52 protein-coding genes (1 of these 52 running past the window's edge) are annotated in these 56,663 nt (G+C 68.9%); 23 read left to right on the forward strand and 29 right to left on the reverse strand.

Features of this window, described 5'->3' with window-relative positions:
* On the reverse strand, positions 1–585 hold a 585-nt coding region (locus ACFWPS_RS27195; RefSeq protein WP_383708969.1), incomplete at its 3' end, for an oxidoreductase.
* Positions 586–742: 157 nt separating this feature from the next.
* On the opposite strand from ACFWPS_RS27195, the gene ACFWPS_RS27200 reads away from it, so the two are divergent.
* Positions 743–1,318, forward strand: a complete 576-nt coding sequence (locus ACFWPS_RS27200; protein ID WP_383708971.1) for a TetR/AcrR family transcriptional regulator — start codon at positions 743–745, stop codon at positions 1,316–1,318.
* Positions 1,319–1,519: 201 nt separating this feature from the next.
* Here ACFWPS_RS27200 and ACFWPS_RS27205 read toward each other — a convergent pair whose 3' ends face one another.
* Positions 1,520–2,431 (reverse strand): MBL fold metallo-hydrolase, encoded by a 912-nt coding sequence (locus ACFWPS_RS27205; protein ID WP_383708973.1) that lies wholly within the window; start codon positions 2,429–2,431, stop codon positions 1,520–1,522.
* A gap of 91 nt (positions 2,432–2,522) precedes the next feature.
* Here ACFWPS_RS27205 and ACFWPS_RS27210 point away from each other — a divergent pair, with 91 nt between their 5' ends.
* Positions 2,523–3,155 (forward strand): TetR/AcrR family transcriptional regulator, encoded by a 633-nt coding sequence (locus ACFWPS_RS27210; RefSeq protein ID WP_383708975.1) that lies wholly within the window; start codon positions 2,523–2,525, stop codon positions 3,153–3,155.
* A 197-nt stretch (positions 3,156–3,352) separates the two neighbouring features.
* On the opposite strand, the gene ACFWPS_RS27215 is transcribed toward ACFWPS_RS27210, so the two are convergent.
* Genes ACFWPS_RS27215 through ACFWPS_RS27225 form a run of 3 tightly spaced genes read right to left on the reverse strand, consistent with a single transcriptional unit; the run spans position 3,353 to position 5,923 of the window.
* Positions 3,353–4,123: an SDR family NAD(P)-dependent oxidoreductase gene (locus tag ACFWPS_RS27215; protein ID WP_383708977.1), complete on the reverse strand. Its 771-nt coding sequence runs from the start codon at positions 4,121–4,123 to the stop codon at positions 3,353–3,355.
* 7 nt (positions 4,124–4,130) lie between these two features.
* Positions 4,131–4,988, reverse strand: a complete 858-nt coding sequence (locus ACFWPS_RS27220) for an SDR family NAD(P)-dependent oxidoreductase (protein ID WP_383708979.1) — start codon at positions 4,986–4,988, stop codon at positions 4,131–4,133.
* A complete protein-coding gene (locus ACFWPS_RS27225; protein WP_383708981.1) occupies positions 4,985–5,923 on the reverse strand; it encodes an LLM class F420-dependent oxidoreductase in 939 nt (312 codons plus the stop codon). The genes ACFWPS_RS27220 and ACFWPS_RS27225 overlap by 4 nt, the downstream gene beginning before the upstream one ends.
* Positions 5,924–6,166: 243 nt before the next feature.
* Between ACFWPS_RS27225 and ACFWPS_RS27230 the strand changes: the two genes are divergently transcribed.
* Complete coding sequence (locus tag ACFWPS_RS27230; RefSeq protein ID WP_383708983.1) at positions 6,167–7,300, forward strand: amidohydrolase family protein; 1,134 nt, start codon at positions 6,167–6,169, stop codon at positions 7,298–7,300.
* A gap of 3 nt (positions 7,301–7,303) precedes the next feature.
* The gene (locus ACFWPS_RS27235) at positions 7,304–7,510 is read left to right on the forward strand and encodes a hypothetical protein (RefSeq protein ID WP_383708985.1); all 207 of its coding nucleotides are present in this window, start codon (positions 7,304–7,306) and stop codon (positions 7,508–7,510) included.
* A 60-nt stretch (positions 7,511–7,570) separates the two neighbouring features.
* Here ACFWPS_RS27235 and ACFWPS_RS27240 read toward each other — a convergent pair whose 3' ends face one another.
* Positions 7,571–10,042: a CaiB/BaiF CoA transferase family protein gene (locus ACFWPS_RS27240; protein ID WP_383708987.1), complete on the reverse strand. Its 2,472-nt coding sequence runs from the start codon at positions 10,040–10,042 to the stop codon at positions 7,571–7,573.
* A 138-nt stretch (positions 10,043–10,180) separates the two neighbouring features.
* On the reverse strand, positions 10,181–11,044 hold the full coding sequence (locus tag ACFWPS_RS27245; protein ID WP_383708989.1) for a FadR/GntR family transcriptional regulator: 864 nt from the start codon (positions 11,042–11,044) through the stop codon (positions 10,181–10,183).
* Positions 11,045–11,280: 236 nt separating this feature from the next.
* Here ACFWPS_RS27245 and ACFWPS_RS27250 point away from each other — a divergent pair, with 236 nt between their 5' ends.
* The 3 genes from ACFWPS_RS27250 to ACFWPS_RS27260 are packed head-to-tail and all read left to right on the forward strand — an operon-like array spanning position 11,281 to position 14,389.
* On the forward strand, positions 11,281–12,477 hold the full coding sequence (locus ACFWPS_RS27250) for a lipid-transfer protein (RefSeq protein ID WP_383708991.1): 1,197 nt from the start codon (positions 11,281–11,283) through the stop codon (positions 12,475–12,477).
* Positions 12,474–12,926: a Zn-ribbon domain-containing OB-fold protein gene (locus tag ACFWPS_RS27255; protein WP_383708993.1), complete on the forward strand. Its 453-nt coding sequence runs from the start codon at positions 12,474–12,476 to the stop codon at positions 12,924–12,926. The genes ACFWPS_RS27250 and ACFWPS_RS27255 overlap by 4 nt, the downstream gene beginning before the upstream one ends.
* A gap of 5 nt (positions 12,927–12,931) precedes the next feature.
* Positions 12,932–14,389, forward strand: coding sequence for an aldehyde dehydrogenase (locus tag ACFWPS_RS27260; RefSeq protein WP_383708995.1), 1,458 nt, complete (start codon positions 12,932–12,934; stop codon positions 14,387–14,389).
* A gap of 74 nt (positions 14,390–14,463) precedes the next feature.
* On the opposite strand, the gene ACFWPS_RS27265 is transcribed toward ACFWPS_RS27260, so the two are convergent.
* From ACFWPS_RS27265 to ACFWPS_RS27315, 11 genes are all read right to left on the reverse strand, one after another.
* Positions 14,464–15,234, reverse strand: coding sequence for an ABC transporter ATP-binding protein (locus tag ACFWPS_RS27265; RefSeq protein WP_383708997.1), 771 nt, complete (start codon positions 15,232–15,234; stop codon positions 14,464–14,466).
* Positions 15,231–15,977 (reverse strand): ABC transporter ATP-binding protein, encoded by a 747-nt coding sequence (locus tag ACFWPS_RS27270; RefSeq protein ID WP_383708999.1) that lies wholly within the window; start codon positions 15,975–15,977, stop codon positions 15,231–15,233. Before ACFWPS_RS27270 ends, ACFWPS_RS27265 begins: the two co-directional genes overlap by 4 nt.
* Entirely contained in the window at positions 15,955–17,946 is a 1,992-nt protein-coding gene (locus tag ACFWPS_RS27275; RefSeq protein WP_383709001.1) for an ABC transporter permease, read from the reverse strand. Before ACFWPS_RS27275 ends, ACFWPS_RS27270 begins: the two co-directional genes overlap by 23 nt.
* 46 nt (positions 17,947–17,992) lie before the next feature.
* A complete protein-coding gene (locus ACFWPS_RS27280) occupies positions 17,993–19,252 on the reverse strand; it encodes an ABC transporter substrate-binding protein (RefSeq protein WP_383709003.1) in 1,260 nt (419 codons plus the stop codon).
* Between the two features lie 340 nt (positions 19,253–19,592).
* Positions 19,593–20,381: an enoyl-CoA hydratase/isomerase family protein gene (locus ACFWPS_RS27285; RefSeq protein ID WP_383709005.1), complete on the reverse strand. Its 789-nt coding sequence runs from the start codon at positions 20,379–20,381 to the stop codon at positions 19,593–19,595.
* Entirely contained in the window at positions 20,378–21,535 is a 1,158-nt protein-coding gene (locus ACFWPS_RS27290; RefSeq protein ID WP_383709007.1) for an acyl-CoA dehydrogenase family protein, read from the reverse strand. Before ACFWPS_RS27290 ends, ACFWPS_RS27285 begins: the two co-directional genes overlap by 4 nt.
* Before the next feature lie 86 nt (positions 21,536–21,621).
* A complete protein-coding gene (locus ACFWPS_RS27295; protein ID WP_383709009.1) occupies positions 21,622–22,770 on the reverse strand; it encodes an XdhC family protein in 1,149 nt (382 codons plus the stop codon).
* Positions 22,771–22,850: 80 nt separating this feature from the next.
* Complete coding sequence (locus ACFWPS_RS27300) at positions 22,851–25,049, reverse strand: xanthine dehydrogenase family protein molybdopterin-binding subunit (RefSeq protein WP_383709010.1); 2,199 nt, start codon at positions 25,047–25,049, stop codon at positions 22,851–22,853.
* Entirely contained in the window at positions 25,046–26,026 is a 981-nt protein-coding gene (locus tag ACFWPS_RS27305; protein WP_383709012.1) for an FAD binding domain-containing protein, read from the reverse strand. The genes ACFWPS_RS27300 and ACFWPS_RS27305 overlap by 4 nt, the downstream gene beginning before the upstream one ends.
* 9 nt (positions 26,027–26,035) lie before the next feature.
* Positions 26,036–26,671: a (2Fe-2S)-binding protein gene (locus tag ACFWPS_RS27310; RefSeq protein WP_383709014.1), complete on the reverse strand. Its 636-nt coding sequence runs from the start codon at positions 26,669–26,671 to the stop codon at positions 26,036–26,038.
* 267 nt (positions 26,672–26,938) lie between these two features.
* Positions 26,939–29,281, reverse strand: a complete 2,343-nt coding sequence (locus ACFWPS_RS27315; protein ID WP_383709016.1) for a SpoIIE family protein phosphatase — start codon at positions 29,279–29,281, stop codon at positions 26,939–26,941.
* Between the two features lie 258 nt (positions 29,282–29,539).
* Here ACFWPS_RS27315 and ACFWPS_RS27320 point away from each other — a divergent pair, with 258 nt between their 5' ends.
* Complete coding sequence (locus ACFWPS_RS27320; RefSeq protein ID WP_383709018.1) at positions 29,540–29,911, forward strand: DoxX family protein; 372 nt, start codon at positions 29,540–29,542, stop codon at positions 29,909–29,911.
* 37 nt (positions 29,912–29,948) lie between these two features.
* On the opposite strand, the gene ACFWPS_RS27325 is transcribed toward ACFWPS_RS27320, so the two are convergent.
* Positions 29,949–30,227, reverse strand: coding sequence for a muconolactone Delta-isomerase family protein (locus tag ACFWPS_RS27325; RefSeq protein ID WP_383709020.1), 279 nt, complete (start codon positions 30,225–30,227; stop codon positions 29,949–29,951).
* A 25-nt stretch (positions 30,228–30,252) separates the two neighbouring features.
* Entirely contained in the window at positions 30,253–31,032 is a 780-nt protein-coding gene (locus ACFWPS_RS27330) for a dioxygenase (RefSeq protein WP_383709022.1), read from the reverse strand.
* Between ACFWPS_RS27330 and ACFWPS_RS27335 the strand changes: the two genes are divergently transcribed.
* A complete protein-coding gene (locus ACFWPS_RS27335) occupies positions 31,031–31,195 on the forward strand; it encodes a hypothetical protein (protein WP_383709023.1) in 165 nt (54 codons plus the stop codon). The two genes, ACFWPS_RS27330 and ACFWPS_RS27335, sit on opposite strands and share 2 nt — an antisense overlap.
* A gap of 86 nt (positions 31,196–31,281) precedes the next feature.
* On the opposite strand, the gene ACFWPS_RS27340 is transcribed toward ACFWPS_RS27335, so the two are convergent.
* Positions 31,282–33,207, reverse strand: coding sequence for an alpha-L-fucosidase (locus ACFWPS_RS27340; protein WP_383709024.1), 1,926 nt, complete (start codon positions 33,205–33,207; stop codon positions 31,282–31,284).
* Positions 33,208–33,562: 355 nt separating this feature from the next.
* Between ACFWPS_RS27340 and ACFWPS_RS27345 the strand changes: the two genes are divergently transcribed.
* Positions 33,563–34,306 carry a FadR/GntR family transcriptional regulator gene (locus tag ACFWPS_RS27345; RefSeq protein ID WP_383709132.1) on the forward strand — a complete coding sequence of 248 codons (744 nt, stop codon included), beginning with the start codon at positions 33,563–33,565 and terminating at the stop codon, positions 34,304–34,306.
* A gap of 25 nt (positions 34,307–34,331) precedes the next feature.
* On the opposite strand, the gene ACFWPS_RS27350 is transcribed toward ACFWPS_RS27345, so the two are convergent.
* From ACFWPS_RS27350 to ACFWPS_RS27360, 3 genes are read right to left on the reverse strand one after another with little or no spacing between them, the layout of a single operon-like run.
* Positions 34,332–34,997: a lactate utilization protein C gene (locus tag ACFWPS_RS27350; RefSeq protein WP_383709026.1), complete on the reverse strand. Its 666-nt coding sequence runs from the start codon at positions 34,995–34,997 to the stop codon at positions 34,332–34,334.
* On the reverse strand, positions 34,994–36,430 hold the full coding sequence (locus ACFWPS_RS27355; protein ID WP_383709028.1) for a LutB/LldF family L-lactate oxidation iron-sulfur protein: 1,437 nt from the start codon (positions 36,428–36,430) through the stop codon (positions 34,994–34,996). Before ACFWPS_RS27355 ends, ACFWPS_RS27350 begins: the two co-directional genes overlap by 4 nt.
* Positions 36,427–37,206, reverse strand: a complete 780-nt coding sequence (locus tag ACFWPS_RS27360; protein WP_383709030.1) for a (Fe-S)-binding protein — start codon at positions 37,204–37,206, stop codon at positions 36,427–36,429. Before ACFWPS_RS27360 ends, ACFWPS_RS27355 begins: the two co-directional genes overlap by 4 nt.
* Positions 37,207–37,336: 130 nt before the next feature.
* Between ACFWPS_RS27360 and ACFWPS_RS27365 the strand changes: the two genes are divergently transcribed.
* A complete protein-coding gene (locus ACFWPS_RS27365; RefSeq protein WP_383709032.1) occupies positions 37,337–38,023 on the forward strand; it encodes a GntR family transcriptional regulator in 687 nt (228 codons plus the stop codon).
* 142 nt (positions 38,024–38,165) lie between these two features.
* On the opposite strand, the gene ACFWPS_RS27370 is transcribed toward ACFWPS_RS27365, so the two are convergent.
* Both ACFWPS_RS27370 and ACFWPS_RS27375 read right to left on the reverse strand, forming a co-directional pair.
* Positions 38,166–41,321, reverse strand: a complete 3,156-nt coding sequence (locus ACFWPS_RS27370) for a DUF1349 domain-containing protein (RefSeq protein WP_383709034.1) — start codon at positions 41,319–41,321, stop codon at positions 38,166–38,168.
* 226 nt (positions 41,322–41,547) lie between these two features.
* Positions 41,548–42,312, reverse strand: coding sequence for a FadR/GntR family transcriptional regulator (locus tag ACFWPS_RS27375; RefSeq protein WP_383709036.1), 765 nt, complete (start codon positions 42,310–42,312; stop codon positions 41,548–41,550).
* 124 nt (positions 42,313–42,436) lie between these two features.
* On the opposite strand from ACFWPS_RS27375, the gene ACFWPS_RS27380 reads away from it, so the two are divergent.
* The 9 genes from ACFWPS_RS27380 (at position 42,437) to ACFWPS_RS27420 (ending at position 50,976) form a co-directional block, all read left to right on the forward strand.
* Entirely contained in the window at positions 42,437–43,552 is a 1,116-nt protein-coding gene (locus tag ACFWPS_RS27380; protein WP_383709038.1) for an enolase C-terminal domain-like protein, read from the forward strand.
* A gap of 144 nt (positions 43,553–43,696) precedes the next feature.
* Positions 43,697–45,061, forward strand: coding sequence for an ABC transporter substrate-binding protein (locus ACFWPS_RS27385; protein WP_383709040.1), 1,365 nt, complete (start codon positions 43,697–43,699; stop codon positions 45,059–45,061).
* A 12-nt stretch (positions 45,062–45,073) separates the two neighbouring features.
* Positions 45,074–45,991, forward strand: a complete 918-nt coding sequence (locus tag ACFWPS_RS27390; protein WP_383709042.1) for a carbohydrate ABC transporter permease — start codon at positions 45,074–45,076, stop codon at positions 45,989–45,991.
* A 137-nt stretch (positions 45,992–46,128) separates the two neighbouring features.
* Positions 46,129–46,956, forward strand: coding sequence for a carbohydrate ABC transporter permease (locus ACFWPS_RS27395; RefSeq protein WP_383709135.1), 828 nt, complete (start codon positions 46,129–46,131; stop codon positions 46,954–46,956).
* Between the two features lie 4 nt (positions 46,957–46,960).
* Positions 46,961–47,293, forward strand: coding sequence for an L-rhamnose mutarotase (locus ACFWPS_RS27400; RefSeq protein WP_383709044.1), 333 nt, complete (start codon positions 46,961–46,963; stop codon positions 47,291–47,293).
* 91 nt (positions 47,294–47,384) lie between these two features.
* A complete protein-coding gene (locus ACFWPS_RS27405) occupies positions 47,385–48,260 on the forward strand; it encodes a fumarylacetoacetate hydrolase family protein (RefSeq protein ID WP_383709046.1) in 876 nt (291 codons plus the stop codon).
* A complete protein-coding gene (locus ACFWPS_RS27410) occupies positions 48,257–49,012 on the forward strand; it encodes an SDR family NAD(P)-dependent oxidoreductase (protein WP_383709048.1) in 756 nt (251 codons plus the stop codon). Before ACFWPS_RS27405 ends, ACFWPS_RS27410 begins: the two co-directional genes overlap by 4 nt.
* Positions 49,013–49,135: 123 nt before the next feature.
* Entirely contained in the window at positions 49,136–50,134 is a 999-nt protein-coding gene (locus ACFWPS_RS27415; RefSeq protein WP_383709051.1) for an aldo/keto reductase, read from the forward strand.
* On the forward strand, positions 50,131–50,976 hold the full coding sequence (locus tag ACFWPS_RS27420; protein ID WP_383709054.1) for an amidohydrolase family protein: 846 nt from the start codon (positions 50,131–50,133) through the stop codon (positions 50,974–50,976). Before ACFWPS_RS27415 ends, ACFWPS_RS27420 begins: the two co-directional genes overlap by 4 nt.
* A 189-nt stretch (positions 50,977–51,165) precedes the next feature.
* Here the strand turns inward: ACFWPS_RS27420 and ACFWPS_RS27425 are convergent, their stop codons facing one another.
* On the reverse strand, positions 51,166–51,651 hold the full coding sequence (locus ACFWPS_RS27425; protein ID WP_383709057.1) for a hypothetical protein: 486 nt from the start codon (positions 51,649–51,651) through the stop codon (positions 51,166–51,168).
* A gap of 30 nt (positions 51,652–51,681) precedes the next feature.
* Positions 51,682–52,152 carry a MarR family winged helix-turn-helix transcriptional regulator gene (locus ACFWPS_RS27430; protein WP_383709060.1) on the reverse strand — a complete coding sequence of 157 codons (471 nt, stop codon included), beginning with the start codon at positions 52,150–52,152 and terminating at the stop codon, positions 51,682–51,684.
* A 103-nt stretch (positions 52,153–52,255) separates the two neighbouring features.
* Between ACFWPS_RS27430 and ACFWPS_RS27435 the strand changes: the two genes are divergently transcribed.
* From ACFWPS_RS27435 to ACFWPS_RS27445, 3 genes are all read left to right on the forward strand, one after another.
* Positions 52,256–53,776 (forward strand): MFS transporter, encoded by a 1,521-nt coding sequence (locus ACFWPS_RS27435; RefSeq protein WP_383709062.1) that lies wholly within the window; start codon positions 52,256–52,258, stop codon positions 53,774–53,776.
* Between the two features lie 65 nt (positions 53,777–53,841).
* The gene (locus tag ACFWPS_RS27440) at positions 53,842–55,443 is read left to right on the forward strand and encodes an aldehyde dehydrogenase family protein (protein ID WP_383709064.1); all 1,602 of its coding nucleotides are present in this window, start codon (positions 53,842–53,844) and stop codon (positions 55,441–55,443) included.
* A 132-nt stretch (positions 55,444–55,575) separates the two neighbouring features.
* Complete coding sequence (locus tag ACFWPS_RS27445; RefSeq protein ID WP_383709066.1) at positions 55,576–56,439, forward strand: SDR family NAD(P)-dependent oxidoreductase; 864 nt, start codon at positions 55,576–55,578, stop codon at positions 56,437–56,439.
* Here ACFWPS_RS27445 and ACFWPS_RS27450 read toward each other — a convergent pair.
* Positions 56,380–56,663: the 3' portion of a hypothetical protein gene (locus ACFWPS_RS27450; protein ID WP_383709068.1), read on the reverse strand. It continues 196 nt past the right edge of the window; only the last 284 of its 480 coding nucleotides appear in the window; its start codon lies off the right edge, out of view; its stop codon occupies positions 56,380–56,382. The two genes, ACFWPS_RS27445 and ACFWPS_RS27450, sit on opposite strands and share 60 nt — an antisense overlap.

The following is a 56,663-nucleotide window of genomic DNA, read 5'->3' on the forward strand; positions in this document are numbered from 1 at the left end:
GGTGGAGGCCTTGCGCAGGCCGTCGGCGGCGATGGTGCCCCATTCGGTGGCGATGCCGCCGGGTTCGATGATGACGACGTCGATGCCGAAGGGCTTGGTCTCCAGGCGGAGGCAGTCGCTGAGGGCTTCGAGGGCGAACTTGGTGCCGTGGTACCAGCCGCCGAGGGGGGTGTGGATCTTGCCGCCCATGGAGGTGACGTTGATGATGGTGCCGGACTTGCGGGCGCGCATGTGGGGCAGGGCGAGCTGGGCCAGGCGCATGGCGCCGAAGACGTTGACCTCGAACTGGTAGCGGCCCTCGGACAGGGGGACGTCCTCGATGGCGCCGTAGGAGCCGTAGCCGGCGTTGTTGACCAGGACGTCGATGCGTCCGGTCTCGGCGACGATGCGTGCGACGCCGGCCTGCATGGAGTCGTCGCTGGTGACGTCCATGGCAAGGGGACGGATGCCGCGGTCGGCCAGCTTCTGGAGGCGGTCGGTGCGGCGGGCGGCCGCGTAGACGGTGTAGCCGAGGGACTGGAGCTTGAGGGCGGTGGCTTCACCGATGCCGGAGGAGGCGCCGGTGACCAGAGCGGTCTTGGTCATGAGGGTTCCTGGAGGTAAGGTGAACTTGGGTTCATCAACTACTATGAACCTCGGTTCACGTTAATGCAAGTCCGGATCCGCAGACGTTCACCCGGTCGCCGCACCCACATGCAGGCACCCCGGACCCGGCCACCGTTCATCTGGAAAGTGAGGCCCCATGGCCCAGGCCCGAGCGCCCCGCGCTGACGCGGTCCGCAACCGTAAGAAGATCCTCGACGCCGCACGCGAACAGATCACCCTCAATGGACCCGACGCCGGCATGGACGAGATCGCAGCCGCCGCCGGCGTCGCGGTGGGGACCCTCTACCGTCACTTCCCCACCAAGACCGACCTGGTCAGCGCCGTCCTGGCCGAATACAGCGAGCACATCGCCGACGATGTCGAAGCGGCCCGCCAACGTGCGGCCGACGGAGCCCGCGCCCTCGACGAGATCACCGCCTTCCTGGCCCGCGTCGTCGAGGCCACCGCCACCAACCACGCCGTCAAAGCCGCCGCCGCGGGTCTCGGCGCCGCACACCTCGACCCCGAGGTCGAAGCCCGTGCCGGTACCGCGCTCGCCGACCTCATCAGCGCCGCCATCACCGACGGCGACATTCACGCCGATGTCACCGTCGATGACATCTACCTCTTGATCTCCACCGCCCCCACCGACCAACCCGCACCCAACCGCACCCGCTGGCTCACCCTCGTACTCACGGGCCTCACCACCCACACACGAAACGAGAGGGCCTGACACCGACCGCGCGAACTCCGGGGAAACCATCGAGCGGCTTCCCCGCGAGGTACGGGGTGCCGCATTGCCGGGACGGGCCGGAGGCGACGGTCGGCGGCAGCTCATGACCGGTTCGCCGAACGCGCGTGAGCCCACCGGCACACCAGGCGCGCAGACGATCCGACGACATGCCAGGGCCCAGATGGGCGCCTGGCTTACCGGTCATGGGGCCTGCGGCGCAGCCGGTATCGGTGAGTTCTCGGCGGCGCCGTGCGGACCCTGCCCACTCACACCCGGCGTCAGGTGAGGGATCCCGTCGTAGGCACCGAGGTCGTGGGCCGGGACGATGTGCATGAGGTCTTCGAGGGCGATCATCCGCAGCAGACCCTCACGCACGGAAACGGGATCCTTGTCGGCGAACTTCCGCATCAGCCACGGTCGCTCGACCCGGCGGCGGATACCGTCGAGCTGCCAGGTCAGATCGCCGACGAACGCGTACCGCTCACCGGAGGGCTCGGTCACGAAGACGATCACCGAGCCGGCCGTGTGGCCGGCGGCGAGCACGATGACCACGGAGCCGTCGCCGTGCACGTCGTGGCTGGCCGGGAAGCCGAGGTAAGGCCCGCTGCCGAAATCGTAGGAGTGGATTTCGTGGTCCTGGGACACGTGCCGGAAGACCTTGCTGTCCGGTTCGTCCGCCGCGTGTCGCCGCTCGGCCGCGTTCAGCCAGATGGGCGTTCCGTGGAGGCTGTCGAGGCCGCTCGTGTGGTCCCAGTGCGTGTGCGTGGGCACCACGCCGAGGAGCCGGCCGCGGTCGTAACCGACCGCGTCGAGCTGCTCGGCAGCCGTCCGGCCCGCCTCATGGGGAGAGCGCATGTACCAGGGAAGCATCGCGATGTGCCGCGGAAGGCCGACGCCGAAGCCCGCGTCGATCAGCAGGTCGCCCTTCGGGTGCCGCACCAGGATCGCGGACGCGGCGAACGGGCGTTTGTCACCGAATGAGCCGCCCCGAACGGCGAGTGCGGCCCGGGTCTCGTACGTACCGGTGGGCAGGTGGTAGACGCACACGCCCGCGGGCGGGTTCGCCTCCGGCAGCGGCCCCGTCCAGGCGGCGGGGGTGGCAAGAGAAGACATGGCAGGCTCGCATTCCGATCAAGTGATGGGACCCCGGTCCCGTCACCGTAACATGCGATGGGTCCGCGGTCCCATCACCTACGATGGACCCATGGGCAGATGGGAACCAGGCACTCGCGAACGACTACAGGACGCTGCCCTGGAGCTGTTCGAACACGGCTACGACAACACCACCGCCGCACAGATCGCCGAGCGGGCCGGGACGTCGAAAAGCACCTTCTTCCGCCACTTCACCGACAAACGCGAAGTGCTGTTCGCCGGCACGGGCGAGATCACCGACCGAGCCGTGGCTGCGATCGCCGCAATCCCGCCCGGAATCACGGCCTTCGACGTGGTCGACGAAGTCCTGCGGGCGATCATCCAGGTCTTCGACCCGGCCAAGCGCGCCTGGTACGGGCGGCGCCAGGCGGTTGTCGACCACAACCCCGAACTACGGGAGCGTGACCTGCTCAAACGGCAGTCCCAGAACGAGGCGATCACCACGGCCCTGCGCGAGAAGGGCCTGGACGGCCTCGCCCTGGATCTTGTCGTGGCCTTGATCGGGCTGGCCTCCCACGCGACCTACACCCGCTGGATCAAAGCCTCCGACGGCCAGGATGTCGCCGCCCTGGCCGCCGACGTGCTCGCCGAACTGCGCACCACCACAACCACGCTGAATCCCGGAGCCGCTACAGCTCGGCCGACTTCTCCGGACGCGGATGCGCGGCCCCGCGCATCGCCATGAGGGCTCCGGCCCGTACCACCTCGTGGTACGCCCCCTCGCCCGACGGCCACCGCCACGACGCCGCGTCCTTTCCGATCCCCGAACAGGCAGTACGAGCCGGGGCATGGAAGCACCGTGACCGACAGCGGTCGGCCCGGGACGGCGCCGCCAGGGGCTTGCCCGTGCAGCCGGAAATCCGCCGCGAGGTACGCGAGCCGTCAGGGACCGACCCGCGCGGCGACGACCTGACCGGACACGTAAGAGGCGGCATCGGAGAGGAGGAAGGCGACCACGGACGCGACCTCCTCCGGCTCCGCGGCCCGGCCGAGCGGCAGTCGCGCGAGTATCGCCGCCTGCGTCTTCTGGTCCACCGTGTCCACCCGCGGCGTTCGCGTGAACCCGGGCGCCACCGCGTTGATCCGCACCTTGTCGGCGACCAGGGCGAGCGCCGCACTGGCCGTGAACGACTCCAGCGCCGCCTTCGACGCGCCGTACGCCATCAGGTTGGGGTCGGGGCGCTGCGCCGCGACCGACGACACGTTGACGACGGCCCCACCGCCCCGCTCCCTCATGTCGTCCTTCAGCAGCCAGGTCAGTTCGAACGCCGCCTCCACGTTCGCGGCGAACATCTTCCGCCAGGTCTCGACGGTGAGCTGGGCGGGCGGCACGATCTGGGTGTACGCGGCGTTGTTGGCCAGGAGATCGACCGGCCCGAGCGCGGTCCGTGTGCGAGCGACGATGTCCGCGCAGGCTCCGGGTTCGGTGATGTCCGCCCGAACAAGGACCGCCCGTCCGCCGAGGTCACGGACAGCTTTCGCCGTGTGCCCGGCGGCTTCCTCGTCGTGGTGGTAGTTGATGGCGATGTCCGCGCCTCGGCGTGCCAGTTCGAGGGAGATGGCGGCGCCGATGCCCTTCCCGCCGCCGGTGACGAGGGCGACCCGGCCGTCGAACCACTGCTCGGTCGCCGTGATCGGCGTGGTGTCCGTCATCCGCCCGTCACCTCGCCAGGGGTGCCGCGTCGGGGTACAGAGTCCAGCCGCCTCCCGAACTGACCCAGCCTCCGGCAGCCCCGGTCCCGCCGTCCACGTCGAGTGTGACGCCGGTGACATAGCCCGCGCGATCGGAGCACAGGTAGAGCGCCGCGTCAGCGCAGTCCTCGGCGGCCCCCTCACGGCCGAGCGGGACGTAGCGCCTGATAGCGGCGTCGCGATCCGGGGGACGGGGCGGCAGGGCGTCGGGGTCGACGGGGCCCGTCAGGATTCCCCGGTTGCCCGCCGTCGCGGTGTGATCGGGTGCGAGCGCGTTCACCCGGATCCGGTGCTCCGCCAGTTCGACCGCCATCGTGCGGGTGAAGCTGATCACTCCTGCCTTGCAGGCGGCGTACACCGCGTACATGGGAGCGGCGCGCCGGCCCTCGATACTGGTGATGTTGAGTATCGAGCCGCCGCCGGACGAGGCGATCAGCGGAGCGGCGGCCGAGGTTGCCGCCAGCATGCTGACCAGGTTGATGTCGATGTGGCGACGCCAGCTGCGTTCACTCTGGTCCAGGAAGCGCCTGGCACGTACCCCGCCGGCGTTGTTGACCAGGATGTCCAGCCTGCCGAAGGTCCGGTGCGCTGTCGCGATCGCTGCGGTGAGGGCGGCGGTGTCCATCACGTCCGCCACGAGCGAGGTCGCCGCGCCACCGGCCTTCTCGGCCAGTCTCCTCGTCGCTTCGGCCCGCTCGAAGTCGATGTCGATCAGCCCGACCCGTACGCCCGCCCCCGCCAGGGCGACCGCGATGGCCTGCCCGATACCTGCGCCGGCTCCCGTCACCACCGCGACCTTGCCCTTCAGGCCCAACTCGAATGTCATGACCCGCTCCTCTCCGACCGGCATGTCTCGATCACCTCGCGTCCGTAGAGCTTGAGCGCCGCGACGGCTTCGTCCACGCTGCTTCCGGGCACCCGGACGACGAACCAGGTGGCTCCGGCGCCGGCCAGTTCTCCGAGGTGTGAACGGTGGGAGGGGTACGCGCCCTCTTCGGTACCGATGTCACTGTGCGGGGTCTGCACCTGCACCTCGATGGATGCCGGGTCGCGTCCCGCCTGTGCCGCGAAGTGACGCAACTCGTCGACCGCCGCCGCCAGGTCCGCCGGGGTGGACAGCGTCGCGGTCCGAGTGGTGGCCGCCATGTCCGCGCCGTTGAGCAGCGGCGACCAGCCCTGCGCCGCACGAGCGGCCCGGCGGCGCGCGTTGCGCCCGTTGCCACCGATCCAGACGGGAGGATGAGGCAGTTGCACGGGCCCAGGCGTGCTCACCGTCCCGCGCGCGGTGTGACGCAAGCCCTCGCCGGAGTACGACTTGCCCGTCCACAGATCCCGCAGCACGTCGAGGGTCTCGTCGAACAGTTCACCACGACGCTCGAAGTCCACATGGAGCGCGTTGAACTCCGAGCGGAGATAGCCCCCGCCGGCACAGATCGTCAGTCGGCCGCCGGAGAGCCGGTCCACCGTGGCGATCCGCTTCGCCGCCGCCAGCGGGCTGTGATACGGCAGCACCATCAGGTACGTCATCAGCCGCAGCCGGTCGGTGACCGCCGCGCAGTAGGCGAGGGCGTCGAGCGGATCCAGGGTCGCGTGACCGCCCAGGGCAAGCCACTTGGCCGACGGCGCGGGGTGCTCGGTGAACGCGATCGCGTCGAAGCCGGCCTCCTCCGCAGCGCGGGCAAAGGTCCGCAGACCCTCGGGTCCGTACAGCTCCGGCGCACAGCCAGGCTTCCCTATCGGGTGTTCGACGGTGAACCTCACGGCATCCCTCACTCAACCAGCCACGGTCGTAGCTAACGAAGTTATTTATGTTAACAGCTCCCTCCACCGAGCCAGTGGTTTGAAAATGATGTTTTCAATCTGCACCCCGAGCACCGACCCGAGCTATGTGGCCAGCGCCGGGCCAGCGGGGTGTTGACAGGCGTCAGGTGGCGAGGCAACGTTGAAAACGTCATTTTCACCAGGCAGGGCCGCACATCACGAACCGCGCACAAGGAGACAGCCATGACGAAGATCTGGGCGAACTCGGGTGACTCGCACTTCATGGAGCCGGATGACCTGTGGCGCAGCAACGCGCCCAAGCACTTGGCCGAGCTGATGCCGTACAGCGTCAAGGACCCCGACGGCAGGTGGGAGACCGTCCACATCGACGGCATGTCCTTCCGCCGCGCCACTCCGCCGCCGGCGGCTCAGGAGTTCCGGGAGGCGTCCAACCGGGCGCCCGGCGCTCGCGATGTCACCCTGCGCATGAAGGACCTCGACAACGAGGGCATCTGGGGCGAGCTGGTCTTCCCGTCACTGGGTCTGTGGAGCTCGTCGTTCCGCACACCTGAGGCGCTGCGGGAGGCACTGCGGGTGAGTAACGACTGGTCCTGGGAGACCATCGACCAGGCTTCCGAACGGCTGGTGGCAACCGCCCAGGTGTCCACGCTGGACATCGGGGACGCCGTCCGCGAGCTGGAGCGGACAGCGGAAATGGGATTCCGGGCGCTGTTCCTGCCCGTCAGGCCGCATCCCCTCCAGAAGGACTACAACGACGACGCGTGGGAGCCCCTCTGGGCCGCCGCGGAGGCGGCGAACATGGTGCTGGCCTTCCACATCGGCACCGACCCGGTGGACCTCTCCACCGGCGCCATGGCCGGCGTCGTGTACCGGGGCCCCGGCGGCGCGGTGCTGAACTACACCGAGACCACGTTCGGCGGTCAGCGAGCGGTGGTCAAGATGGTCGCCTCCGGTGCGCTCGACCGTCACCCCGGCCTGAAGGTGCTGGTCGCGGAGGGCGGTGCCACATGGGTGCCGTTCATCGCCGACCGCATCGAGGAGGGTTACCGGCAGCACGCCGCGATGGTCCGCCCGAAGCTCAAGCGGTCCCCGCGGGAGATCATCTACTCGCAGGTCTACGCGTCCTTCCAGCACGACCAGACCGCCGTCGCCGCCGCCACGTCCATGGGCTACGACAACGTCATGTGGGGCAGCGACTACCCGCACATGGAGGGCACCTTCGGACACACCCAGGAGACCCTGCACGGCCTCTTCGACGGGGTCGACGCCAAGGTCAGGGAGCGCATCACCACCGGAGTCTTCGCCGAACTGTTCCCCCACGTGCCCCCGCTGCCCGCGGCCGCCAAGGGAGCCTGAGCCATGTCCGACAACGTGATGTACGACTCCCCCACCGAGTTCCTGCACGACGTGGCCAGTGCAGGCGCCTGCGTGGCTCAGTCGGTCATACCGCGCGACGAGGGCGGCTATGTGTGCGCCTGCTCCTGCGAGCGATGGGAGGTCGTCGCCATGAGCAGGGAGGAGGGCCTGCGTCTGGCCCGGGAGCACACCGGGTCATCCGCGGATTGAACACCTCGCCGGGAGTGGCCGGTTCATGGTCCGGCCACTCCCCGTGAGCCGGGGGTGCGGCTATCCGACCACTCCCCGTTCACGCAGCCCGGCGATCGCGTGCCTGTCGTATCCGAGTTCCCGCAGGATGCTGTCGGTGTGGTCCCCCGCGAGGCAGGCCCCCAGGGCCCGGGTGGCCGAACGCGAGAACTGGACCGTAGGCGCGAGCCGGAGGTGCTCGTCGAAGACGGGGCTCACGACCGTGGTGGCGTACTCGGCCGCCAGCGACGGGTCGGTCTGCACCAGTCTTTCCGGCGCCTGCTCTGTCACCGCGACGCAGCCGACGTCGGCTGCGGTGAGCCGCGCCTCCCAGTCGGCTGCGGGCAGCCGGGTGAAGACCCGCGACAGAACCTCGGCCAGCTCCGTGTCGTGAACGGCGCGCTGCCCGGCCGAGACGAAGCGGGAGTCGTCGGCCAGGGGGACCTCGGCGGCCAGGGCCTCGGCCAGCGGCGACCACTCGTCAGCGGCCGGGGCAGCGAGGAAGACCCAGCCGTCGGCAGCACGATAGAGACGGTACAGAGCGCTGTGGCCGTACCCTTCGGCGTCGACTGCGGGCAGGGGAGGACGGTCCGCGTAGTCGACGTTCCAGTCGGCGAGGGGATGGGCCGCGGTCGCGAGCATCGTGGTCGTCAGCGCTCCGAGCGGGCAGCGCCTGGCACGTGCGACCAGGCCGAGGAGCATCGCCGAGGCCACACCGAGCGCGGAGACGCCGTCGGACTGCAGACTCGCGCGGGCGGCGGCGGCGTAGAGACGGGGCACCGACGCGCTGACCTCCTCCGGATCACCGCTGACCTCGGTGACGTACGGAGCCTCCGCAAGCGCGAAGCCGCTGGCGGCGCCGATCGAGGCCGCGTACGCGGGCCGGTGACCGTACGGGCCGTCGGTGCCGTATCCCGCCGCGTTGAGATAGACCAGGTCGGGGTTGAGTGCCCTGAGTGTCGCCTCGTCGACACCGATGCGCTCGGCGGCACCGGCGCGGAATGACTGGAGCACGACGTCACTACGGCGGACCAGCTCGTGGGCGATCCGGCGCCCCTCCTCCGTCCGCAGGTCGAGGCAGATGCTCTCCTTGCCCAGCATGGCCTTCGCTCCCCCGGCCTCCGGAAAGGCCACCGCACGACGGATGGGGTCGCCGTCGAGACTCTCCACCTTGATCACGCGGGCTCCGAGATCGGTCAGGAGCGTGGCGCCGTACGGGCCCGCGTACATCAGGGCGAACTCCACCACGGTCACGCCGTCCAGCGGCAGGCGGACCGGCACCGCGCCGGCCGCCGGTGGCGTCGGCGGCACGGCGGTCGCAGCGCGGGCCGCCTCACCGTGCTCGTCCAGGCGCGGCGCGGGCCGCAGCGGCGTGAGGGGACGGTCGTCCGAGTGCACCAGGCTGGTCAGCTGCCGGACGGGGCCGAGGTCGCGATCGTCGACCACACCCACCCGTCCGTCGTGCCGCAGTTGCGGATGGTCGAACACCTCGGAGGCGGTTCGGTAGGCCTCGGCGTTGACGTCGGGGTTGCTCTCGAATACCTGTTTCCACTCGGCGTAGGTGCGCTCCCCCACCTTGTCGAGCATGGTCTTCCAGTGCTCGGTGCGGAGTTCCTGTGTTTCGAGTGCGGGTAGCGACTTCCATCGGGGGTCGTCGTAGCGCCACCCCAGCCCGAGTTCCTCCATCAGTGCCCGGAAGAGCCCCTGTCCGGCCTGGGCGAACTGCAGCCATCGGCCGTCCTTGGTGAGTGCCGCGAGCAGCCCCAGCGCCATGGGGGACTGCGGCTGTCCGTCGTCGGTGTAGGCGTCGACGACGTTGAAGGATCCCGGCCACCGGATGCCGACCAGTTCGGTGAACCAGTTCCAGGTGTCGAGGGTGGAGACACCGCGCACCAGGTCCGCCTCGACGTGCTGGCCGCGTCCGCTGCTCTCCCGCTCCAGGAGGGCGGCGAGGATGCCGTGCACGGCGGTCTGGGCGGCCCCCCAGCTGGCATACGGTGCGGCGACGAAGGCAGGCCCTGGCCGGCCGACGATGTTCCGCTTGACGTGGAACATCCCGAGCTTGGCCATCACCAGCCCCTCATAGCCCTTGAGGTGTGTCCAGGGGCCCGAGGACCCCCAGCCGGTGATGGCCGCGCTGACCAGCCGCGGATTGACGGCCGCCAGGGACTCGGGCGTCAGACCCAGGTGAGCGGCGGCCGCGGGCCGCATCGTGGTGACCGCGACATCGGCACCGGCGACCAGGCGGTCGATCACCTTGCGGTCGGATTCGGCGTGCATGTCGAGCACGACGCTGCGCTTCCCCCGGCCGAGAGCAGGCCAGCCGGGCCTGGACCGCAACGGACTGCCGCCCGGCGGTTCCACACAGAGCACGTCAGCACCGGCGTCCGCGAGGAACTGCGTGGCCAGTGCCCCGGGAAGGGTCGTGGAGAGATCGATGACCGCGATGCCCGCGAGCGGGCCCCCGTCAGAGACATCTTCGCTGTCCCGACGACGGAAAGATGCGTCGCCCATGTTTCGCCCCATTTCGCCGAGGTGCCCGCCTCGCAGGTGACACGACCCGCAAGAACACTAACGTAGTTATCTATGTAAGCGGGTCGATCGAGGCCAGACAAGAGCCCAGCCCGGAGGAGACGGACGACGCGGGGTGCGTCACTCCAGGATGTCGATGACCCTCGTCGCCTCGCTGCCGGCCAACACCAGCTCGTCGGCGACCGCCAAGTGCTTGCGCCAGAACGCCTCCGCCGCATCACCGTCACCCGAGCGCACCAAGTTCACCAGCTTCTCATAGGCGCGCACGGCCCGGTTGTTGTACTGACGGCTCAGACTGGGCGTGTTCTCGCGGCGAGCCCGGACCACGATCTGCGACTGGCGCAGGATGATCTCGTACACCATCCCCGCCATGACAGCCAGGGTCTGGTTGCCGGAGAGCTGGACCAGACGCAGGTGGAACTGGGCGGCACCCACGGCGAACCGGTCGACGTCGTCCAGATTGGCCCGCTCCTCCTCCAGCACCTGCTCCAGGGCCGCATACTTCTCCTCGTCCCCGTCGAGCGCGAGCAGCCGTGCGGCCGGCGGCTCGATCGCGCTGCGCGCCACGTAGACATCGGCAAGCGTGGCCCCCCCGAGCTGAAGCTGAAGCGCGGCGGGCCGAGCGACGGCCTCCGGCCCGGGTACCGTCACCCGGGCACCGGTACGCGAACCGCGCCTCAGTTCGACAAGCCCTTCGGACTCAAGGACCCTGACAGCTTCCCGCAGGGTCGGGCGGGACACGTTGAAGTGCGCCAGCAGTTCCGGCTCGTGGGGCAGGAAGTCGCCGCTCTTGAGTTCACCGTCGACGATCATGCGGCGCAGCCGCCGGGCGACCAGCTCACCGGTCTTCGGCGCCCGCACGCCGTTGGCCGAGGTCACCGCTCCACCATTGTTCCAGTTCACACCGTCAGGACGCCGGTCGTCCGACCCCGCCATAGGTTCCACCCTCACTGTTTCGCTGTGATCCGAGGCCGCCGCACGCACGGAGACACCTGGGTTACGTCATTTACGAGGATAGCTATCTCGCCGGACCGCGGATGTCCCACTCAGCGGACCCCACGCCGACCCGCCGATACCGCCGCAACCGCCTTCCCCGCTATGCGGAACTCGTGCGGCGATCCCTTGCTGACAGCACTCGACCGGAACTACCCTGGATTAACATGGTGAACTAAGAACCCTAAGTCGGTGGTGCTCTATAAGGCCGCCAAGGAGAGGCACCCATGGCCCTTCAACCCCCCGACACCGCGATCGTCGGGGTCGGCGCAACCCCGTACTACCCGCGCGGCGAGTCCCACCCGCAGACCATCACCGAGCTGGCGGGCAGGGCGATCCTGGCGGCCTGCGAGGACGCCGGACTGTCGGTCAAGGACATCGACGGCTTCGCCTACTACTCCATGGCGGGCGGTGGCTACGGCCGGTCCATGGACACGGCCTCCCTGATGGAGACCCTCGGCATCCCCGAGGTGACCTTCACCGCCTCGCTGACCGCGGGCGGGGGCGGCTCGGCCGGCTCGATCGGCCTCGCCAGAGCCGCCATCGTGGCAGGCGACGCGACCTGCGTCGTCAGTGTGATGGCTCTGCAGCAGCTTCCCCAGTACCGCCTGGGCGGAGTCTTCGGCAAAGCCGAGCCGACGCCTGAGAAGTCGTTCATCCAGCCCGCGGGACTCACCGGCCCCGGGCATCTGATGTCGGTACTGGCACGCCGTCACATGCATGTGTACGGCACCCGCCGCGAGGCCTTCGCCGAGGTCGCCATCTCCACGCGGGAGAACGCGCTCACGCGTCCCACCGCACTACGGCGGACACCGCTCACCCTCGACGACTACTTCAACGCCCGGATGATCGCCGAGCCGCTGTGCCTGTACGACTTCTGCATGGAGACCGACGGCGCCGTCGCCGTCCTCACCACCAGTCTGGAACGCGCCCGTGACCTGCGCCAGAAGCCGGTTCCGGTCATCGCGGCCGCGCACGGCGGCCGACGGGAGTGGGGACGGGGGTTCAGCTGGATGGGCATGCCTGAGGAGACCTTCGCCTCCGCCGGCCACGCGGCGGTTGCCGACCGGCTCTACGGCAAGGCGGGGGTCGGCCCTGACGACATCGACGTGGCTCTCCTCTACGACCACTTCACGCCCATGGTCGTGATGCAACTGGAGGACTACGGCTTCTGTCCCAAGGGCGAGGGTGGCGCCTTCGTGGAGAGCGGAGCCATCCGCTACAAGGGCGGCTCCATCCCCGTCAACACGCACGGCGGACATCTCTCGGAGGGCTACGTGATCGGCATGACCCATGTGCGGGAGGCGGTGGAGCAGATGCGCGGCACCGCGGTGAACCAGGTTCCGGATGCGGAGCTGGCCCTGGTCAGCGGTGGTCCGGCGACCATTCCGGTCAGCGGCCTGATCCTGGGGCGCGACGCATGAGCGCCGTCCTGTCCCGGGCGCTGCCCCCCGAGCGGGTGCAGATCGCCACCGACCACGTCACCGAGCCGTTCTGGCAGGCGGCCCGGGAACGTCGGCTGACCGCCCCGCGCTGCGCGGACTGCGGTCACTTCCGGCTGCCGCCGACCCCGTTCTGCCCGGAGTGCCAGTCACAGAAGGTCGACTGGGTTCAGCTGTCGGGCCGGGCAAGCGTCTTCAGCTTCTCCGTCGTCCGCAACATCCCCGGACTGGACGACGCCGTGGTGGTGGCGGCCGTCGTCGATCTGCCCGACGCTCCGGGTGCCCGGCTCGTCAGCAACGTGATCGACGCCGATCCCGACGAGGTGCGGATCGGCATGGAACTCATTGTGGATTTCTCTCCCGTGTCGGACGGCTGGCTGCTTCCGGTCTTCCGTCCCTTCACCCCTGCTGCGGAAGGCAAGGAAGGCTGACCAGCATGACCACCCATTCCGAACTCGCTCCGGTGACCGAGCGTGGCCTTTTCATCGACGGGACCTGGCGACCCTCTTCCGACGGCCGTTACGAGGAGGTCGTCAACCCCGCGACCCGGCAGGTCTTCGGCCGGGCAGCGCTGGCGAGCCCCGACGACCTGGATGATGCGGTGGCGGCCGCACGCCGTGCCTTCGACAGCGGACCGTGGCCCCGGATGACGCTCGCCGAGCGCGCCTCGGCCATGATCAGACTGGCGGAGGAGCTCGAACGCGACGTCGAGCCACTGACCCAGGTGGCGCTGGCCGAGACCGGCCTCGCCGTCGCGATGTGCCGCGACGGGGCGCAGGGGATCCCGCAGTTCCTGCGCTATGCCGCGGGGCTCGCCGAGACCATCGCGGTCACCGAGGAACGCACCGCCGCCTCCGGTGCGAAGGTGCTGGTGGAGAAGGTGCCGGTCGGGGTCGTCGCCGCCTTCATCCCGTGGAACGCCCCGCTGAAGCTGGCCGCGTTCAAGGTGCCCTCCGCGCTGCTGGCGGGCTGCACCCTGGTCCTCAAGCCGTCCCCCGAGTCCCCGCTGAGCCTCCACTACCTGGCGGACGCGGCGGTGCGTGCCGGGCTGCCGGAGGGCGTCATCAACATCATCGCGGCCGACACCGAAGTCTCCCAGGCGCTGGTCAAGCACCCCGGGGTGGACAAGATCTCCTTCACCGGCAGCACGGCCGTCGGCAAGAGCATCGCCGCGTCGGCCGCCGACTCTCTCAAGCGGGTCACGCTGGAACTGGGCGGCAAGTCCGCAGCCCTGGTGCTGGACGACGCACCCGTGGACCTGGTCGCAGGCTCCATGGCCTTCGTCCTGCCGCTCAACAACGGGGCCATCTGCGCCATGCCCAGCCGCCTGGTGGTCAGCGAGCGCCGCAAGGACGAGATCGTCGGCGCGCTGGCGACGGCGCTGGAGAAGACCGTCGTAGGAGACCCTGCCGACCCGGCCACCCAGCTCGGTCCCATGATCAATGAGCAGCACTTCAACCGGGTGATGGGCTTCATCGACTCCGCACGTGCCGAGGGCGGCACCATCGTCACCGGTGGTGGGCGACCGGAGGGGATGGAGGACGGCCTGTACATCTCCCCCACCGTCATCACCGACGTGTCGCCCGACTCGACGGCGGCCCAGGAGGAGATCTTCGGCCCTGTCCTCACCGTGCTGACGTACCGGGACGAGGACGAAGCCGTCGAGATCGCCAACAACTCCAAGTACGGTCTGGCCGGCGCCGTCTACAGCGGTGACCGTGACCGAGCCCTGGAGTTCGCCCGGCGCATCCGCACCGGCACCGTCGCCGTGAACAGCCCCATCGGCACCGACCCGGCCATCCCCTGCGGCGGGTTCAAGGCGTCCGGCTACGGCCGGGAGCTCGGCCCCGAGGGCATCGACGACTTCGTGGAGACGCGCTCGGTCTTTCTCTGATCCGAGTGCATGCCGGCGTCACGCGTGTGCCCCGGGAGCTGTTCGCTCCCGGGGCGCACATGCGTTCCGTCCCGCTAGTCCGCGCCGAGGTAGGCCGCCTGGAGCACGCCCGGGTCGCGCCGCAGTTCGTCCGCGGTGCCGCTGTGCACCAGGCGGCCGTGGGCCAGCGCGTACACCCTGTCCACCACCTCCAGGGCGGCGGGGACATGCTGTTCGACCAACAGCACGCCGAGCTCCCGCTCCACGGCCAGGGTACGCAGTGTCCGAAGCAGCTCTCCGGCGATCCTCGGGGCGAGGCCCAGCGACATCTCGTCCATCAAGAGCAGCCTGGGACGTCCCAACAGGGCACGGGCCAGAGCAAGTTGCTGTTGTTCACCGCCCGACAGCAATCCCGCACGGCGGGATTGCAGCGGGCCCAGCTGAGGCAGCACGGTCAGTGCCTCCTCGATCAGGGCCCGGCCGCCACGTCGCTGTTCCAGGCAGAGCGTCAGGTTCTCCCGGACGGTCAGCTGCCGGAACAGCCCCCGGTCCTCGGGAACCAGGCGCAACCCGCGCCGGGCCAGTGCCCGGGCGCCGGTGCGCGCGGTGACCGGACCACCGAGCACCTCGATCTGCCCGGCGTGCGCGGGCAGGCAGCCGGCCAGGGTCATCAGGGTGGTGGTCTTGCCCGCGCCGTTGGGCCCGAAGAGACCCACCACCTCCCCCCGCTCGACGTGCAGGTCGATGTCGCGTACGACCGTACTGGCGCCGTGGCCTGCGCGCAGGCCCTGCACCCGCAGGAGGGCGGGTGCGGCCTCTGTGGTGGCGGCGCCGGCCGTGTCGGCTGAGCTGTCCGCGCCGGTCATGACGGACTCCCTTCCCCCAGGTAGGCGGCGAGAACGGCGGGGGCCTTTCTGACCTCCGCCGGGGTCCCCGAGGCAAGCAGCTTTCCGGCGTCCAGGACATGGACGTGGTCGCAGTTGCCGAGGACGAGGCTCATGTCGTGCTCCACCAGGAGCACTGTGGTGCCCCGGTCGCACACGTCCCTGAGGCGTCGGCCCAGCTCTTCGCTCTCGTGGCTGTCGAGACCCGCCGCCGGCTCGTCGAGGAGCAGCACGTCGGGGCGGGCGATCAGCGCGCGGGCGAGGGCGACCAGCGCCCGCTGCCCCTGGCTGACCGATCCGGGAAGGGAGCCCGCGACGCCGTCCAGCCCGAGTGACGCCAACAGGTCGTGCACCACCGGCGTGTCCGCGGCGGGCATCCGCCTCAGCTGGTGCCACCAACGTCGGTGGGCTTCGCCCGGCATCCCGGTGGCGACGTTCTCCGCCACCGTCAGGTCGTCGAACAGGTCGAGCGACTGGAAGGTGCGCACCAGTCCGGCGCGGGCCCTGCGATACGGCGCCAGGCCGTCGATTCGACGATCGCCGAGGTGGACCTCACCGTGTGCCGTGACATAGCCGGTGCACGCGTCCAGCAGGGTGGTCTTGCCGGCACCGTTGGGGCCGATGAGACCGGTGAGGGAACCTTGCGCTACCTCGAGGGTCACGCCGTCGAGAGCGTGCACGCCTCCGAAGGCCACACTCAGATCACGTAGTGCGAGAGACAGCATGCTCGGTCTCCTCCCCGAGTACGGCGCCCTGCTTTCCGGACGGCTCGGGCACTGCCGGCCGGCGCAGCCTGCCGACGAGCCACCGCATCTGCCTGTCCAGTTCACCCGCCACACCGCCAGGGGTGGTCACCAGGGCGAGCAGGAGCCCGATCGCGCTGACGATCGCGTTGTACTTGCCCAGGTCCAGCCATCTGTCGAGCGCGTAGTACACGAGCCCGCCGGGGGCCATCAGACCGGCGATCACGGCACCGGACACGCGGCTGATACCGGCCAGGTAGACCATCGCGACGTAGGTGAGCGACACGAAGACGTCGAAGTTCTGGAAGGCCAGACTCTCCTGCTGGTATCCGAGGAGGACGCCGGCTGTCCCGGCGAGACCGGCGGCGATGCCAAAACCTGTCAGCTTGACACCGGCGATGTTGATTCCCGCGGCCGCAGCCGCGCGCTCGTTGGCGCGGACCATGAGCATCTGTCCGCCGAGTCGGGTCCGGCGCAGCCAGATCACCCCGACCGCGCAGGCCGTCACGACGAAGAGGGCGAACAGGGCAAACGCGATGTCGCCGCCGTTGCCGAGTCCGGCACCGAACAGGCGCAGTTCCGGTACCCGGCTGCCGCCCATACCTCCCGTCCAACCAGGGTTCTTGAAGACGAACTCCGACACGGCGACGGCGAGGCCCAATGTGACCACACCGAGGGTCACCCCTCGGATCCGCAGCGCCGGCACGGCCACGGCGACGCCCAGGATCACGGCCAGGGCCACCGCGATGAGCGGTGCGAACGGGAACCCTATGTGAGCGCGGGTGGTGAGGTTGCTGAGCACGAAGCCCGCGGCACCGGCGAAGGTCATCTGGGCCAGCGAGATCTGGCCCAGCATGCCGGTGACCACGACAATGCTCAGGCAGACCAGCACGGAGACGACCGTCGTGGTCAAGGCGGTGCGGTAAGGCCCGTCCAGAGTGAGGACCAGCGCAACGCCGACCAGCAGCGTCGCGCCCACCGTGACCGGGCTGGCACCACCGCGCGGCACCGCCGGCAGCCGAGGATCCTCCTCCGTGCCACGGGAAGGCAGGCTCCCGCCGCTGACTGCGAGCGTCACCACGATCACCAGGAAGGGCAGCACCTCGCGCAGCCCGGTCTGAGGCAGCCAGGAGTAGTCGCCCTGGAGCTTCAGCACGACGCTCTGGACCATGCCCAGGGCGATACCGGCGGCGACCGTGATCCCGAAGGAGCGAAGTCGGCCGACGATCGCCACGGCGAGGGCCGGCACGATGAACAGGCTGTTGGTCACCGGGTCGAGCCCGGTGATCGGGCCGGCCAGGATGCCCAGCAGTCCTGCCAGAACCGAGGAGCCCATCCAGGCGAGGGCGGAGAGCCGCCCGGGCGAGTGCCCGAGGAGCGTGGCCGCCCGTTCGTCCTCGGCGACCGCCCGCATCGCGAGTCCGGTCCGGGTGAACCGCGTCAGAACCCACAGCAGGGCGGCGACGACGATGACGACGGCCGCGAGCAGGAACCTGTCCCACGACACCGTCAGCCCGCCGAAGCGCACGGGGTCGTTCGCCAGGATCGGCGGCACGCTCGCACTCGTGGTGGGAAACCGCAGGACCACCAGGGATTGCAGGACCATGGTGATACCGACGGCGGCCACGAGTTTCAGCAGACCCGATGCCGATCGCAACGGACGGAAGACCAGCGCGTAGGCGACCAGGCCCAGCAACGATGCGACAGCGAGGCAGACCAGCATGGCGGCCCACACCGGAAGGTCCGGCGTCGCGATGGTACCGATCGGGAGGACGAGCAGGTCCTCGTTGTGCAGGAAGGCATAGGTGTATCCGATGTACATCCCCATCGCGCCGAGGGAGATGTTGATGACACCTGCGGCCTGGTAGGTGAGCACCACTCCCGTGCCCAGCGCGGCGTAGATGGTTCCCGCGCCGAGGCCCAGGAGGGCGAATTGCAGGATCTCGATCATGTCGTTCCTTGGGTCTGCCGGTGATCGACCAGAGCCGTATTGGTGATCATCCGGAGTACCAGCGACCGGCGGCGTCCTGGAGCTGGCCGTTCTCGCTCTTCACTATGCGGACCTGGTTGGTGCAGACGGAGGGCAGACCGGCGACCTGCTTACCGTCACAGGTGACCGGGGGGCCGACGAAGGTCGGCTCGTTCTTCAGTGCGTGGAAGGCCTTGATCACGGCCGCCGGATCGTCCGGCTTGGCGGTCTTGCCGAGCACCCGGGACAGGGACACGGTCGCGGCGAAGGCGGATTCCGGGTAGAACCCGAGATCGACGGAGGGGGCGTACTTCGCGATGGCGGCCCGGAACGCCTTGGTGTCGGGAGTGTCCGCGTTGGCGGGCTGCACGGAGACCGGGAAGTACGACCCGTCGGCCGCGCTTCCGCCGGCCTTCAGTACGCCCGGCGCGGCGCAGTTACCGGTGAAGACATAGGTCGCCGTGCTGGCCAACGACTGCTTGGCCTTGAGGACGTTGACGCAGCCGGGTTCCGGCATGATGCCGAACACCGTGTCGGTCCCGCCCTGGAGGGCCTGGCTGAGCGGACCGGCCACGTCGGTCTCGTTCACACCGAAGGGGACCATGGTCACCTTCTTCACACCCTGCGCCTTGAGCACGTCGCGGACGAACCTCTCGGCGGCCAGTCGTGCCTGGGGGTTCTCGTTGAACAGGACGGCGGCCTTCTTGGTGTGCAGTTCCTTCGCGGCGTAGATGGACGCGGCGATCTGCGACCCCGCGGCTCCCGCGAAGAACGAGAACGAGTCGGGAGACGTGAGTTCGGTGGCGCTGATCGGCGTCGTGGCCACGTAGGGCACACCGGCCTTGGCGAGCACGGGCAGGGAGCCGTCCGAGCCGAGGTCGAGTCCGCCGATCACCGCGGCGGGCTTCTGTTCCAGGATCTGGGCCGCGCAGTTGGCCGAGGCCGCGGTCGTACCGTTGGAGTTGCAGTACTCCAGGCGGATCGGACGTCCTCCGGCACCACCCAGGTTGTTGTTCACGTACTTCACCGCCGCACGGGTCGCCTCACCCATGTTCGCGAAGTTGCCCGCGGCATTGGTGTCGTTGTTGATCATGCCGACGACGATCGGCTTGCCCTGCGCCTTCTTCACCGGCAGTTCGACCTGACGGGCACTGTCGGCCTTGTCCGACTTGCCGTTCGCCCCGGCGTCACCATTGCTGGCGCAGGCCGCCACCAGCGTCAGAGCGAGGGCCGTGCAGGCACCGGCGACCACCCGGGCCGGCCTACGCGAGAACTTCTCCACAGACATAGCACACCCCATCAACTTAGTTGACTTCGTTGAAGGGAGAGTGTGAGTGCGCACTGGGGCCCTGACAAGGGTTTGAGCAGCATTCACCACAGATAACGATCCGATATGAAATGAGAGCAACCTAGTAATCTAGGTGTACTCTCTACCTATCTCCCGGATGCACCCAGGTTGACTCGCGTCACCTCGAACGCGCGGCGAGGGGTGGCGCTGCTCCTTCACTGCCGGAAACGGGCGAAGGTGCGCAAGAGTGACCACGCCATGACATAAATAGGAAACGAACAGCGCAAGCACCCCCGGCCGCACGCCAGGGGTGCTTGCGGTATGCGCCCGCCCGACCGCCTCAGGACTTGCGTCGGAATCGCGCCGTGGCGTCGCGGAAGTCCTGGCCGGTGAGCAGCCCGCCCTGGACCGCGCCCAGCACGGCCAGCTCGTGATCGAACTCCGAACTCAGCGCCCGGCGCAGCGATGCCTTGCTGCTGCTGAGCGCCGGGCGGGACAACTTGGCCAGCCCATCCGTCACCTCGGCGACCCGCTCCTCCAACCGGCCGGCCTCGAGCACCTCGTTGACGAGTCCCCAGGCCAACGCCTCGCCCGGTGGGACCACGCGCCCGGTGATGACCATCTCGCTCGCCCGCGTACTGCCCACCGCCCGGGTCAACAGATGGGCGCCCCCCATTCCGGGCACGAGGCCGACGTTGATCCAGGAGCTGGCGAAGCTCGCCTCCTGGGAGACATAGCGCAGGTCGCAGGCGAGGGCCAGATCGAGGCCGGCACCCAGCGCGGCACCGTTGACCGCCGCGATGACGGGAACCGGAACGTCACGCATCAGCCGTACGAGGCGCTGGAACTGCCCGTAGATGGTGTCGGTGACCGCGCGTGCGCCCTGCTCGGCCACAGCCGAAAGGGCAGCCAGGTCACCTCCCGCGCAGAAGACCGGCGCCACGCCGGTGATGACCACGGCCCGCACCTCAGGGTCCGCACCCGCCTGCGCCACTGCGTCGGCCAGGTCATGGACCAACTCGACGGTCAGCGCGTTGCGCCGCTCGGGTCGGTTGAGCACCAGCCACTCGGCTGCACCCCGCCGCCCCCGCAGCAGGTGGTCATGACCGTGCGCCGCTGTGCCCGTCATGAGCGCACCCCTGTGACATCTCGGCCGATGATCGTGCGCATCATCTCGGAAGTACCCCCGTAGATGGTCTGCACGCGTGCGTCGAGGAAGGACCGGGAGACCGGGTACTCGCTCATGTAGCCATAGCCTCCGAAGAGTTGCAGGCAGCGGTCGACCACCCGCTGCTGGAGTTCGGTGGCCGCGAGTTTCGCCTTGGCCGCGTCCACCGCGGTGAGTTCGCCGGCGTTCAGGGCGCGCAGGCAGTCGTCGACGTAAGCCTGGACGACATCGAGTTCGGTGACCATGTCCGCCAGTCGGAACTGGGTGTTCTGGAAGGCGGCCAGCGGCCGGCCGAAGGCTGTGCGCTCCTTGGTGTACTCCAGCGTCCAGCCCAGTACGGTCCGTGCCGGGTACAGGGCCTGAAGGGCGATGGAGAGCCGCTCACTGGGCAGGTTCTCCATCAGATGGACGAAGCCGCCGCCCTCCTTGCCCAGGAGATTGCCGGCGGGCACGTGGACGTCCTCGAAGACCAACTCGGCGGTGTCCTGGGCCACCAGGCCGATCTTGTCGAGTTTGCGACCGCGCCCGAAGCCGGGCATCCCGCGTTCCACCATGAACAGGCTGAGCCCGTGGGAGCCCGCATCCGGATCGGTCCTTGCGGCAACGATCACGAGGTCGGCGGCGATGCCGTTCGTGATGAACGTCTTGGTTCCGTTGAGGATCCACTCCTCGCCGTGGCGCACGGCGGTGGTGCGGATGCCCTGCAGGTCACTGCCGGCGCCCGGTTCGGTCATGGCGATCGCGCCGATGAGCTCTCCGCCGGCCACACCGGGCAGCCAGCGCTCCCTCTGCTCCAGGGTCGCGAGGCTCAGCAGATACGGCAGGAAGATGTCGTCCTGCAGCCCGAAACCGAGGTTCACCGCGGCGGCTCCCACCCGGGCCAGCTCCTCGATCACCACGCTGCGGTAGCGGACGTCCGTCACACCACCGCCGCCGTACTCCTCGGGCACGGACAGTCCGAGGACCCCCTGGCGGCCCGCGGCCAGCCAGGCGCCCCGCTCGACCATCCGCTCGGCGTCCCAGCGTTCCTGGTGCGGAACCACTTCGCGCTCCACGTACTCCCGGACGGTCGCCCGGAAGTCCTCGTGGTCCTGTTCGTAGAGCCTGCGCTGCATGTCCCTCCACCTCTCCGCACGGCACACTGCATCACGGCATGAGTATTACTTAGTCAACTAAGATAGACCAGTCGCGTCGAGTCCCGTCACGCGGCCGTGGCTGCGCCCAAGGACGAGGGGTCCGCCCGGAGGTGGTGGATGGGGCCGGCTATCAGAGACAGCGGGACGCCCGTGCCCTGATGGATGTCGGCGACGATCTCCGCGGCGATGGAGAGGGCCGTTTCCGCAGGCGTCCGGGCGCCGAGGTCGAGCCCGATCGGCGAGCGCAGGCGCGCGAGCTGCAACTCCGGAACACCGGCTTCCCTCAGCAGCTTCTCGCGATGCTCGTGGGTGCGCCGCGAGCCCATCGCACCCACATAGCCGACCGGGAGGCCGAGCGCCAGGCGAAGCAGCGGGATGTCGAACTTGGCGTCGTGGGTGAGGACGCAGACGGCGGTACGGGAGTCCACGGCCGTCTGCTCCAGGTAGCGGTGCGGCCACTCGATCACGACGTCGTCGGCATGCGGGAAACGGGCGCGGGTGGCGAAGACGGGGCGGGCATCGCAGACGGTGACGTGGTAGCCCAGGAACCGCCCGGCCTCGCTGAGCGCCCCGGCGAAGTCGACTGCGCCGAAGATCAGCATCCGGGGCCGGGTCGCGTTGGTGTGGACGAGCACCGACAACCGCTGCGGACAGGCGTCGGCGTCCCCGCCGACCTCGACGAGGGCGCCCTGTCCCGCCCGGAGCAGAGCGCGAGCGCGTTCTGCGACCTCCCTGTCCTCCCGCGCTCCGCCGACAGTCCCGGCGCAGTCGTCGCTGTCGGGAAGAACGTGCAGGGTACCGCCGAGGAACTCGCCAGGGCCGTCGACGACCTGGGCCACGGCGACGGGCCTACCGCGCACGGCCTCCTCGAAGGCCGAGGCCAGGTGTGGCATGTCCGCGGGTGCCACGCGCTGCACCAGCACGTCGATCTCGCCACCGCAGGTGAGGCCGACAGCGAAGGCGTCGGAGTCGGAGTAGCCGAACCGCGCCCGCACGGGGGTGCTGCGGCTGTCCAGCACCTCTCGGCACAGTTCGTACACGGCTGCCTCCACACAGCCGCCGGAGATACTGCCGACCGCGTCGCCGTCGGCGTCGACCGCGAGCGAGGTGCCGGGAGGCAGGGGCGCGCTGCCACTGACATGGACGACGGTGGCGACGGCGAAGGCGCGGCCTGTTCGGCACCAGTCAACGAGGGTGTCCGCGACGTTCAGCATGGGGATGGCTCCGGAAAGGGCGACGGTGGGGGTTGAACCGGGCAGTCGGCGGTTGTGCCGACTGCTCCGTGAAGGGTCGGTCAGAGCAGGGCCTCGGCGGTGATGGGCAGGTCGCGGACACGGCGTCCGGTCGCATGGAAGACCGCGTTGGCGATCGCCGGGGCCACGCCGACCAGCACGACCTCCCCGAGGCCCTTGACGCCGAGGGGGTCGGCCTCGCGGTCCTCGCCGTCGATGTAGATCGCCCGAAGCTCGGGGATGTCGGCGTTGACGGGCACGAGATAGTCGGCGAGGTTCGCGTTGACGAGCCTGCCGTCACGGTTGTCGAACTCGCCGTGCTCCAGCAGGGCCATGCCGATGCCGCCCACCATGCCGCCGAGCGCCTGACTGTCGGCGAGCTTGGGACTGATGATGCGTCCCGTGTCGTAGACCCCGAGCATCCGCCGCACCCGGACCAGTCCGAGGCGCGCGTCCACGGCCACCTCGGCGAAGATCGCGCTGTAGGCGTACATCGAGAACCTGTCCGCGCCCGACGGCGGGCTCCAGCCACCGAGGACTTCGAGGTGCGTGCGCTTGTTGCGGGCGAGGAGTTGCCGGTAGGTCTCTCCGCGCCCAGGGTCGCCCTGCACGCTCAGACGGCCCGAGCGGACCACGACCTTGTCGGGATCCGCCCCGTACAGAGGTGACTGCTCGTCGTCGACGGCGAGCTTGATCGCCTGCTGCCGCAGCGTGTCGCAGCTGGCCTGGACGGCGGAGCCCACACTGGCCATGGTGATCGAGCCGCCCTGCGGCGGCGCCGGCGGCATCGCGGAGTCACCGAGCTGGAACGTCACCTGACGCATGGTCAGACCGAGGGCATCCGCGGCCACCTGGGTCATGGACGTATAGGTGCCCGGTCCCATGTCGCTGGTCGCGGACTGCACCAGGGCGGTGCCGTCGGCGTCGAGCCGGACCCGGGCCTGGGCGGGCTGCCGGTGCGTGGGGTAGCAGCCGACCGCCATGCCGGTGCCGATCAGCCAGTCACCGTCTCGGGTGGACCGGGGCTTCGGGTTGCGCCGGTGCCAGCCGAACTCGCGGGCGCCTGTCTGGAGGGCATCGCGCAGCCTGCGGGTCGAGAACGGAAGGTTGTGGGCCGGGTCCTCCTGCGGTTCGTTGCGCAGGCGCAGCTCGATCGGGTCGATGCCCAGTTCGTGGGCGAGTTCGTCGAGCGCGGACTCGACGGCGTAGGCGGCGGAGGAGTAGCCCGGTCCGCGCATGGGTGTCGGTGTGTTCACGTCCAGCATCACCGACTGGTACGACTGGCTGACGTTGGGGGTGGCGTAGAGCATCTGACCGAGGTCCAGGATGGCTTCGGCGTAGGTCTCGTAGCGTGAGGTCTCGGCCTTCAGCTCATGGGCCATCGCGGTCAGCCGGCCGCGCCGGTCGCTGCCGAGGCGCACCCGGTGCTCGTAGCGGGGCCGGTAACCGACGTTGGTGTAGAGCTGCTTGCGGGTGAGGACCAGCTTGACCGGCCGTTTCGTCACCTTGGCGGCAAGGGCGGCGATCACGGTGTGGGGCCAGACCCTCAGCGAGTTGCCGAACGCTCCGCCGACGAAGGGCGAGAGGACGCGCACCGACTCCGGAGTGATACCGAACACCGTGGCGAGTTCGGCGGCCGCGCCCAGTACCCACTGGGTCTTGTCCCAGATGGTGAGCTGGTTCCCGTTCCACTGGGCGACGGCGGCATGCAACTCCATCGCGTTGTGGTGGGTGCGGGCGGCGGTGTAGGAGCGGTCGCTGTGCACGGGTGCGGAGCTCAGGGCCGCCTCCGCGTCACCGCGTGCGTAGTTCATGAGCTCGAACGACGGGGCGTCCGTCATGTCGGTCGAGCCCTGCTGGGTGTCGTAGTCGACCTTCACCAGGTTCGCGGCATGCTGCGCGACCTCCAGGGTGGTGGCCACCACGACCGCGACGGGCTGGCCGCGGAAGTGGACCTGGTCGTCCTGGAAGGCCCGCAGTTTCTGGCCCTGCGGGTTGAAGTACCCCCCGGGGTTGTCCAGGTAGGGCAGCTTGGGGGCGTTGAGGTGGCTGATCACCTTCAGCACGCCCGGCTGGGCGAGGGCGGCGCGGGTGTCGATGCCGGTGATACGGCCGCGGCCCACGCTGCTGTCGACGATGACGGCGTGCACGACTCCCTTGGGAGCGTGGTCGGCGGCGTAGTCCGCCTTGCCGGTGACCTTCAGCCGCCCGTCCACCCGGGACAGGGGTGCACCGACGGCTGCCTGCGGCTGGGGGCTCACTTGCTACCTCCTACGATGCGCAGCTGACGTTCGACGGTGCGCTGAAGCAGTTCGATCTTGAAGCGGTTGTGCTGGAGCGGACGAGCCCCTTCGGCGGCCCGTTCCGCGGCTTTGGACCACAGGCGGTCGGAGGGGCGTCTGCCGATGAGCTGCTGTTCCACGGCCGACAGTTTCCAGGGCACGGTGCCGACCCCGCCGGCGGCGACCTTCGCGTCGTGGATCACCCCCCTGCGGATGTGCAGAGCGACGGCGGCGGAGGTCAGTGCGAACTCGTATGACTGGCGGTCGCGGACCTTCAGGTAACCCGACTTCAGCGGACGCGGGTGCGCGGGGATCTCCACGGCGGTGATCAGCTCACCCGGGAGCAGAGCGTGCTCGCGGTCGGGGGTGTCGCCGGGCTGGAGAAGGAAGTTCGCAAAAGGAACACCGCGCTCACCATCAGGGCCGAGCAGGTGCACTGTCGCCTCCAACGCGGCGAACGCGACGGCGACGTCGGAAGGATGGGTGGCCACGCAGTCCTGCGAGGTTCCGAGGATCGCGTGGGTGCGGTTGACGCCCTCCAGGGCCGCGCATCCGGTACCGGGGTCGCGTTTGTTGCAGGTGGCCGTCACATCACGGAAGTAGGTGCAGCGGGTGCGCTGCATGATGTTGCCGCCGATGGTCGCCATGTTGCGCAGCTGGGCGGACGCGCTCAGCTCCAGTGCCTCGGAAATGACGGGATAGAGGTGACGCACCTTGCGGTCAGCGGCGGCCTCGGCCATCCGGACCAGGGCTCCGATCCGCAGGCCGCCGCGTCCGGTGACCGTGATGTCCCGCAGCGGCAGGCGCGTGATGTCGACGAGCGTCTCGGGACGCTCGACGGTCTCACGCATCAGGTCGACCAGGGTGGTGCCCCCGGCTATGTACCGCCCGCCGCGGCGGCCGGCCGCCAGCGCCTCACGCGTGTCGGAAACCTTGACGAAGGAGAAGGGATGCATGGCCGCGCCTCACTTCCGGCCCGCGGTCTGCTCGACCGCGCGCACGATCTTCACGTAGCAGCCGCAGCGGCAGATGTTGCCGCTCATCCACTCCCGGATCTCGTCCGCGGAACCCGTGTGCCCTTCTTGGATGCAGCCGACGCCGGACATGATCTGTCCGGGGGTGCAGTACCCGCACTGGAAGGCGTCCTGGTCGATGAACGCCTGCTGCAGCGGATGGAGTTCATCACCACGGGACAGACCCTCGATGGTGGTGACCTGAGCGCCCTCCAGTCGGACGGCGAGCGTCAGGCAGGAGTTGACGCGGCGACCGTCCACCAACACCGTGCAGGCACCGCACGCCCCGGCGTTGCAACCCTTCTTCGTGCCGGTCAGGTCGAGGTCCTCGCGCAGCAGGTCCAGCAGTGAGGTCCGATTGTCGACGGTGACCGTGCGGCGCTTGCCGTTGACGGTCAACGAGACCCGGCTGCTGGGCGGTGCCTCGACGGCCGATGCCGTCTCGGCGGCCAGCGCGGAAGGACCGTCCAGAAGCCCGGTGACGACAACCGCACCACCGACCGCGCCGCTCACGGCGATGAAGGTGCGTCGAGACGGCAACGAAGGAGAGTCGGCGGAAGCGGGCGGTGGGCTGGATTCAATGGGCATTCGCGGTTTCTCGATTCGGCTGAGGCCAGAAGGCGCCCGCCCGCTCATGGCGAGGGAGGCCTTCGCGGCCGGGCTTGGCCGGGGCCGGCCACACCGATCCCCGAGCATCAATATGAACTACGGTTCAGAATATATCCTGAACCATCATTCACATTGATGCAAGGGCCTTCCGCCGCGCGCGAGCGAGGGACAAGCCGGCGGTGACCGCAACCAGCAATGCGCAGCCCTTGCCACGGACCCCGAGGAGGGTGTGGCGGCTTTCAGCTCCTAGAGCTCGACAGAACGAGCCACATCCAGTGCCTGTTCGGCCCAGATGGTCTTGCCCGTCATGGTGTATCGAGTGCCCCATCGCTGTGTCAGCTCGGCGATCAGGAACAGACCACGGCCGCCCTCGTCGCTCAACCGGGCTCGGCGCAGGTGCGGGGCGCTGGCGCTGCCGTCCGAGACTTCGCAGGTCAGGGACCGGTCCTTGATCAGACGCAGGTGAACCGGGCCGACGCCGTAGCGGATCGCGTTCGTGACCAGTTCGCTGACCACCAACTCCGTGGTGAACGTCAGGTCTTCCAGCCCCCAGGCGGTGAGCCGGTCATCGACGAGGCGTCGCGCGTCGCTCACGACAGCGGGATCGCTGTGCAGCTCCCACTCCGCGACCTGGTCCTTGGCCAGGCCTCTGGTACGGGCTATCAGCAACGCGACGTCATCGGCTGCGGGGCCGCTGTGAAGTGCGCCCAGAACGGTGTCGCACAGCGCGTCAAGCGAGGGACTCGGGCGGGCGATGGCAGCACGGAGCTCCTCCAGGCGGGCGTCCACGTCGTGGTCACGGGTTTCGATCAGGCCGTCGGTGAACAGCGCCAGCAGACTTCCCTCGGGGACGGCCAGTTCGGTCGCCTCGAACGGCAGGCTGCCGAGGCCCAGCGGCGGACCGACGGGTATGTCGACGACGGAGGACGTACCGTCCGGACGCACCAGGACAGGCGGCGGATGTCCGGCCGCGGCCAGGGAACACACCCCGGCGATCGGGTCGTACACGGCGTAGAGGCAGGTGGCGCCCAGAGCGCACGGATCCCGGTAAGCAGACTCCCCGTCCGCCGCGTGGGTCACGACGTCGTCGAGATGGGTGAGGAGTTCTTCGGGCGGGAGCTCGATGTCGGCGAGCGTGCGTACGGCCGTGCGCAGCTGTCCCATGACGGCCGAGGCGGTGACTCCGTGGCCGACGACATCTCCCACCACCAGGCCCACCCGTGATCCCGGGAGCGCGATCACATCGAACCAGTCACCTCCGACCTGTGCCCCGCCGCCGGCCGGAAGGTAGCGCGCCGCGGTCTCCACCGCCGCATGCGATGGCGAGCCGTGCGGCAGCAGGGCACTCTGCAGCGCCACGGCGATACCGTGTTCGCGGGTGAACCGGCGCGCGTTGTCCACGCAGATCGCCGCGCGGGCGATCAGGTCCTCCGTGACGGCGAGGTCGTCCGGCCCGTACGGCTCACGCGTCGGCGCATGTCGCAGAAACAGAGCAAGTCCGAGCGTTGTACCGCGCGCGCGGATGGGCACCGCGATGGTCGAGCAGATGCCCTGGTCGACGTTGCCACCGAACCATCGCAGGACCTCGGACGCGCCACCCTCGATCAGTCGGGCGCCGTTGCCGAGCAGGCACCGGGCGACGGCTGATGACGAGGGATGGATGGGCTGACTGGGCACAGCCTCCTCGCCGTTGGCCAACGGCACCACCCTGCGCAGCACAACCGACCGGCGCAACGGGCCGGGCGGCGGCAGTTCGCCATGGAAAACCTCGTCGAGCAGATGCACACTCACGGCGTCGGCGAAGCGTGGCACCGCCACCTCGGCGACCTCGCGGGCCGTGCCGGCCAGGTCCAGGCTCATGCCGATCCGGGTCCGAGCCTCGCTCAGCAGCGCCAGCCGCTCCCGCGCGCCGTACTGCTGCGAGTAGTCGTAAGAGGTCACGCCGACGGCCCGCACCCGCCCTGTCGAGTCCTTGAGAGGGAAGAAGTCCGAGACCCACGCGTGCGCCTTGGCTTCACCCGGCACCTTGACGAACCGCTCGGTGGTCTCCAGCTCGCCCGTGGCGGCCACTCGCATCACCCTGCGCTCGTCCTCCGCGGTCGTCGCCTCCGCAACCGACTCCGTGAGGGACCGACCCCGCATCTCGCCCTCTTCACGGCCGGTCAGCCGGGTCATGATCTGGTTGTGCCGCAGGACCCGGCCCTCGGGGTCATTGATCGCGAGCGGAGCGGGGAACTGGTCGAACACCCACGCCATCAACTCTTCGTCCCGCGCCCCCTGCGCCTCCACGCGGCGATCGGCCACCAGCAGGAACCCGGCATTCCGCTCTCCGACCAGCAGCGGGCAGATGTCCACGCCTGTGTCCAACACGCGGCCGTCTCGGTGCCGGACGGCCCAGTCGGACGTGAAGAGATCAGCCAGACCGGTACCGAGGGCCTCCTGAGAAGACCAGCCCCACAGCGCCTCCGCACCGCGGCTCCAGAGAGTCACCGTGCCGGCGGAGTCGGTGACAACGACCGTGACGGTGCCTCGGACCTCCCTGGGCAGCCCCGGGGGGAACCGGCCGGATGTCTCGGTGTCTTCCGTCATGGCGCTCTGCCTACGTCGAGACCGCATACGAAGCAGCCGACATTCATCCTCTTCCAAGCGGCTGACCAAGGCAAGGCAAAGGGGCTCTCACGTCGATGCCCCACCCGTCCGGGCCGTCCACCCGACGCTTGCGCTAAGGTGAGCGTCGGTTCATGATAGGCCGCGGGCCGCGTTCATGCCAGGACTCAACAGCCACCGCGCCCTCCCATATGCGCCATGCCCACGTCATCCAAGTGCCTTCTCCGCCGGGAGTCCTCCATGAATCCTCTGCTGTGGTTCCTCCAGTCACTCGTCGCCGCCATCTTCCTTGCCGTTGGCACGATGAAACTCGTGCGCAACAGAGTCCAGCTCGCCCCGGTCTTCGGCTGGGTCGGACAGGCCTCCGGCACGTTCGTCAAGATCAGCGGAGTCCTGGACACGTTGGTGGGCCTCGGCCTCATCCTGCCGGGAGCCACCGACATAGCACCGGTACTCGTACCGTGTGCCGCACTCGGCGGGCTCGCGATCATGACCGGTGGGACCGTGATCCACCTGCGCCGTTCCGAAACCTCCGAGGCGGTCGGAAACCTGCTCAACATCGTTCTGCTGGCCGTGATCGTGTGGGGGCGCTTCGGGCCGTACCGATTCTGAGCCGCCCCACCGCTGCACATCCCACCGATCCCGGCACTCAGCGGACGGCCGACGGGTGTCGAGCGAGGACGGTCACCGTCACGTCCATGCAAGGGAAGAGCGGCAGTCCCCACAGGATGTCGTTGAGACGGTCGCTGTCGACGACGTCGAAGACGCTGAGGTTGGAGTACCGGCCGGCGCAACGCCACAGGTGCAGCCACTCCCCCGCACACTGCAACCGCTGCGCGTACTCCTTCTCGGCGGCGATCGTCGAGGCGCGGACCTCGGGGTCCATACCGGGCGGCAGGTTGACGGTCAGCTGGACGGCGAAGACCACGGCCGGCTCCCTTCCTCCGGACGTGTCAGGCAGAGGGGGCGAGAGCGAAGTCGTAACCGACCTCGGTGCCACCGTCCGCAGTCGGCTTCGGTTCGAGGACGAGTTCGGCTTTGACCGCGGAGGCCAGTTCGTCCTCGATGTGCGCGCCGCCCCGGAAGTACAGCTGCGTGGTGAGCGGCTCGTGCACCGGGGCGGACACCTTCAGATGGATGTGGGCCGGGCGCCAGGCGTGCCAGCCGGCGGCGGCGATGAGTCGGCCGCAGGAGCCGTCCGTCGGTATCTGGTAGGGGTCCGGCTGGATGGTTGTGACCGCGAAGCGGCCCTCGTCGTCGGCCTGCCACATCTCCGGCACGGCCGCTGGTAGGGGCTCGCCCGACACGTCGGTGACCTGCCCCGTGAAGCGCAGTGGGGTGCCTGGCTCGTCGGCCCGCATCGGCAGCGTGGCGACGCTGGGCAGTTCCGGGGCCGCAGGCACGTAGTACGGGCCCTCGATCGTCCCCTTGCTGCCCTCGCGGGTGCTGTGAGCGACCTCCTCGACCACGTGCTCGACCCACACGTCGAGGAACAGCGGCCATTCGCCGTCCTGTCTAGCGGAGATCAGCCAGGACTTCAGTGCGTCGTACTCCTGATACGTCACCTGGTGACGGCGGATGACGTCATGCAGGGCCGTGATGATCTCGGTGGCGAGGATGTCGACGCGGGTGGTCTCCATGGGGGTCCTCGTCCCGTTCTGGTCCGTGAGGAAGCGCTCGGTGGCCGAAGCTCCGGATGCGGCGGCAGTGGCCTTGGGCGAGGTGTCGGGCATGAGGTGCGGCTCCGTCGAGTGTGCCTCCGCTGATCTCCAGCGGTGCGGTGAGCAGGTCGTCGCTCATGTCGCGGTAGTGGGACAGCTCGCCGCCCTGCCGCTGGCCACCCGGAAGCTGACCATCACCGCCGGCCGGGCAGTCGATCAGGTGATCTCCCGTTGAGGGAGGATCACCTGTTGATCACGACGCGATACAGGTACCGAACGGCAACCAGAGAAGTGCCCGTCCCGGGGCAGACCCGGCGCCGGTCACCCGGTCACGATCCGCCACTGTTGCCGCTCCGCCCCGGTGTAGGTCCACTGGTTGATGTCCGCCCCGTCCGCCGCCGATCCGTCCTCGCCGTTGAGGGCCAGACCGGAGAGCCTGTTGGTGAGGTAGAAGTAGCCGTCGCCGGTCGGTGTCACCGCCCAGTGCTGCTGGGGCACACTGTCGTCCGACCAGATGCCGACGTTGCCCCCGTTCACCCGAGAGAGCCCGGCCACTTCCAGCACCTTTCCGCTGCCCACACCCCGGATCGTGTAGTAGCCGTCGCCGGTGGACGTGAAGGTCCATCTCTGGTTCTCGCGGTTCCGCCAGGGCTGCTGGCGCACCTCGGTGCCGTTGGCGGTGCCACCTCCCACAACGTCGGCCACCTGAGCGCTGGCCCGGTTCACCAGCCGGTACTCCGTCGAGTCCCCCGGCAGCACACGCGACACCAGTGCCGGCCTCTTCTTCCTGCCGCCGATCCGCACACCACCCACGTTCGCGTAGCCGCCGGTGCCCTCCTCGACCTGGATCCGCACGTACCCCACGTCCCGAGGACTCCACTCCAGAACCTTCAGCGCCCGGCTGCCGCCCCAGATGCCTTCACCCACCTGCGTGAAACTGGTGCCGTCGACGCTGGTACAGATCTTGTACGAGATGATGTCGCCGTCGGTGGAGTTGTTGCGATTCCACTGCTTGGGCAGGTACTCAAGCGTGGACACGTCACTCCAGACCCCGCCGAGATCGATGGTGATGGAGTGGGGCAGGCTGAGGCTCCACGTCGACCAGCACGTCTCGAAGTTCCTGTCGCTGAGTCCGTCGATCGCGTTCATGGGACCTTCACCGTCGTGGAAGCCGGTGGCGTAAGCGCTGACCGGCGTCACCGGATGTTCGGCGCGCGGCAGTTGGGCGGGAAGCGGCGGGCGGGAGGTGTCGGGCCGCCAGGCCCTCCCGACTTCGGCCAGCCTCTTCGCGATGTTGTCGTCCAGTCTGCCGTCACGGTTGGGCGGGCAGTTGAGAATGAACGAGGTGTACTTCGGCTCCAAATCGACGAGGTGGGAAAGGATCGACGCCTTGCTGACGGGGTCGGTGGTCGGCGTCGTGGGATGCCAGAACCATCCGTTGCTGATCGTCTGCCCCTGTATGGCGGCGTGCGTGTTCCCCTCCGGCGCCGTGATGCCCAGCGGCTCCTCGAAGTAGATCGCGTCGCCGAGGAACGGCACCGAGAGTCCGCCATGGTCGATCATGACGATGTCGGGCTGGAGGGACTTCACATGCTCGCGGATCCGCTGGTACGAAATGGCCTGTTGTCCCATCTGCCATCCGTAGCCGTCCGTGACGAACATGTCGATCTCGCCGTAGTTCGTGAGCAGTTCGGTGATCTGGTTGAGAATGTACGTCAGATCACCGGGCACGATGACCTGATCCGCTCCCACCCCGTGCCGGGTGTCGTACCCCTGGACGCTGTACGAGCGGTCCCAGATCGAGAAGTACAGGCCGACGCGGAGCCCCTCGGCCCGGAATGCCTTCACGTACTGGGCGACGATGTCCTGCCTGTACCCGCTGTTGGCGACGTTGTAGTCGTTGTACTTGCTCGGCCAGAGGCAGAAGCCGTCGTGGTGCTTGGTGGTGAGCACGCCGTAGCTCATCTTCGCAGTCCTGGCGGCCTCGGCCCACTGTGCACAGTCGACGGTGCCCGGAGCGAAGAGGTCGGGGTCCTGGTCGGGCGCGGCCCACTCCTCGTCGGTGAACGTCCCCATGTTGAAGTGGTTGAACATGCCGAACCGCATGTCCACCAGTCTTCTCAGCGCGGTCGTCGTGCCGGTGGCGGCCTCGGCCGGCGAACCGGAGAGCACGGGAAGCGCCGCAGTCGCGGCTGAGACGCCGCCGGCGGCCAGGACGGAACGACGGGACGGGCTTCCTGACGGCATGTCTGACTCCTGGATTCAGAGGTGTTCCCACGGAGCAGGCTGGGCTGCCCGTCGAACGACAACAGCGCGAGCGTCATTGGATGTCAGGCACGAACTTCTTGCATACGACCGGGCCATGTCAACCATCGCGATGGGATGAAGAGCGCTCCACTTCAAAGAAGGAAGTGCTTTTCAGCCTGTTTATACTCTTTTCGTCGCGATAGACATCCCATGTCTGGGACCATGATGAGGGTTTCAGCAACCACCGACACTCCACTCCCCCTGAGGGATGATGGGATGAACTGAACTGTCTGGCGTACCCATTGGCGCGACGGACACGATCCGCCCGGTGACGGCACTCATGGGAGGAACCCCGTTGTCCCTGACGGACAAGGCCATCGCGCAGATTCGGCAACTCATCGCTTCGGGAGCGCTCCCTCCTGGCTCCAAGCTGCCTCCCGAGCAGGAGTTGGCATCCCAGTTGGGGCTCTCCCGCAACCTTGCCCGCGAGGCCGTCAAGGCACTGGCTGTGGCTCGGGTCCTGGAAGTCCGGCGAGGGGACGGCACCTACGTCACGAGCCTGCAGGCGAGCCTGCTCCTGGAGGGTCTTGGCGGTGCGGTGGAGCTGCTTCAGGGGGACCCGGGTGCAGTGCTGGACCTCATGGAGGTACGACGCCTGCTCGAACCCGCCGCCACCGCGTTGGCCGTCGCCCGGCTCTCCAGCGAGGGCCTGGCCGAAGTGAAGCGTCATCTGGACGCCATGCGGGAGGCGAGCGGGGACGTGGAGCGACTGAACGCCCACGACGCCGCGTTCCACCGTGCCATCGTGTCCGTCACCGGCAACGAATCTTTGATCGCCCTTCTTGAGGGCATTTCGGGCCGCACTCTGCGCGCCCGCATCTGGCGAGGGCTGGTGGACACCCGGGCGGCGGGACGTACCCTCGCCGAACACGAGGGGATCTACGCCGCACTGGCCGCGCGGGACGCCGCGCTTGCCCACGCCGCAGCACTGCTGCACGTCGCAAACACCGAGCAGTGGCTGCGCGAGCACCTGAGGTCCGCCGAAACTCCGGGCGGGGACACATCGGCTGCCGGCCCCGTCGGGGAATCACGCTCCTGAGTTGCAGCGAGACACGTGCCGTTGCTCACCCCACGGTGCCGAGACTCTGATCTTCTTCCAGCAGGAGCACCACCGTCAGTCGGCGTGGACCGTGCACGCCCGGTACCCGGATCATCTCGATGTCCGCCGTGGCGGAGGGTCCGCTGATCCACGTCAGAGGTCGGAGCGGATCCAGCGAGCCGATCACCTCCGGCATCGACGAGAACACCTGGCCGGCACGTACCAGGCACACGTGCAGGTCAGGAAGGAGGGTGGCCGCGCGTCGGCCCTGGCCGGGACCGGTGTCCAGCACAAGGGTCCCCGACTCCGCGATCGCGACTGCACAGGTCGTCAGCACCGCGTCCAGCCCGTCCAGTTGTTGCCTGGACAGCAGCGTCGTCTCCTCCGCCACCGCTTCCCCGGCCCACTGCGTCAGCCACTCGATCGGGAACCCGGTCGGCACCATGACACGCCCGGCGGGCAGCACCTCGGCCAGGGTGGACACCAGGCCGGCCGGGTGCGCCCGGTGCACGGTGGCGCCGTACTCTTCCAGTCGCTCGGCGAAGAGCGCGAGCACTGTCTCGCGGTCCGCCGGATCGACTCCGGGCGCGTGCCTCAGATAGGTGCGCGGCACCTTGAGCGAGGGCATCGGCAGGTCGGCCGTCGCCGACCGGATCCGGCCCAGGATCTCCTCGCGGGCGCCGGTGCTCACTTGGTGCCCCCGTCCGTGCGCTTCCACCAGGCTCGAAAGGATTCCTTGGGGATCTCGGGGACGTTGCGGGTGTCCGTCCAGCCGCTCAGCGGGCCGGGCAGCCGTTTCCTCGGCATCAGGGGACCCACCCTGCCCGCCGCTCGCACGGCGGCATTCCACGCTGCCGGGTGCTCCATGACGGCGCCGACCGCGCCCAACGCCGCTTTCTCCACCGGGTGTTTCACCTTCGCGTCGCCTTCGGCGACCTCATGCCGCAGTTTCAGCAGCACGTCCGTGAAGCGGATCCGCACCGGACACACCTCGTTGCAGGCTCCGCAGAGCGAAGAGGCGTAGGGCAGCGAGGCGGTCTGAGGGTCGTCCGGTCCTTTGAGAAGCGGGTTGAGGATCGCCCCGATCGGCCCTGGGTAGACCGAGCCGTAGGCGTGGCCGCCGGTGCGCTCGTAGACGGGACAGATGTTCATGCACGCGCCGCAGCGGATACAGCGCAGCGCCTGCCGTCCGACCGGGTCGGCCAGCGCCCTGGTCCGGCCGTTGTCGACCAGCACCAGATGGAACCGCTGCGGCCCGTCGCCGGGGGTGACCCCGGTGAAGGTGGTCGTGTAGGGGGCCATCCGTTCGCCGGTGGCGTTGCGGGCCAGCAACTGAAGGAAGACTTCCAGATCGCGCCAGGTCGGGACGACCTTCTCCAGACCCACCACCGAGATCAGCGTGTCGGCGAGGGTGAGGCACATGCGGCCGTTGCCCTCCGACTCGACCACCACGACCGTCCCGGTCTCGGCCACCAGGAAGTTGGCGCCGCTCACGGCGACCTCGGCCTTGAGGAACTTCTCCCGCAAGTGCAGCCGTGCAGCCTCGGCGAGCTGTGCGGGGTCGTCGGTCAACCCATCCGGAGCCGGACGACCGTGGCGACCCATCTCCCGGACGAAGACGTCCCGTATCTCGCCGCGGTTGCGGTGCAGCGCGGGCACCACCACATGCGAGGGCAGGTCGTCCCCCAGCTGCACGATGGCGGCGGCGAGATCGGTCTCCCGGGCACTGATCCCGGCGGCCTCCAGCGCGTTGTCGAGACCGATCTCCTCGGTGAGCATCGACTTGACCTTGACTATCTCCCGTTCGCCGGTGGCCCGCACCAGCTCGGTGACGATCCGGTTTGCCTCCGCCGCGTCGCGCGCCCAGTGCACGGTGCCGCCCGCGGCGGTGACCTGCTCCTCGACCTGGAGCAGGTAGCGGTCCAGGTGTGCCAGAACCTCGTCCTTGAGCGCCGCCGCCGAGTCCCGCAGGTCCTCCCAGTCCGGCCGCTCGGTGACCAGTTTCGCCCGCTTGCCGCGTATGGTCCCCGTCGCGCGGGTGATGTTGGAGCGCAGCTGCACGTTCTGGGTGGCGGCGACGGCTGCCCGGGGAAAGGTGGGCCAGCCGACAAAGGTGCGACTCATCGGGCCACCGCGCTCGCTGCCAGGGGGAGACCTGGCATTGGGCCGTCCTCCCAGGTCCGGGCCAGGATCTCGACGAGGTGCATGGTGCGCACCGGATGCCCGTCCCGGTCGAGCCGACCTCCGATGTTCATCAGGCACGAGTTGTCCACGGCGGCCAGCACGCTCGCTCCGGTCTCCACCACATGGCGGGCCTTGTCGGCACACATCGCCCCGGAGACGGCGGCGTTCTTCACCGAGAAGGTGCCGCCGAAGCCGCAGCACTCCTGCTGTGCGGGCAGTTCGGCGAAGTCGATGCCGGCGACCGCGCGCAGCAGCCGGTAGGGCCGCTGACCGACGGGTGCGGCGCGCAGGCTGTGGCAGGTCGGGTGGTAGGTCACCCGGTGCGGGAAATAGGCGCCGACGTCCTCGGCGCCCAGCACATCGGTCAGATACGTCGTCAACTCGTGTACCCGTGGCACGAGTTCGCGCACCGCTCGGACGAGGCCCATATCGCCGGCCGCCTCGGCAGCGGTGGCATAGGCCTCGGCGGGCATTCCACCGCAGGACGCGGACGGGATCACGATCGCCTCATAGTCGGCGAAGACGTCGACGAAGTGCCGGGCAAGCCGGACCGTCTCGGAGCGGTAGCCGGTGTTCCAGTGCATCTGCCCGCAACAGCTCTGCGCGGACGGGAAGTCCACATCCACTCCCAGACGGCGGAGGAGCGTGACGGCGGCCTGGCCGGAACGAGGAAAGAGCGCGTCGTTCAGGCAGGTCACGAAGAGGGCGACGTTCACCGGTTCGCCTTTCGGTCTGCGAGAAATGCCCACTCATGGAAGCATGCATACAAGGATAGACGCAAGCTTAGATGCAAGTAGGGATACAAGCTTGGATGCAAAGAGTCCTCGCGCAGGCCAGAATGGGTGCATGCCGAAGCCTCAGCCTGCCGCCGACCTCGTCTACACCCGTCTGCGCGACCGCCTTCTCGACGGTGACCTCTCCGGTGGGGAACTGCTCTCGGAAGGCGTGGTCGCTGCGGAACTGGGCGTTTCCCGCACCCCAGTTCGCGAGGCCTTTCTGCGCCTGGAGGCCCAGGGTTTCCTGCGGCTCTACCCCAAGCGCGGTGCGATGGTCGTCCCGGTCACCCCCGGTGAAGCCCTGGCAGTGCTGCAGGCCCGCCTGCTGATGGAACTGTTCGCTCTGGACTCCCTGGCCGCCGGCCCCGCGGACGTCGTCCGCGCCACCGGCACCGAGCTGCTGGCCCTGGCCAACCGCGAAGCCGACGCGGACGGGGGCCCCTCGTCCCGCCAGGCCCTGGAGACCGCACGTGATTTCCATGCCTGCCTGATGCGAGCCGGGGGCAACGCGGTCCTCGCCGCCTCCCACGCGGCCCTGTGGGACCAGCAGATCCGCGTCAGCGCCGCCTCGACGACGCAGCCCGCGCACGTCATGGAGGACGTCGAGGAACACAGCGCGCTGGCACGCACCCTGGCCGAGGGTGACCCCGGGAGCGCTCGCGAGTCGCTGATCGACCACATCGCCGCCGTCGCCCGGCGCATCGGTCTGGCGAACGGGCCGAGCCTGCCCGGCACAGGAAGCCACGGTCGGCGATGACTGCCGCGGGCGGGTACTACGAGCGGAGTGCCCATGTCCCGGGGAGCTGGTAGCAGACACGGCGGTGTCCCGCGTGGCGGTGATGCCGCACCACCACGCGGGACCGGTCGCCGGATCAAGGACGATCGCTCCGGTCGGCCCGTCAGTTCACGGCGAACTGACTGAAGCTCGCCGTACCGGGGCTTCCGCCGTGGGCCGTGAAGAACACGCCGGCGTCCTCGCTACTGTTCGCTCCGGTCAGCGTTGCCGTGCCGACGGTGGTCCAGGTGGTGCCGTTGGCCGAATAGGAGCCGGTGACCGAGGTGCCGCTGCGGACCAGGCGGAGCCAGACGGGGGCGATGGCGGCGCTTCCGGTCTTGGTGGTGTTGGTGTCGAGGTAGCCGTCGCTGTTGGAGTCCCACTGCAGGGAGACTCCCTTCCCGGGGGTGGCGGCCAGGATGACATAGCCGGTGGACGAGGCGGTGCCGGTGATGTCGTTGCGCAGCATCAGGCCGGCCTTGCCCCAGTCATTGGTCTTGTCCTGGCTGTCGACGTGCACGATCACGGTCGACGACGTTCCCGCCGCGCCTGGCTGGTAGGCCGACGAGTAGTCGTCGTCGCGGGTCGTTCCCGCGGCCCACGTGTCGATGCCCGCGTTGGTCAGGGACGTCACCCCCTGCGTCTGGCCCACGGCGGCCGGGACGGAACTGTAGGCCTTGAAGGGGGTGGTGACGATGCGCAGGTTGCTGAAGGCCGCGCTGCCGACGGTGGTGCCGTGGGCGGTGTGGATGAGGCCGGCGTCCTGCGTGGCGGCCATGGACGGGAGGGTGACGGCCGAGCCGACCTGCGTGAAGGTGGCGCCGTCGGTGGAGTAGAAGGCGGACACCTGGGTGGCGGTGCGGGTGAGCCGTACCCAGACCGGTGCCTTGACCGTGGAGGCCGTGCATGTCATCTGGTCGAGATAGCCGTCGGCGGTGGAGTCCCATTGGAAGCAGACGCCGTGGCTGGGGGTCGCCACCGCTACGGCGTAGCCGGGGGAGGAACCGCTGCCGGTGAGGCTGTTGCGCAGGACGACACCGGCCTTGGCCCAGCCGTTGGAGTTGTCCACGTTGTCCACCCGGGTGGTCACCGAGGTGCCGTCGACGGCGGCGCTCGGCAGGTAGACGGTTCCGTAGGCGTCGTCGTGCTGTCCGCCGGCGCCCCAGATGTCGGCTCCCGCGTCGGTGATGGTGAAGCGGCCGCCGCTCTGGCCGGTGAAGGCGGGGGTGGAGGAATAGACACTGTAGGGGGCGGTGACCGGGTCGGTGGTCAGGGGACGGTAGAGGGGCTGGATGCCGGCGTTGTCCATCACCGTCCGGGCGCCGGACGGCCAGTTGCCGTCGGCGACGACGACGGTGCCGCTCACCACGTTCCCGCGACTGCCGTTGGTGATGTTGGTGGAGTTGTTGCTCGTCCAGTTGTCCGTGAGCGTCAGGGCGCCGGTGTTGTTGGTGGAGCTGCCGTTCTGGTTGGCCCAGCGGCCGGTGTCCCGGAAGACGTTGTTGGTGTCCGTGAAGTTCCGGGATCCTTCGTCGTGGTAGAAGCCCATGTAGTTGTTGTTGGTATGGCAGTAGTTGCGCTCGAAGGTGCTGCCGGGTGACGCCGACAGGGTGTACATGCAACCGCCGTCGTTCATCTGCTGCATGATGTCGTGGATGTAGTTGTCCGTGACGTGGTTGTTCGCGGCTGTGGTCGCAGTGGTGTAGACGGGCTGGTAGTCGTACAGGCCGCGGTTGGCGTAGTCCTGACTGCCACCCGGGTCGTTGGTGCCCCAGCCGTAGCCGATGGTCATGCCGGAGTAGGGCAGGTTGTACACCTCGTTGTGCGACACGGTGGCGCCACTCACGTAAGTGAGCAGGATGGACGACATGTCCCGGTAGTCCAGTGCCACATCGTGGATCAGGTTGTTGCTCAAGGTGATGTTCTGGTTGGTCATCCGGCTGTCACTGGGGTGGTGCGCGTCCGCCTGGAGCCCTCCGACGACGATGCCGCCGCCCGCGTCCTGGGTGAAGACGTTTCCGGTGGCGGTGACGGTGTCGGCGCCGAGTCCCACGCCGGTCGCGTGCGCGTTGGCGTCGTTGCCGATGCCGAGGCCGACCTGTCCGAGCTGGGTGAACCGGTTGCCGGTGAAGGTGATGTGGTCGGCGGCCGAGACCTGCACGGCCGCCGGCATCTGGTCCCAGTGGGGGCGGGTCGCCTCGAAGAGCGGGCAGCCGCTCTGGCATGAGGTCAACGCGTCCGACGGGCGGTCCCAGGTGCCGCTGAGGTAGGCGCCGGTCTGCTGGCTGGCGTAGCCGTCGGTGCCGGGCCGCAGCCAGCTGGTACCCGAGAACTGCAGCCCGGAGAAGGTGATGTGGGTGGCGGGAGAGCCATAGCTTCCCCCGACGTCGATGAGCGACTGCAGCTCCGGCACCTCGACGTCGGCGGTGCTCATGTCCTGCCCCGGCAGCGGCTTGTAGTAAAGGGTCCCGCTGCCGGTGTCGAGGTACCACTCACCGGCCGTGTCGAGGAACTCGTAGGCGTTCTCGATGTAGAGAGGGCCCGCCCGGAAGGGACTCGTCAGGGTGTCGTAGCCGAAGGTGTTATCGTCCCAGGACGGCTGGCCCATGGTGATGGTGCCGTTGCTGATGCCGGACACCGGGGCGTAGCGATCGGTGAAGGATCCGATGCCGTGGATCTCGGTCCGGCTCGGGTTCGCGAGGCTGTTGAGGTAGCTCAGCGCGCTGCTGGTGAACGTGTAACCGCTGGTGGTCGCGGTCAGGTCGGAGCGGTTGAGCGAGGCGCGGGCCCTCGTCGCCAGCATGCCGTTGACGTACAGCTGCCGGGTGTCGAAGCCGGTGCCGACACTCGCCTGCCAGATGTTCTTGGCCGAGTCGTGGAGGGTCCAGCCGGTCGCCTGCTGTGCGCCGGTGATCACGGGATGGGCGCCCAGCGCGGCTTTCCAGGTCACCGTATAGCCACCTGTGCCGGAGTCCGCCGAGGTGAAGGTCAGCGGTGCGGAGAGCCGGTAGGTGCCGTCGGCGAGCTCGACGGTGATGTCGCTCGTCATCGAATTGTTGATGGCCCGGACGTTGGTCTCGGCCTGGGTGAGGGAGCAGGGCTGGCCGGCGGAGCAGGCGGTACCGGTGCCGTTCGGAGCCACGTAGAGCGTCGTGGTGGCGGCGAACGCGGGTACGGCCTGGGCGAGGACGGCCCCGGCCGATGCGGTGAGCAGCGCGAGTGCGGCCAGACATGGTCTGAGCCGGTCAAGCAGTGCGGGGCGGAGGCGGGTTGGGCGCATCTGGCACCTTCCGGTTGTGCAAGGGAGTCACGCGCGGGGCGCCCCGGTCATGGGGTGACAGCCCGGCGATGATTTCGGAGGTGATACGGCGACGTAACGTTAGTCGTCATACGTATGTCGTCAAGATGTGCGACAGAAATAGGTCCGCGCCCAAAAAGGAACCCGCCCCCGGCCTGACGGCTCGGGGGCGGGTTGAGGTCGAGTGCACCCAGAAGGTCGAGTGCGCTCAGGGGGTGGCACCTGGCTGCGGTGCACGGCGGCGGCGCCACGCGGCCTCAATATGCGCCGTCATGGCGTCTGCAGCACCTTGCGGATCGCGCGCCAGAAGGCGCTCGGCCACCTGACGGTGTTCGGCATTGGCCTGCTCACAGGCATGAACGTCGGGAGTGCCGGTGTACAGGAACGTGCCGCGTGCCTGAGTGTGGACGGTCCGGATGATGGAGCGGCCCAGCCTGTTCCGGGACGCCTGCATGATCCGGTCGTGGAAGGCCACGTCGGTCTCGACGAAGCGGGCCGGAGTGGCGGCCTCCTCGTCCAGCTGACTGAGCAGCCGCTCCACCGCCCGGAGGTCGTCGTCGGTGGCGAGTTCGGCGGCCTGAGCCGCCATCTGGGCCTCCAACGCCGAGCGCACACCGACGAGTTGGTCGAGTACGACGAGTTCGTCGTCGTGCTGGACGGTGGCGGCCAGGACGACGGGATCCAGGAGATTCCACTCCTCGGACTGGGTGACCGTGGTGCCCGAGCCCTGCCGGGCCCGGACCAGCCCCTTGGCCTCCAGCGACTTGACGGCCTCGCGGATGGTGATGCGGCTGACGCCGAACGTCTCGCACAGTTCGGGTTCGACCGGCAGAGCGGAGCCCGGCGGGAGTGCGCCCGACACGATGGCGTCGGTGAGGGACTCGACGACGGCGTGAGCCAGCCGAGCAGGACGCTTGGGCCAGGGTTTGAGCGCCGGCGGATCCCCGACGCCACTTCTGCCGCTCTTCGCCATGTGGCCCCCTTCTGGTGTGAACGACCGCGAGTCTACTGCGCCGAACACCTTGACAGCATTCGTATGACGACTTACGTTACACGAAAATTTCGCAGCAGCAGCTGCCGTCGCAAGGGGCAACACCGTGCGCATTGCCGATGTGGAGAGCTATCCCGTCCGGGTTCCAGGAGCCAGTCCGCCGTTCGTCTGGCGTGACGGTCTGCTGGGCAGCCCACCGGACGGCGAGGCCGCGGTGCTGCGCATAGTCACCGACGAAGGGAACGAGGGGGTGGCGATGGCCCCCCGCCGGGGCAGCGCAGTCATCCTGGCGGACCTGCTGGACCGCTTCCTGCGCAAGGAACTCGTGGGGCAGGACCCGCTGCAGAGGGAATGGCTCTGGCACCGCATGTGGGAACTGGACCGCACCGAGGAACTGCCCCTCTACCTGCTCGGTCTCGTCGACATCGCACTGTGGGACCTGGCGGGCAGGCTTGCCGACCGGCCGACCTGGCAGGTGCTGGGCGGTTTCCGCACCGCGATACCGGCCTACGCCTCCACCGTCACCTACTCCTCGGTGGAGGAGTACCTGGACATCGCCGACCAGGCCCTGGAACTCGGATACCCCGCCATCAAGCTCCACGCCTGGGGCGACGCACGCCGCGACGCCCGGCTGTCGACAGCCCTCCGGGAACACGTGGGGGATGCCGTCCCCCTGATGTTCGACGCGTCCGCCGGATTCGACCTCCCCGACGCGATCCACCTCGGGCACGCCCTGTCCGACGCCGGTTACCTCTGGTACGAGGAACCGATCCGGGAGTTCAGCATCACCGCGTACAAGCGCCTCGCCGACGCGGTGGCAGTGCCCCTCCTGGTCGCCGAGACCTCCGACGGGGCCCACATGAACTCCGCCGACTTCATCCAGGCCGGCGCCGCCACCTTCGGCGTCCGCGCCTCCACCCAGCTGCGCGGCGGCTTCACCGGCGCCATGCGCACCGCCCACCTGGCCGACGCCTACCGGCTGCGCGCCGAGGTGCACGGGCCGGAGATCCCCAACCGGCACCTGTGCATGGCCATCTCCAACACCACCTACTACGAGTCCCTGGTCATGGGCAATCCCATCAGCCGGGAGAGCGGCATCGACGCCCACGGACTCGTCCACGCCCCCACCGGGCCGGGCGTGGCCCTGCCCGCCGGCCTGGACTACCCTCCCACCCTTCAACGATTTGTCGACAAGGATACTTTTACGCCGCCGAAGGCCTGATCGACCACCAAGCCCCCGCTCCCGATTCCTCCGTACCCGTTCCCTCCACGCCTTCGGTACGACATCCCTCCACGCCTCCCCTATCCGGCGCCTCCGCCGACATCCCGTGGACATCTCCACTGACACGCAGACATGAGGTCAGTCATGAACAGCGACGTTCCCGTCACCTCCCGCCGCCAGGTCAGACGCGCAGCCGGCGCGGCCCTGGGCGCCGTCTCTCTGCTCGCGCTCGCCGCGTGCGGGAACGCCGACCCCGCTCCTGCGGCGAGTTCCTCCCCCGCGGCCTTCAAGCCCGCCACCCAGCAGGCCGGCAGTGAGATCACCGTCTGGGCGGACGCCGCCCGGGTCCCCGGCGTGCAGGCCTACCAGAAGGCGCACCCGGACGTGAAGATGAAGATCGTCACGTACAGCGGGGACGCGAACGGCGCCAACGATCTGCAGACCAAGGTCCAGCTGTTCGACCGCACCGGGAGCGGCTGGCCCGACGTCGCCTTCAGCGCCAACGTCAACGACGGCAGCTGGGCCTCCCAGGGCAAGACCCCCTACGCCGCGCCCGTCGACAAGGGGCTGATCCCCGAGTCCACACTGAGCGGCTTCGCCGACGGCGCGCTGAACCCCTGCACCTTCAACGGCGCAACCTACTGCCTGCGCAACGACCTGGCCCAGAACGTGCTCTGGTACAACAAATCCCTCATGGACAAGTTCGGGTACTCCGTCCCGACCACCTGGGAGCAGTACCAGGCCCTCGGTGCGAAGGTCGCCAAGGAGCACCCCGGCTACCTGGTCGGAACCGCCGGGGACGCGTGGACGCCCGAGGTGTACTTCTGGGCCAGCCAGTGCCCCGCCAGCACCACGACCGGCGCCAAGAAGGTCGCCGTGAGCCTGCAGGACCCCAAGTGCACCCGGATGGCGAAACTGCTCGACGACCTGATCGCCAAGGGCTCGGTCTCCAAGGACACCGTCTTCAGCGCCGGCTTCATCAAGAACAAGGCGAGCAAGGTCCTCATGCTCCCCGGCCCCTCCTGGTACGGGCAGGTGCTGTTCAACTCCACCTTCAAGATCCCCAAGAGCCGGATCGCCGCCGCCGCACCGTTGAAGTTCGAGGGTGACGCCAAGAACTACACCGGCAACGTCGGCGGTGGCCTGTGGTTCATCTCCTCCCACAGCAAGAACCTCAAGGCAGCCTCCGACCTGGTCAGCTGGATGACGACCTCCGACGACTACCAGGCCACCGCCGGCACCTATCCCGCGTACAAGCCGGCCGCCGACGCCTGGCTCGTCAACCAGCGGAAGACCGGCTACTTCGCCAAGGACATCAGCCCCGTCTTCCAGCAGGCCGCGGAGCTCATCTGGCCCGGCTGGTCCGCCACCCAGTACAGCCAGGAGGCGATCTACTCCTCCACCGTGATCCCCGCCCTGAACTCCGGCAAGACCCTCACCGACACCCTGGGCACCTGGCAGACGGCCATCACGGACAAGGCCAAGTCCCTCGGATACACCGTCAACTAGCGAAGCGGACCGATGACCACCCACCTCGCGAACGAGCGCAGCGGCCGCCGAAGCGGCCGCTCCGCCCGGAACCCGGCAAGACGCGCCGGCTACGTCTTCGTCTCCGGCTACGTCCTGCTCCTGCTCGCATTCGGCGTCCTGCCCACCGGCTACGCGGTGTGGCTGGCGCTGTCCAACTCCCGCAACCAGCTCGTCGGGATCGGCAACTTCACCCGCACGTTCGCCGACTACCGCTTCGCACCGGCCTTCCTGCACATCGGCCTGTACCTGCTCGTCTGGCTGAGCAGTCTGATGTTCCTGGTGGTGCTGCTCTCCCTGATGCTGCACGGCCGTATGCGCAGGGCCTCCTCCACCCTGCGGTTCCTGTTCTATCTGCCGGGTGCCCTCGCCGGCGTGGCGAGCGTGCTGCTCTGGCTGATCCTGCTCGACCCGGCGGCCAGCCCCGTCGGATGGCTGCTGAAAGACTTCGGCTGGAACACGCTCGCCCAGGTGAACGCGCCCGGCCACCTGCCGGTGCTCTTCACAGTGATCGCCTTCTGGACCGGGGCCGGCGGCTGGATCGTGGTCATGTACGGCGCGCTCAACAACATCCCGGACGAGGTCCTGGAGGCCGCCCGCATCGACGGAGCCGGCACCCTCCAGATCGCCCTGCGCATCCAGATCCCCATGGTCACCAAGTGGATCGCGTACATGCTGATCCTGGCCTTCGCCGCCGGTACCCAGCTCTTCGTCGAACCTCAGCTGGTCTCCGTGGCCAGCTGGGGCATGATCCCCGACAGCTGGTCACCCAACCAGCTGTCCTACCAGTACGCCTTCCAGGCGGGCGACTTCAACGGCGCGGCGGCGCTCTCCGTCGACCTCCTCATCCTGGGCCTCGCCTGCGCGGCGCTCGTCGTCTTCCGTACCGGCCTGTTCGACAGGGACGAATGATGACCACAGCTCCCACGACCACCGTCCGCCGCACTCAGCCGCCCCACACCGCCGGCGCCCGTACCAGCCCGAGGAAACCCCTGCGCCGGATCCGCCGCCCCAGCTCGCCGGCCGCCCGGCTGGCCTGGCTCATCGTCATGGGCCTGTTCCTGCTCTTCTTCTGCGTGCCGGTGGCGTGGCTCCTGCTGGCCCCGACCAAGACCGACAGCCAGATCGTGCGGGACAACCCGTTCTCCTTCGGGTCTCTCGGTTCGATCGCCGACGCCTGGCATCACCTCTACGCCTTCCAGGACGGCGCCATCCTCACCTGGCTGCAGAACTCTGCGGTCTACACGTTCGGTGCGCTGGTCGTCACCCTCGTGACCTCGATCCCCGCCGGGTACGCGCTGGCCCTCACCCAGTTCATCGGGCGACGGACGCTGCTCACGATCACCATGCTCGTGATGCTCATGCCGACGGCCGCGATGGTGCTGCCCCTCTACCTGGAGATCAACGCCGTACACCTGGACGGCACGATCTGGTCGGTGATCCTGCCCTTCTCCTTCTTCCCGTTCGGGGTGTACCTCACCTACATCTACTTCTCCTCCAACGTCCCCGCCGACCTGCTGGCCGCCGCGCGGATCGACGGCTGCTCGGAGTGGCAGGTCTTCCGTCTCGTCGCGATGCCGCTGGCCAAGCCGGTGATCGCCCTGGTCGGCTTCTTCAACTTCGTCGGCAACTGGAACAACTTCTTCCTGCCGTTCGTGATGCTGCCCGACAGCTCCCGGTATCCGGCCCAGGTCGGGCTGAACAACCTGCTCGCCGCCTCGCCGCTGTTCAACACCTCCAGCGGCACGGGAAACCAGATCCTGCGACCCGAACTGGCCCTGGCCACCCTCATCACCATCGTGCCGGTCCTGATCGTCTTCCTCTTCTCCCAACGAGCCCTGGTGTCCGGCATGCTCGCCGGCGCGACCAAGGAGTGACGGCATGGCAGCGCCCCTCCGCATCGGCTCCGTCATCCGGCTGCGCCCGGACAGGACCGAGGAATACCTCGCACTGCACCGTGCCGTCCCGGCCCCCGTGCTCGCGGCACTACGCCGAGCACACATCACGAACTACTCGATCTTCCTCCGGGACGACACCCTGTTCGCGTACTACGAGTACACGGGTGAGGACTACGCCTCGGACATGGCCGCCATCGCCGCGGACCCGGACACCCAGCGGTGGTGGACTCTCACCGACCCCTGCCAGCTGCCCCTGGCCAGCGCTGCGGAAGGCGAACGCTGGGCCGAGGCGCAAGAGGTCTTCCATCTTGACTGAGCGGCACGGCAGCGACCCGGGCCATCGCCCGGCCCAACCCGACGACCGGCCAGAGCCGGCTGGTGCAATCCCTGAAAGAGAAAACTTCCCCATGAAGCTGATGAGGTACGGAGACGTCGGACACGAGGTCCCGGCCGTCCTGATAGCCGACGTCGACGGCGGGGAGCGGGTGCTCGACCTCTCTCCGGTGACCCGCGACATCGACCGGGGCTTCTGGGAGGCCGGTGGTCTGCGTTTGGTACGCGACGCCCTTGACCGGGGCCTCCGGGAACTGCCGGTCTCCGGTGTGCGCGTCGGGGCCCCGGTGGCCCGCCCGGGAAAGGTGGTGTGCATCGGGCTGAACTACCGCGACCACGCCGAGGAGACGGGTGCCGCCATCCCCGCACGCCCGGTGGTGTTCATGAAGGATCCCGGCACGGTGGTCGGTCCCTACGACACGGTGCCGATTCCGCGCGGTTCGACGAAGACCGACTGGGAGGTCGAACTCGCCGTCGTCATCGGCCGGCGCACCCACTACCTCGCCTCACCCGACACAGCGCTGGAGTACGTGGCCGGCTACGCGATCAGCAACGACGTGTCCGAGCGGGAGTTCCAGCTGGAGTACTCGTCGCAGTGGGACCTGGGCAAGTCCTGCGAGGGCTTCAACCCCCTGGGACCGGTCCTGGTCCCGGCGGACGACGTGCCGGACCCGCAGTCCCTGGGCCTGCGCCTGCGCGTGGACGGGGTACAGCGACAGAACGGCCACACCAAGCAGATGATCTTCGACGTGCCCCACGTGATCTGGTACCTGAGCCAGTACATGGTCCTGGAGCCCGGCGACGTGATCAACACCGGGACACCCGCGGGCGTCGCCCTGGGGCTGTCCGATGCCCCGTATCTGCGACCGGGCCAGGTCGTCGAGTTGGAGATCGACGGCCTGGGCAGCCAGCGTCAGACCTTCACCGCGGCAAGGGAGGCGACGGCATGAGCGGGCTGAAGGGCCTGCGGGCCGTCGTCACCGGCGGCGCTTCGGGTATTGGCGCCGCCACCGCTCGTCTCCTCGCCGACGGCGGGGCCGAAGTCTGCGTCCTGGACCTCGACCCCGGGGGAATCACCGAACCGATGCACGGCTGCCGGGCCGACGTCGGCGACGACGACTCCGTCCGCGGCGCGATCCAGGCGGCCGTCACCGCCATGGGCGGCCTGGACATCCTGGTCAACAACGCCGGCCGGGGAGCCGTCGGCACCGTGGAAGACAACCCCGACGCACTGTGGCACGCGGTCCTGGACGTCAACGTCCTGGGCATCGTCCGTACCACCCGGGCCGCCCTGCCACATCTGCGCGCCTCCCGCCACGCCGCCGTCGTCAACGTGTGCTCCATCGCCGCCACCGCAGGACTGCCCCAGCGCGCCCTGTACTCGGCGAGCAAGGGGGCCGTGCTCTCCCTCACTCTGGCCATGGCCGCCGACCACATCCGCGAAGGCATCCGCGTCAACTGCGTCAACCCCGGCACCGTGGACACCCCTTGGGTCTCCCGTCTGCTCGACGCGGCAGACGACCCCGCAGCCGAACGCGCCGCCCTCAACGCCCGTCAACCACACGGCAGGCTCGTGTCCCCCGAGGAGGTCGCGGCAGCCATCGTCTATCTCGCCGGCCCGCTCGCGGGCTCCACCACCGGCACGGCCCTGGCCGTCGACGGCGGGATGGCGGGCCTGCGGCTGCGCCCCGTCGCAAGCTGACCCCCACCCCTGCAACAGACTGCCCGGCCCCGACCAGGGCGAGCACCGTCCGAGCGTACGAGGCCGAAGACTCCCCCCGTCGGCCCGGTCGGGCCCCACCCAAGAGAGGCAACCCCCCACTTCATGCGCACGACGACGCTAGGACGCAGCACCGTGACCGTCACAGAGCTGGCCTTCGGGGCGGCGGCGATCGGCAACCTGTTCACCGCGGTCGGCGACAAGGAGGCAGCGGCGGCGGTCGAAGCGGCCTGGGACAACGGCATTCGCACCTTCGACACCGCGCCGCACTACGGTCTCGGCCTCTCGGAACGCCGTCTCGGCGAGGCCCTGCGCGCCAAGCCCCGCGAACAGTTCACCCTCTCCACCAAGGTCGGACGGCTGCTGCGTCCCACTTCACCAGGGGGTGACGACAGCGCCAACGGATTCGCCGTCCCCGCCACGCACCGCCGCGTCTGGGACTTCAGCGCCCGCGGCGTGCGCGCCAGTCTGGAGGAGAGCCTCACCCGCCTCGGCCTGGACCGCGTCGACATCGTCTACCTCCACGACCCCGACGACCACGAGGACGAGGCGTTCGGCAGCGCCTATCCGGAGCTGGAGCGGATGCGCGCCGAGGGCATCGTCGGAGCGATCGGCGCCGGCATGAACCAGACCAGGATGCTGGAGCGGTTCATTCGCGACACCGATGTGGACGTCGTGCTCCTGGCCGGCCGCTACAGCCTGCTCGACCAGACAGGCCTGAGCACGGTGCTTCCCCAAGCCGCCGACCGAGGCCTCTCCGTCATCGTCGGCGGCGTCTTCAACTCCGGACTCCTCGCCGACCCACGCCCGGAGGCGACCTTCGACTACCGGCCTCCCGACCCGGCCGTCCTCGATCGTGCCCTCGCCCTCAAAGCGGTCTGCGAGCAGCACGGCACCCCCCTGCGAGCGGCTGCCCTGCAGTTTCCGCTCGGCCATCCCACCGTCGCCGGCGTCCTGGTCGGCGCCCGCACTGCGGAAGAGGCCGGGGACGCGGCCCGCATGATCCAGCACCCCGTCCCCGCGGAGCTCTGGCGCACCCTGCGCCTGAGCGGGCTCCTCCCCTGGGACGCCCCGCTGCCCGCAGACTCGGGAGCCGCGACATGACACAGATCGTAGACGCCCACCACCACCTCTGGGACCTGGCCGTCCGTGACCAGGACTGGACCAGGGAGGAGGCCCTGCGGCCGCTTCGCCGCTCGTTCCTGCTCTCCGACTTCCAGCGGCAGGCCCATGCCGCAGGTGTGACCAAGACCGTGGTGGTGCAGACCGTCACCGTCGCCGAGGAGACCCCCGAACTCCTGACCCTGTGCGCGGGCAGCGACCTCGTCGCGGGCGTCGTCGGCTGGACGGACCTGATTGCTGCCGACGTCGCAGACCGACTCCATGCGCTCAAAGAGGGTCACGGAGGCACACATCTCGTCGGTATCCGGCACCAGGTCCAGTCCGAGCCCGACCCCGACTGGCTCCTGCGCCCCGCCGTGCAGCACGGGCTGAGGACGGTCCAGGATGCGGGCCTGGTGTACGACCTGGTCATCACCCCGTGGCAACTGCCCGCCGCGATCCGGGCCGCCGCCGCCCTTCCGGACCTCGTCTTCGTCCTCGACCACCTGGCCAAGCCCCCCGTCGCCACCGGCCAGGTCGACCCGTGGGCCCGGCACCTGAGGGAACTGGCCCGGTTGCCCAATGTCGTCGCCAAGCTCTCGGGACTGGTCACGGAGGCCGACTGGAGCAGATGGACGCCCCAGGACCTGCAACCGTTCATGGACATCGCCCTGGAGGCCTTCGGCGTCGACCGGCTGATGTTCGGCTCCGACTGGCCGGTCTGCACGCTCGCCGCCGACTACGACGACGTCCTCTCCAGTGCCCGGGCTCTCACCAGCGACCTCTCCGCCGATGAGCGCACCGCTCTCTTTGCCGCGACGGCCACACGCGTCTACCGAATCTGAACCAGCCCGTCACGGACAACTCGACACGATCTTCAACACGTCAGCTCCGGTTGAGAGGGCGCAGTGCCGAGTGGGAGGCAGGCAGACGAGATCAGGAACTCGAGCGACTGCATCCGCGGCTTCACCCACCCTGGCCCCTCGTCCCGTCCGGCCGAACCGATCGGCCCGAAGAAACCTGATGAGCCTATGTCAGCGCATCGCCCGGGAGATCTCCGCCCAACTCGTCCTTGCCGTTCCCGGTGTGCCGGTGGCCCAGCTCTCGCGCAGCTGGGCGACCGACGTGAGGCTGCGTCCGCCCTCGTGGCAGACGCGGGCCCGGCGCTGCTGCGGGCTGGTGTCGCTCGCGTCGGAGACCTCGCAGATCAGGTTGCGGTCCAGCACAAGGTCCAACTGGATGGGCGGTTCGCCGTAGCGGATGGCGTTGGTGAGCAGTTCGCTGACCACCGGTTCCGACGCGAACCCCGGGCGAGCCGGCCCGGGTCGGCCGCGATTTCGCACTCTCCCTTGGCAGGCACCCCGCCGGACTCCCGCGTGCAGGCCGATGCCGCCCGCTCCCACGAGGGCCGCCCGCACCGTCTCGCCGCAAGAACCCGCTTCGACGGTCTGCGCGGTGACCGGCGCGCCCGGTTCGACCTCCACTCCCTCGCCGTCGGGCTGGACGCGGTAGTCACGCACCGTCTCGTGTGCGTGGCCGCGGCGGCGATCTCAGCTGTCAAGGACCCGCCTGATGTGGTCGTCCGCAGCCGACTCGAACGACCGGATCTTGTTGAGCAGATCTCTGAGCTGCTGCTGCTCCTCGGCGGAGAGCTTGAAGATCGGCGATCGCTCGAACAGTTGGGCGAGTATCTCGTGGTACAGCGCGTCACCTCGCTCGGTGAGCCGCAGGACGCGCCGACGGCCGTCCGTGGGATGGGGCAGGCGTTGCACCAGCCCCATCGAGACCAGCCGGTCGGCCAGCAGGGAGACGTTCGACGGGTCGTAGTTCAGCTTGGCCGCCAGTTCGCGCATCGACATGTCCGTGCTCGGCTGGAGGACCCACAGCATCGTGATCATGGGTTCGGTGAGCTCGGTCCCCCGGAGCGTGAGTTCCGTCTGCCGCCGGACCAGGTCCGAGGCGGAGACCACCAACCGCAGCAGGCTCACTCGCTCGGCCTCCTGGTCAGCTTCCGATCGCATCGCGGGTCCTCCCGTCCGCACCCAAACAAATTATTGACTTCATTGAATCACTCATGCTTATGTTGGACAACTCATTGAGGAACTCATTGATTGGATCCCTGAGATGGATGGGCATGCCGAGACGGCGCCGACCGGCGCCACCGTAGGGAAGGCCGCGTCGTCCGCGGCGAGCACGCAGTCCATACCCGACCGGCGTCGCTGGTGGGTCCTGGCGGTGATGTCACTGGCGCAGCTGATCATCGCGCTCGACGTCACGGTGGTGAACGTCGCGCTGCCCGAGGCCCAGCGGGCGCTGGGCTTCTCCGACTCCTCGCGCCAGTGGGCCATCACCGCCTACGCGCTGACGTTCGGCAGCCTCCTGCTGATCGGCGGCCGCATCTCCGACACGCTCGGGCGGCGCCGGACCCTGCTGGTCGGCCTGGCCGTGTTCGGGATCGGGTCCGCGCTCGGCGGGGCGGCCGGCAACTTCGGCGTACTGGCAGCGGCCCGCGCAGTGCAGGGCGTCGGCGGCGCACTGCTGGCGCCGGCGGCCCTGGGCACCGTCCAGGCGACCTTCACCCGCGCGACCGAGCGCGCACGCGCCTTCAGCGTCTTCGGGACGGTCGCAGGGCTGGGAGCCGCCGTGGGCCTGCTCGTCGGCGGCCTGCTGACCGAACATCTGAACTGGCGCTGGACGATGTACGTCAACCTCGTACTGTCGGTGGTCGCGGTCGTGGGCACGCTGCTGACCGTCAGGCCCGACCGGCCTGCGTCGCGGGCGCGGATCGACGTGCTGGGCACGCTGATGGTCACCAGTGGCCTGTTCGCGCTCGTGTTCGGTTTCAGTCGTGCCGAGGTCGTCGGTTGGTCGGGCACCGCCACCTGGTCGAGCCTCTCCGCGAGCGCGGTCCTGCTGGTCGCGTTCATCGGCTGGCAGGCACGGGCGAGTGCACCGCTGATGCCGCTGCGGATCTTCGCCGACCGCAACCGTGCCGCCTCGCTGCTCGCACTGCTGCTGGTGAACACGGGAGTGTTCTCAGCGTTCCTGTTCCTCACCTACTACTTGCAGGTCACGCTCCACTACACCCCCGTCCAGACCGGGCTGGCCTTCCTGCCGCTGATCGGCGGCACTCTCGCCGGCTCCGTCCTCGCGCTGAGCGTGTTCCCGCGCTTCATCGGCCCCCGTGTCAGCATCCCGGCGGGCATGCTGCTGGCCGCCGGGAACCTGCTGTGGCTCACCCGGCTGGATGCCGACAGCGGCTATGCGCAGAGCATCCTGCCTGCACTGGTGCTGCTCGGCGTCGGCGTGGGCATGATCTTCCCGACAGCCACCAACCTGGGAACCAGCGGCGTGCAGGAGAGCGACCACGGCGTCGCCGGAGCGCTGGTGAACACCACGCAGCAGGTCGGCGGCTCGATCGGCATCGCACTGCTGAGCACGCTCAGCGCCTCTGCCGCCGGCAACTACATCGCCTCGCACGGCACCGGCGCCGCGGCGCTCCAGAACGCGGCCCTGCACGGCTACTCGGTGGCCTACGCCGTCGCGGCCGGCATCTTCGCCGGCGGAGCGCTGCTCAGCGCGCTTCTCTTCCGCAACGGAATCCCCGAGGAGATCCGCAGCGGTGAGGCCCCGGTCGTCCTCTGACCTTCCGAGCACCACAGATCTCCCCCAGCACCAGAGCTTCCTGTACCTGACAAGGAGAACCAGTCATGCACGCCACGAACGCTCTCGAGACCCTCAAGCCCGAGGCCTGGGCCGCCACGTCGTTGGAGAAGCGGCTGAAGCTGCTCGACCAGATCCAGCGCAACATGGCCCAGTACGCCGATCAACTCGCCGAGGCCGACGGCACGATGAAGGACGGTCTTGTCGAACAGCACGTGTTCTCCGCAGGCCTGAACCTGAACTCCACCGTCGGTCTGATCGGCGGAACCATCGCCGCCACCGTCGACCTGTACCAGTCGATCCTGCGCGGCAAGCCCCTGACCGCCAAGCAGATCACCGCGGTCGGCGACGGGACCTACGACGTCGAGGTCTACCCCCAGACCCGCAAGGACGGGATGACCGCCGGCCGGCAGCGCGGGCACCTGCGGGTCAAGGGCGAACCGCGTCAGGTGGACCCCCGCGAGGGAGCTCCCGGAGTCATCGCCGTGCTGGGAGCCGGGAACTACAGCGCTTCCACCGAGACGGTCAAGGCGCTGTTCTGGGACAACAAGGCGGTGATCCACAAGCCACACCCGCTCAACGCCGCCAGTGACGCCGTCTGGCAGAAGGTCTTCGCACCACTGGTCGAGATCGGGGCACTGGCGTACTGCGACGCCGATCAGGGCAGTCAGCTCACGCAGCTGCCCGGGCTCACCGCGATCTACTTCACCGGCAGCGCGGCATCAGCCCAGGCGATCATGGCGGCCACCGACACCCCCGTCGTCGCCGAGTGCGGCGGTAACAACCCGTGCATCGTCGTGCCGGGCGACCGGCCTTGGACCGACAAGGAGATCGTCCACCAGGCCCAGCAGTACGTGTCCCTCGCGAAGATCAACGGAGGGGCCGTGTGCGGGCGCGCCCAGACCCTGGTCACCTCCAAGCACTGGCCTCAGCGCGAGCAGTTCCTCGACGCCATACGCAAGGCGTTCGTCGAGGAGACCCCCGCGATCAGCAGCTACTACCCCGGCAGCGGCGCCGCCAAGGAGCGTTTCGCCGCCCAGTATCCGGATGCCGAGGTACTCGTTCCCGAGCACGGCAGACAGGCGGCAAGCGACGGGCTGTTGATCGTCGGAGCCGAACCGGACGGCTTCGCCGCGGCGAACGAGGCCTTCTGCCAGGTCATCGCCGAAATCGCGCTCGACGCGCCCGCGGATGCGGAGGAGTTCCTCGCTCAGGCGGTCACGTACTGCAACAACCGGCTGCTCGGTTCGCTCGCGTGCATGATCGTCATCGACGAGGACACCAAGAAGGCCCACCAGGCGGCGCTGGACACCGCGATCGACGACCTGCGGTACGGAGCCATCGCCGTCAACACCATCCCCGCACTGCTCTTCACCAACCCCTACCTGATCTGGGGCGGCGCCGACCGCGACGGCGAAGTCGTGTCGGGCCACGGCAACTTCGGCAACCTGCTCGGCTACGCGAACGTGCAGAAGGCAGTCCTCTACGACCAGTTCGTGTCGATGACCCACTTCCTCTACACCAAGAAGGCGCCGTTCGACCGGCTCATGGCCGCGAACGCCCGCTACACGACCCGCCCGACCTGGCTCAACCTGACCAGGATGATCGGGTCCGCCACCCGCGCGAACATGGCCCGGAAGGACTTCTGACGGCGGCCCGACGCCTCACGCCACAGCCTCTGCCGCTTGTGGCGCAGCCGGTGACCGTTCCCGCCTGCGCCCGTACATCGCGGCAGCACCTCGACCATCCACACCAGCCCGACAAACCCACGGAGAACACTGATGTCCAAGACATGGATCATCACCGGCGCCGGTCGCGGATTCGGCCGCGAGTTCGCCCTCGCCGCCCTCAACCGCGGCGACCGCGTCGCCGCCACGGCACGCGACACCGCCGCGCTGGACGACCTCGTCAAGGAGTTCGGCGACGCGATCGTGCCGCTCCAGCTCGACGTGACCGACCGCGAACAGGCGTTCAGCGTGGTCCAGGAGGCCCACAGCCGTCTCGGCCGCATCGACGTCGTCGTCAACAACGCCGGATACGGTCTGTTCGGCGCCGTCGAGGAGATCAGCGTCGCGCAGCTGCGCGACCAGCTCGAGGTCAACCTCTTCGGCGTGCTGAACGTCACCCAGGCGGTCCTGCCCATCCTGCGCGAACAGGGATCCGGACACATCGTCCAGATCTCCACCTTCGGTGGCGTCGCGGCCTTCCCCCTGCTCGGCGGCTACCACGCGTCCAAGTGGGCACTGGAGGGCCTGACCGAATCCCTGGCCCAGGAAGTCGCCGGCCAGGGCATCAACGTGACACTCGTCGAGCCCGGCGGATTCGCCACCGACTGGGCGGGCAACAGCGCCGTCTGGGCCGAGACACAGTCCGCGTACGACCCGCTGCGCGCCGCGATGGCAGAACAGCGCGACAACCTTCCCGCCGGCATGATCGGAGACCCGAAGGCCGCCGGACCCGCCCTGCTCAAGATCGTCGACGCCGAACAGCCGCCGCTGCGCGTCTTCTTCGGAACCTTCCCCACCCAACTCGTGCCCGACCTCTACAAGTCCCGCCTCGACACCTGGGAGGCATGGAAGCACGTCTCACTCGAAGCCAACGGCAGCGGCGTGACGATCACCTCCGCACAGGTCGCCGGCCACTGACAAGCCCGCTGCCTCACGCAGCACCCGGCTACAAGAAGAAGACGGATCCTGCCCCGCCCTCTGAAGGGCGGGGCAGCCATTGGTACGGCGCGTGAGCGTCAGCCCCGCCGCCTGACCCGCCTGCCGGGCCACGACACCGGCCACCCCCAGATACATCTGGTCGCTGGTCGCCATCGCCGGCAGCAAGAACGCCAACCCACGGGTGCCGAACCCGCCGGCCAGTA

It is taken from the genome of Streptomyces sp. NPDC058457 (genome assembly GCF_042720695.1).
Taxonomy (GTDB): Bacteria; Actinomycetota; Actinomycetes; order Streptomycetales; family Streptomycetaceae; genus Streptomyces.

Coding starts and splice junctions, on each gene's coding strand:
- ACFWPS_RS27315 (WP_383709016.1), bottom strand. CDS start 29,281: ATGACGGAAGACACCGAGACATCCGGCCGGTTCCCCCCGGGGCTGCCC.
- ACFWPS_RS27400 (WP_383709044.1), top strand. CDS start 46,961: ATGGCAGCGCCCCTCCGCATCGGCTCCGTCATCCGGCTGCGCCCGGAC.
- ACFWPS_RS27310 (WP_383709014.1), bottom strand. CDS start 26,671: ATGCCCATTGAATCCAGCCCACCGCCCGCTTCCGCCGACTCTCCTTCG.
- ACFWPS_RS27220 (WP_383708979.1), bottom strand. CDS start 4,988: ATGACATTCGAGTTGGGCCTGAAGGGCAAGGTCGCGGTGGTGACGGGA.
- ACFWPS_RS27255 (WP_383708993.1), top strand. CDS start 12,474: ATGAGCGCCGTCCTGTCCCGGGCGCTGCCCCCCGAGCGGGTGCAGATC.
- ACFWPS_RS27270 (WP_383708999.1), bottom strand. CDS start 15,977: ATGCTGTCTCTCGCACTACGTGATCTGAGTGTGGCCTTCGGAGGCGTG.
- ACFWPS_RS27375 (WP_383709036.1), bottom strand. CDS start 42,312: ATGGCGAAGAGCGGCAGAAGTGGCGTCGGGGATCCGCCGGCGCTCAAA.
- ACFWPS_RS27305 (WP_383709012.1), bottom strand. CDS start 26,026: ATGCATCCCTTCTCCTTCGTCAAGGTTTCCGACACGCGTGAGGCGCTG.
- ACFWPS_RS27215 (WP_383708977.1), bottom strand. CDS start 4,123: ATGACGGACACCACGCCGATCACGGCGACCGAGCAGTGGTTCGACGGC.
- ACFWPS_RS27280 (WP_383709003.1), bottom strand. CDS start 19,252: ATGTCTGTGGAGAAGTTCTCGCGTAGGCCGGCCCGGGTGGTCGCCGGT.
- ACFWPS_RS27330 (WP_383709022.1), bottom strand. CDS start 31,032: ATGCCCGACACCTCGCCCAAGGCCACTGCCGCCGCATCCGGAGCTTCG.
- ACFWPS_RS27260 (WP_383708995.1), top strand. CDS start 12,932: ATGACCACCCATTCCGAACTCGCTCCGGTGACCGAGCGTGGCCTTTTC.
- ACFWPS_RS27340 (WP_383709024.1), bottom strand. CDS start 33,207: ATGCCGTCAGGAAGCCCGTCCCGTCGTTCCGTCCTGGCCGCCGGCGGC.
- ACFWPS_RS27440 (WP_383709064.1), top strand. CDS start 53,842: ATGCACGCCACGAACGCTCTCGAGACCCTCAAGCCCGAGGCCTGGGCC.
- ACFWPS_RS27230 (WP_383708983.1), top strand. CDS start 6,167: ATGACGAAGATCTGGGCGAACTCGGGTGACTCGCACTTCATGGAGCCG.
- ACFWPS_RS27395 (WP_383709135.1), top strand. CDS start 46,129: ATGGGCCTGTTCCTGCTCTTCTTCTGCGTGCCGGTGGCGTGGCTCCTG.
- ACFWPS_RS27335 (WP_383709023.1), top strand. CDS start 31,031: ATGAGGTGCGGCTCCGTCGAGTGTGCCTCCGCTGATCTCCAGCGGTGC.
- ACFWPS_RS27365 (WP_383709032.1), top strand. CDS start 37,337: ATGCCGAAGCCTCAGCCTGCCGCCGACCTCGTCTACACCCGTCTGCGC.
- ACFWPS_RS27445 (WP_383709066.1), top strand. CDS start 55,576: ATGTCCAAGACATGGATCATCACCGGCGCCGGTCGCGGATTCGGCCGC.
- ACFWPS_RS27415 (WP_383709051.1), top strand. CDS start 49,136: ATGCGCACGACGACGCTAGGACGCAGCACCGTGACCGTCACAGAGCTG.
- ACFWPS_RS27355 (WP_383709028.1), bottom strand. CDS start 36,430: ATGAGTCGCACCTTTGTCGGCTGGCCCACCTTTCCCCGGGCAGCCGTC.
- ACFWPS_RS27290 (WP_383709007.1), bottom strand. CDS start 21,535: ATGCAGCGCAGGCTCTACGAACAGGACCACGAGGACTTCCGGGCGACC.
- ACFWPS_RS27200 (WP_383708971.1), top strand. CDS start 743: ATGGCCCAGGCCCGAGCGCCCCGCGCTGACGCGGTCCGCAACCGTAAG.
- ACFWPS_RS27410 (WP_383709048.1), top strand. CDS start 48,257: ATGAGCGGGCTGAAGGGCCTGCGGGCCGTCGTCACCGGCGGCGCTTCG.
- ACFWPS_RS27420 (WP_383709054.1), top strand. CDS start 50,131: ATGACACAGATCGTAGACGCCCACCACCACCTCTGGGACCTGGCCGTC.
- ACFWPS_RS27285 (WP_383709005.1), bottom strand. CDS start 20,381: ATGACGGGCACAGCGGCGCACGGTCATGACCACCTGCTGCGGGGGCGG.
- ACFWPS_RS27265 (WP_383708997.1), bottom strand. CDS start 15,234: ATGACCGGCGCGGACAGCTCAGCCGACACGGCCGGCGCCGCCACCACA.
- ACFWPS_RS27250 (WP_383708991.1), top strand. CDS start 11,281: ATGGCCCTTCAACCCCCCGACACCGCGATCGTCGGGGTCGGCGCAACC.
- ACFWPS_RS27240 (WP_383708987.1), bottom strand. CDS start 10,042: ATGGGCGACGCATCTTTCCGTCGTCGGGACAGCGAAGATGTCTCTGAC.
- ACFWPS_RS27235 (WP_383708985.1), top strand. CDS start 7,304: ATGTCCGACAACGTGATGTACGACTCCCCCACCGAGTTCCTGCACGAC.
- ACFWPS_RS27320 (WP_383709018.1), top strand. CDS start 29,540: ATGAATCCTCTGCTGTGGTTCCTCCAGTCACTCGTCGCCGCCATCTTC.
- ACFWPS_RS27295 (WP_383709009.1), bottom strand. CDS start 22,770: ATGCTGAACGTCGCGGACACCCTCGTTGACTGGTGCCGAACAGGCCGC.
- ACFWPS_RS27390 (WP_383709042.1), top strand. CDS start 45,074: ATGACCACCCACCTCGCGAACGAGCGCAGCGGCCGCCGAAGCGGCCGC.
- ACFWPS_RS27430 (WP_383709060.1), bottom strand. CDS start 52,152: ATGCGATCGGAAGCTGACCAGGAGGCCGAGCGAGTGAGCCTGCTGCGG.
- ACFWPS_RS27205 (WP_383708973.1), bottom strand. CDS start 2,431: ATGTCTTCTCTTGCCACCCCCGCCGCCTGGACGGGGCCGCTGCCGGAG.
- ACFWPS_RS27385 (WP_383709040.1), top strand. CDS start 43,697: ATGAACAGCGACGTTCCCGTCACCTCCCGCCGCCAGGTCAGACGCGCA.
- ACFWPS_RS27405 (WP_383709046.1), top strand. CDS start 47,385: ATGAAGCTGATGAGGTACGGAGACGTCGGACACGAGGTCCCGGCCGTC.
- ACFWPS_RS27275 (WP_383709001.1), bottom strand. CDS start 17,946: ATGATCGAGATCCTGCAATTCGCCCTCCTGGGCCTCGGCGCGGGAACC.
- ACFWPS_RS27435 (WP_383709062.1), top strand. CDS start 52,256: ATGGATGGGCATGCCGAGACGGCGCCGACCGGCGCCACCGTAGGGAAG.
- ACFWPS_RS27370 (WP_383709034.1), bottom strand. CDS start 41,321: ATGCGCCCAACCCGCCTCCGCCCCGCACTGCTTGACCGGCTCAGACCA.
- ACFWPS_RS27210 (WP_383708975.1), top strand. CDS start 2,523: ATGGGCAGATGGGAACCAGGCACTCGCGAACGACTACAGGACGCTGCC.